Origin of the sequence: Halomonas sp. AOP5-B2-8, assembly GCF_052376475.1 — a bacterium.
Taxonomy (GTDB): Bacteria; Pseudomonadota; Gammaproteobacteria; order Pseudomonadales; family Halomonadaceae; genus Vreelandella; species Vreelandella casei.
The window spans coordinates 287234-344393 of the sequence record NZ_JBQSVS010000001.1; the positions used below are offsets into that span (position 1 = coordinate 287234).

The 57160-nt window shown below is 53.4% G+C and carries 55 protein-coding genes and 2 tRNA genes (2 of these 57 cut by a window edge); 18 read left to right on the top strand and 39 right to left on the bottom strand.

Annotated features, from left to right (window positions below):
• From ACT3RP_RS01255 to sdhC, 5 genes are all read right to left on the bottom strand, one after another.
• A protein-coding gene (locus ACT3RP_RS01255) for a 2-oxoglutarate dehydrogenase E1 component (RefSeq protein WP_096282398.1) crosses the window boundary here: on the bottom strand, positions 1–2704 show its 5' portion. Its footprint begins 131 nt before the window's first position; the window shows 2704 of its 2835 coding nt (coding positions 1–2704); the start codon lies at positions 2702–2704; its stop codon lies beyond the left edge, outside the window.
• A 395-nt stretch (positions 2705–3099) separates the two neighbouring features.
• Positions 3100–3810, bottom strand: a complete 711-nt coding sequence (locus tag ACT3RP_RS01260; protein ID WP_096281444.1) for a succinate dehydrogenase iron-sulfur subunit — start codon at positions 3808–3810, stop codon at positions 3100–3102.
• A 27-nt stretch (positions 3811–3837) separates the two neighbouring features.
• Positions 3838–5610, bottom strand: a complete 1773-nt coding sequence (sdhA, locus tag ACT3RP_RS01265) for a succinate dehydrogenase flavoprotein subunit (RefSeq protein ID WP_427046949.1) — start codon at positions 5608–5610, stop codon at positions 3838–3840.
• A 3-nt stretch (positions 5611–5613) separates the two neighbouring features.
• Positions 5614–5961 carry a succinate dehydrogenase, hydrophobic membrane anchor protein gene (gene sdhD / locus ACT3RP_RS01270; protein WP_096281448.1) on the bottom strand — a complete coding sequence of 116 codons (348 nt, stop codon included), beginning with the start codon at positions 5959–5961 and terminating at the stop codon, positions 5614–5616.
• Positions 5955–6332, bottom strand: coding sequence for a succinate dehydrogenase, cytochrome b556 subunit (gene sdhC, locus ACT3RP_RS01275; RefSeq protein ID WP_483393073.1), 378 nt, complete (start codon positions 6330–6332; stop codon positions 5955–5957). Before sdhC ends, sdhD begins: the two co-directional genes overlap by 7 nt.
• 501 nt (positions 6333–6833) lie before the next feature.
• Here sdhC and gltA point away from each other — a divergent pair.
• On the top strand, positions 6834–8120 hold the full coding sequence (gltA, locus tag ACT3RP_RS01280; protein WP_096281452.1) for a citrate synthase: 1287 nt from the start codon (positions 6834–6836) through the stop codon (positions 8118–8120).
• A 678-nt stretch (positions 8121–8798) separates the two neighbouring features.
• On the opposite strand, the gene ACT3RP_RS01285 is transcribed toward gltA, so the two are convergent.
• From ACT3RP_RS01285 to gltX, 3 genes are all read right to left on the bottom strand, one after another.
• Positions 8799–8874: transfer RNA gene (locus ACT3RP_RS01285), tRNA-Glu, on the bottom strand.
• Between the two features lie 27 nt (positions 8875–8901).
• Positions 8902–8977: transfer RNA gene (locus tag ACT3RP_RS01290), tRNA-Ala, on the bottom strand.
• A gap of 129 nt (positions 8978–9106) precedes the next feature.
• On the bottom strand, positions 9107–10588 hold the full coding sequence (gene gltX / locus ACT3RP_RS01295) for a glutamate--tRNA ligase (RefSeq protein ID WP_483393074.1): 1482 nt from the start codon (positions 10586–10588) through the stop codon (positions 9107–9109).
• 283 nt (positions 10589–10871) lie between these two features.
• On the opposite strand from gltX, the gene ACT3RP_RS01300 reads away from it, so the two are divergent.
• Positions 10872–11396, top strand: a complete 525-nt coding sequence (locus ACT3RP_RS01300) for a helix-turn-helix domain-containing protein (protein WP_096281458.1) — start codon at positions 10872–10874, stop codon at positions 11394–11396.
• 5 nt (positions 11397–11401) lie between these two features.
• Here ACT3RP_RS01300 and ACT3RP_RS01305 read toward each other — a convergent pair whose 3' ends face one another.
• The gene (locus tag ACT3RP_RS01305; RefSeq protein ID WP_483393075.1) at positions 11402–11986 is read right to left on the bottom strand and encodes a hypothetical protein; all 585 of its coding nucleotides are present in this window, start codon (positions 11984–11986) and stop codon (positions 11402–11404) included.
• A gap of 147 nt (positions 11987–12133) precedes the next feature.
• On the opposite strand from ACT3RP_RS01305, the gene ACT3RP_RS01310 reads away from it, so the two are divergent.
• A complete protein-coding gene (locus ACT3RP_RS01310; protein WP_096281463.1) occupies positions 12134–12940 on the top strand; it encodes a sulfite exporter TauE/SafE family protein in 807 nt (268 codons plus the stop codon).
• A 100-nt stretch (positions 12941–13040) separates the two neighbouring features.
• On the opposite strand, the gene ACT3RP_RS01315 is transcribed toward ACT3RP_RS01310, so the two are convergent.
• The gene (locus tag ACT3RP_RS01315) at positions 13041–13169 is read right to left on the bottom strand and encodes a hypothetical protein (RefSeq protein WP_483393076.1); all 129 of its coding nucleotides are present in this window, start codon (positions 13167–13169) and stop codon (positions 13041–13043) included.
• A 106-nt stretch (positions 13170–13275) separates the two neighbouring features.
• Between ACT3RP_RS01315 and ACT3RP_RS01320 the strand changes: the two genes are divergently transcribed.
• Together ACT3RP_RS01320 and dusA are read left to right on the top strand one after the other, a co-directional pair.
• Complete coding sequence (locus ACT3RP_RS01320; RefSeq protein ID WP_096281465.1) at positions 13276–13713, top strand: DUF2501 domain-containing protein; 438 nt, start codon at positions 13276–13278, stop codon at positions 13711–13713.
• Between the two features lie 327 nt (positions 13714–14040).
• Positions 14041–15078, top strand: a complete 1038-nt coding sequence (gene dusA, locus ACT3RP_RS01325) for a tRNA dihydrouridine(20/20a) synthase DusA (protein ID WP_441684562.1) — start codon at positions 14041–14043, stop codon at positions 15076–15078.
• 38 nt (positions 15079–15116) lie between these two features.
• Here dusA and ACT3RP_RS01330 read toward each other — a convergent pair whose 3' ends face one another.
• Together ACT3RP_RS01330 and ACT3RP_RS01335 are read right to left on the bottom strand one after the other, a co-directional pair.
• Positions 15117–16577: a catalase gene (locus ACT3RP_RS01330; protein WP_483393077.1), complete on the bottom strand. Its 1461-nt coding sequence runs from the start codon at positions 16575–16577 to the stop codon at positions 15117–15119.
• A gap of 201 nt (positions 16578–16778) precedes the next feature.
• Positions 16779–17813, bottom strand: a complete 1035-nt coding sequence (locus tag ACT3RP_RS01335; protein ID WP_096281471.1) for a succinylglutamate desuccinylase/aspartoacylase family protein — start codon at positions 17811–17813, stop codon at positions 16779–16781.
• Positions 17814–18025: 212 nt separating this feature from the next.
• Between ACT3RP_RS01335 and ACT3RP_RS01340 the strand changes: the two genes are divergently transcribed.
• Both ACT3RP_RS01340 and ACT3RP_RS01345 read left to right on the top strand, forming a co-directional pair.
• Positions 18026–18637 carry a TetR family transcriptional regulator gene (locus ACT3RP_RS01340; protein ID WP_096281473.1) on the top strand — a complete coding sequence of 204 codons (612 nt, stop codon included), beginning with the start codon at positions 18026–18028 and terminating at the stop codon, positions 18635–18637.
• 19 nt (positions 18638–18656) lie between these two features.
• Positions 18657–18851 carry a hypothetical protein gene (locus ACT3RP_RS01345; protein ID WP_483393078.1) on the top strand — a complete coding sequence of 65 codons (195 nt, stop codon included), beginning with the start codon at positions 18657–18659 and terminating at the stop codon, positions 18849–18851.
• A gap of 46 nt (positions 18852–18897) precedes the next feature.
• Here ACT3RP_RS01345 and ACT3RP_RS01350 read toward each other — a convergent pair whose 3' ends face one another.
• The 13 genes from ACT3RP_RS01350 to ACT3RP_RS01410 all read right to left on the bottom strand — a co-directional run bounded on the left by ACT3RP_RS01350 (position 18898) and on the right by ACT3RP_RS01410 (position 36219).
• A complete protein-coding gene (locus ACT3RP_RS01350; protein ID WP_444624650.1) occupies positions 18898–19584 on the bottom strand; it encodes a hypothetical protein in 687 nt (228 codons plus the stop codon).
• Between the two features lie 163 nt (positions 19585–19747).
• Complete coding sequence (locus ACT3RP_RS01355; protein WP_096281477.1) at positions 19748–22936, bottom strand: efflux RND transporter permease subunit; 3189 nt, start codon at positions 22934–22936, stop codon at positions 19748–19750.
• The gene (locus tag ACT3RP_RS01360; protein ID WP_096281480.1) at positions 22936–24204 is read right to left on the bottom strand and encodes an efflux RND transporter periplasmic adaptor subunit; all 1269 of its coding nucleotides are present in this window, start codon (positions 24202–24204) and stop codon (positions 22936–22938) included. The genes ACT3RP_RS01355 and ACT3RP_RS01360 overlap by 1 nt, the downstream gene beginning before the upstream one ends.
• Positions 24205–24281: 77 nt before the next feature.
• Positions 24282–25769 (bottom strand): TolC family outer membrane protein, encoded by a 1488-nt coding sequence (locus tag ACT3RP_RS01365; protein WP_096281482.1) that lies wholly within the window; start codon positions 25767–25769, stop codon positions 24282–24284.
• Positions 25770–26116: 347 nt separating this feature from the next.
• A complete protein-coding gene (gene tal / locus ACT3RP_RS01370) occupies positions 26117–27070 on the bottom strand; it encodes a transaldolase (protein WP_483393079.1) in 954 nt (317 codons plus the stop codon).
• 20 nt (positions 27071–27090) lie between these two features.
• The gene (gene xylB / locus ACT3RP_RS01375; protein WP_483393080.1) at positions 27091–28578 is read right to left on the bottom strand and encodes a xylulokinase; all 1488 of its coding nucleotides are present in this window, start codon (positions 28576–28578) and stop codon (positions 27091–27093) included.
• Complete coding sequence (locus ACT3RP_RS01380; RefSeq protein ID WP_441684575.1) at positions 28578–30065, bottom strand: mannitol dehydrogenase family protein; 1488 nt, start codon at positions 30063–30065, stop codon at positions 28578–28580. Before ACT3RP_RS01380 ends, xylB begins: the two co-directional genes overlap by 1 nt.
• Positions 30066–30086: 21 nt before the next feature.
• Entirely contained in the window at positions 30087–30758 is a 672-nt protein-coding gene (locus ACT3RP_RS01385) for an HAD family hydrolase (protein ID WP_096281490.1), read from the bottom strand.
• Positions 30755–31903, bottom strand: coding sequence for an ABC transporter ATP-binding protein (locus ACT3RP_RS01390; protein WP_444624645.1), 1149 nt, complete (start codon positions 31901–31903; stop codon positions 30755–30757). The genes ACT3RP_RS01385 and ACT3RP_RS01390 overlap by 4 nt, the downstream gene beginning before the upstream one ends.
• Before the next feature lie 12 nt (positions 31904–31915).
• Positions 31916–32782: a carbohydrate ABC transporter permease gene (locus ACT3RP_RS01395; protein ID WP_407647818.1), complete on the bottom strand. Its 867-nt coding sequence runs from the start codon at positions 32780–32782 to the stop codon at positions 31916–31918.
• A 29-nt stretch (positions 32783–32811) separates the two neighbouring features.
• On the bottom strand, positions 32812–33702 hold the full coding sequence (locus ACT3RP_RS01400; RefSeq protein ID WP_096281494.1) for a carbohydrate ABC transporter permease: 891 nt from the start codon (positions 33700–33702) through the stop codon (positions 32812–32814).
• Between the two features lie 92 nt (positions 33703–33794).
• Positions 33795–35117 carry an ABC transporter substrate-binding protein gene (locus tag ACT3RP_RS01405; protein WP_483393081.1) on the bottom strand — a complete coding sequence of 441 codons (1323 nt, stop codon included), beginning with the start codon at positions 35115–35117 and terminating at the stop codon, positions 33795–33797.
• A 151-nt stretch (positions 35118–35268) separates the two neighbouring features.
• Entirely contained in the window at positions 35269–36219 is a 951-nt protein-coding gene (locus ACT3RP_RS01410) for a sugar-binding transcriptional regulator (RefSeq protein ID WP_096281499.1), read from the bottom strand.
• A gap of 144 nt (positions 36220–36363) precedes the next feature.
• Between ACT3RP_RS01410 and ACT3RP_RS01415 the strand changes: the two genes are divergently transcribed.
• The gene (locus ACT3RP_RS01415; protein ID WP_096281502.1) at positions 36364–36675 is read left to right on the top strand and encodes a YqfO family protein; all 312 of its coding nucleotides are present in this window, start codon (positions 36364–36366) and stop codon (positions 36673–36675) included.
• 27 nt (positions 36676–36702) lie between these two features.
• Here the strand turns inward: ACT3RP_RS01415 and ACT3RP_RS01420 are convergent, their stop codons facing one another.
• Positions 36703–37260 carry an NUDIX hydrolase gene (locus tag ACT3RP_RS01420; protein WP_096281504.1) on the bottom strand — a complete coding sequence of 186 codons (558 nt, stop codon included), beginning with the start codon at positions 37258–37260 and terminating at the stop codon, positions 36703–36705.
• A 94-nt stretch (positions 37261–37354) separates the two neighbouring features.
• Between ACT3RP_RS01420 and ACT3RP_RS01425 the strand changes: the two genes are divergently transcribed.
• Together ACT3RP_RS01425 and ACT3RP_RS01430 are read left to right on the top strand one after the other, a co-directional pair.
• Positions 37355–38026, top strand: a complete 672-nt coding sequence (locus ACT3RP_RS01425; RefSeq protein WP_176483408.1) for a CoA pyrophosphatase — start codon at positions 37355–37357, stop codon at positions 38024–38026.
• Positions 38023–38691, top strand: a complete 669-nt coding sequence (locus ACT3RP_RS01430) for a 2OG-Fe(II) oxygenase (protein WP_483393082.1) — start codon at positions 38023–38025, stop codon at positions 38689–38691. The genes ACT3RP_RS01425 and ACT3RP_RS01430 overlap by 4 nt, the downstream gene beginning before the upstream one ends.
• A gap of 16 nt (positions 38692–38707) precedes the next feature.
• Here the strand turns inward: ACT3RP_RS01430 and ACT3RP_RS01435 are convergent, their stop codons facing one another.
• Positions 38708–39676 (bottom strand): L,D-transpeptidase family protein, encoded by a 969-nt coding sequence (locus ACT3RP_RS01435; protein ID WP_096281510.1) that lies wholly within the window; start codon positions 39674–39676, stop codon positions 38708–38710.
• 430 nt (positions 39677–40106) lie between these two features.
• Here ACT3RP_RS01435 and ACT3RP_RS01440 point away from each other — a divergent pair, with 430 nt between their 5' ends.
• The gene (locus ACT3RP_RS01440) at positions 40107–40517 is read left to right on the top strand and encodes a PRC-barrel domain-containing protein (protein WP_441684585.1); all 411 of its coding nucleotides are present in this window, start codon (positions 40107–40109) and stop codon (positions 40515–40517) included.
• A 212-nt stretch (positions 40518–40729) separates the two neighbouring features.
• On the opposite strand, the gene ACT3RP_RS01445 is transcribed toward ACT3RP_RS01440, so the two are convergent.
• A complete protein-coding gene (locus tag ACT3RP_RS01445; RefSeq protein WP_483393083.1) occupies positions 40730–41152 on the bottom strand; it encodes an OsmC family protein in 423 nt (140 codons plus the stop codon).
• 204 nt (positions 41153–41356) lie between these two features.
• Between ACT3RP_RS01445 and ACT3RP_RS01450 the strand changes: the two genes are divergently transcribed.
• Positions 41357–42262, top strand: a complete 906-nt coding sequence (locus ACT3RP_RS01450; protein WP_096281517.1) for a DMT family transporter — start codon at positions 41357–41359, stop codon at positions 42260–42262.
• On the opposite strand, the gene ACT3RP_RS01455 is transcribed toward ACT3RP_RS01450, so the two are convergent.
• The 3 genes from ACT3RP_RS01455 to ACT3RP_RS01465 form a co-directional block, all read right to left on the bottom strand.
• Positions 42216–43064 (bottom strand): MOSC domain-containing protein, encoded by an 849-nt coding sequence (locus ACT3RP_RS01455; RefSeq protein WP_096281519.1) that lies wholly within the window; start codon positions 43062–43064, stop codon positions 42216–42218. The two genes, ACT3RP_RS01450 and ACT3RP_RS01455, sit on opposite strands and share 47 nt — an antisense overlap.
• 59 nt (positions 43065–43123) lie before the next feature.
• Positions 43124–44119, bottom strand: coding sequence for a gluconate operon transcriptional repressor GntR (gene gntR / locus ACT3RP_RS01460; protein ID WP_483393084.1), 996 nt, complete (start codon positions 44117–44119; stop codon positions 43124–43126).
• A 77-nt stretch (positions 44120–44196) separates the two neighbouring features.
• Positions 44197–44727: a gluconokinase gene (locus ACT3RP_RS01465; RefSeq protein ID WP_096281523.1), complete on the bottom strand. Its 531-nt coding sequence runs from the start codon at positions 44725–44727 to the stop codon at positions 44197–44199.
• Between the two features lie 258 nt (positions 44728–44985).
• Here ACT3RP_RS01465 and ACT3RP_RS01470 point away from each other — a divergent pair, with 258 nt between their 5' ends.
• The 3 genes from ACT3RP_RS01470 (at position 44986) to yghU (ending at position 47022) form a co-directional block, all read left to right on the top strand.
• On the top strand, positions 44986–45435 hold the full coding sequence (locus ACT3RP_RS01470) for a MarR family winged helix-turn-helix transcriptional regulator (protein WP_096281525.1): 450 nt from the start codon (positions 44986–44988) through the stop codon (positions 45433–45435).
• Positions 45436–45549: 114 nt separating this feature from the next.
• The gene (locus ACT3RP_RS01475) at positions 45550–45984 is read left to right on the top strand and encodes an organic hydroperoxide resistance protein (RefSeq protein ID WP_096281527.1); all 435 of its coding nucleotides are present in this window, start codon (positions 45550–45552) and stop codon (positions 45982–45984) included.
• A 165-nt stretch (positions 45985–46149) separates the two neighbouring features.
• A complete protein-coding gene (gene yghU, locus ACT3RP_RS01480) occupies positions 46150–47022 on the top strand; it encodes a glutathione-dependent disulfide-bond oxidoreductase (protein WP_096281529.1) in 873 nt (290 codons plus the stop codon).
• Positions 47023–47124: 102 nt separating this feature from the next.
• Here yghU and ACT3RP_RS01485 read toward each other — a convergent pair whose 3' ends face one another.
• The 5 genes from ACT3RP_RS01485 to ACT3RP_RS01505 all read right to left on the bottom strand — a co-directional run bounded on the left by ACT3RP_RS01485 (position 47125) and on the right by ACT3RP_RS01505 (position 50416).
• Positions 47125–47442, bottom strand: coding sequence for a DUF6693 family protein (locus tag ACT3RP_RS01485; RefSeq protein WP_096281531.1), 318 nt, complete (start codon positions 47440–47442; stop codon positions 47125–47127).
• 80 nt (positions 47443–47522) lie between these two features.
• Positions 47523–47843 (bottom strand): hypothetical protein, encoded by a 321-nt coding sequence (locus tag ACT3RP_RS01490; RefSeq protein WP_096281533.1) that lies wholly within the window; start codon positions 47841–47843, stop codon positions 47523–47525.
• A gap of 53 nt (positions 47844–47896) precedes the next feature.
• On the bottom strand, positions 47897–48886 hold the full coding sequence (locus ACT3RP_RS01495) for a lipid A deacylase LpxR family protein (protein WP_192536051.1): 990 nt from the start codon (positions 48884–48886) through the stop codon (positions 47897–47899).
• Positions 48887–49107: 221 nt separating this feature from the next.
• Positions 49108–49647, bottom strand: coding sequence for a YaeQ family protein (locus ACT3RP_RS01500; RefSeq protein ID WP_096281537.1), 540 nt, complete (start codon positions 49645–49647; stop codon positions 49108–49110).
• Positions 49648–49714: 67 nt separating this feature from the next.
• Positions 49715–50416, bottom strand: coding sequence for a glutathione S-transferase family protein (locus ACT3RP_RS01505; RefSeq protein ID WP_483393085.1), 702 nt, complete (start codon positions 50414–50416; stop codon positions 49715–49717).
• A 282-nt stretch (positions 50417–50698) separates the two neighbouring features.
• Here ACT3RP_RS01505 and ACT3RP_RS01510 point away from each other — a divergent pair, with 282 nt between their 5' ends.
• From ACT3RP_RS01510 to ACT3RP_RS01520, 3 genes are read left to right on the top strand one after another with little or no spacing between them, the layout of a single operon-like run.
• A complete protein-coding gene (locus ACT3RP_RS01510) occupies positions 50699–52078 on the top strand; it encodes a GntP family permease (protein WP_096281541.1) in 1380 nt (459 codons plus the stop codon).
• A gap of 9 nt (positions 52079–52087) precedes the next feature.
• Positions 52088–52858, top strand: a complete 771-nt coding sequence (locus ACT3RP_RS01515; protein WP_096281543.1) for an SDR family oxidoreductase — start codon at positions 52088–52090, stop codon at positions 52856–52858.
• Positions 52859–52890: 32 nt separating this feature from the next.
• Positions 52891–53901 carry an L-idonate 5-dehydrogenase gene (locus ACT3RP_RS01520; protein WP_483393086.1) on the top strand — a complete coding sequence of 337 codons (1011 nt, stop codon included), beginning with the start codon at positions 52891–52893 and terminating at the stop codon, positions 53899–53901.
• Positions 53902–54026: 125 nt separating this feature from the next.
• Here ACT3RP_RS01520 and ACT3RP_RS01525 read toward each other — a convergent pair whose 3' ends face one another.
• From ACT3RP_RS01525 to ACT3RP_RS01535, 3 genes are all read right to left on the bottom strand, one after another.
• The gene (locus ACT3RP_RS01525) at positions 54027–54800 is read right to left on the bottom strand and encodes an enoyl-CoA hydratase/isomerase family protein (RefSeq protein ID WP_096281550.1); all 774 of its coding nucleotides are present in this window, start codon (positions 54798–54800) and stop codon (positions 54027–54029) included.
• A 145-nt stretch (positions 54801–54945) separates the two neighbouring features.
• Entirely contained in the window at positions 54946–55794 is an 849-nt protein-coding gene (locus tag ACT3RP_RS01530) for a 3-hydroxybutyryl-CoA dehydrogenase (RefSeq protein ID WP_441684603.1), read from the bottom strand.
• A 22-nt stretch (positions 55795–55816) separates the two neighbouring features.
• Positions 55817–57160 carry the 3' portion of an acyl-CoA synthetase gene (locus ACT3RP_RS01535; protein WP_483393087.1) on the bottom strand. It continues 285 nt past the right edge of the window, so the window shows 1344 of its 1629 coding nt (coding positions 286–1629); its start codon lies beyond the right edge, outside the window; its stop codon occupies positions 55817–55819.

Consider the following 57160-nt stretch of genomic DNA (forward strand, 5'->3'; position numbering starts at 1 on the left):
TATCGGCCACCGCACGTATATTGTGCTGACTAGAGTACCAGGCGCCTTGGTTCAGCGGCTCTTCCTGACACCACACAATGTGTTCTACGTTGGTATAGTCCTTAAGCGCTTCCAGAAGCTCTTCTTTCGGGAAGGGATAAAGCTGCTCAAGGCGTAGAATCGCCGTGTCCTCACGCTCATTCTCCGCGCGCGAAGCTGCCAAGTCGTAATAAACCTTGCCAGCGCACAGTACAACACGTGTGACCTTTTCCGGTGCCAGGTCCGCTTGATCAGCAAGCACCATGTGGAACTTGCCGTGGGCAAGATCTTCAAGGCTCGAGATCGCTTCTTTATGACGCAGCAGCGATTTAGGTGTCATCACCACAAGAGGCTTACGCAGCGGACGGATCACCTGACGACGCAGCAAATGATAAATCTGCGCAGGCGTCGTCGGCACACATACTTGCATATTGTGCTCGGCACACATCTGCAAGAAACGCTCTAAGCGTGCTGAGGAGTGCTCCGGGCCCTGGCCTTCATAGCCATGGGGTAGCAGCATGGTTAAACCACACACACGGCCCCACTTCGTCTCACCTGAGGAGATGAACTGGTCCACTACCACCTGGGCACCGTTAAAGAAGTCACCAAACTGAGCTTCCCAGATCACCAAGTCATTCGGCGCGGTCGTTGAGTAGCCATACTCAAATGCCAGCACCGCTTCTTCCGACAGGAAGGAGTCGTGAATGGTGAAACACGGCTGCCCATCGGTCATATTCTGCAGCGGAACATAGGTCGAGCCGTCTTTCTGGTTGTGCACCACCGCATGGCGATGAGAGAAAGTACCGCGTCCTACGTCCTGCCCGGTAATACGAATCGGGTGACCTTGTTCTAGCAACGTGGCGTAAGCGAGAGTTTCTGCAAACCCCCAGTTAAGTGCCAGCCCACCGGCCTGCATCTTGCGCCGATCTTCATAAATCTTAGCAACCTGGCGCTGGACTTCGACACCGTCTGGAACCTCACACATGCGTGCGGCTAGCTGCTGCAGACGCTTCATCTCGAAGGTAGTGTCTGCATCGCCCGACCACTCATGACCCAGGTAGGGTGCCCAGTCAACAAACAGAGACTCATTGGGCTCTTGCACTAACGCATTGGCAACATGGTTACCGGCAACCAAATCGTTGCGATACGTTTCCACCATTTCTTTGGCGGATTCTTCTGACAGCACGCCCTGATCAACTAAGCGCTGGGCATACAGCGTGCGTGCAGAGGGATGGCCTTTGATTTTTGCATACATCATTGGCTGCGTGCCGGACGGCTCGTCAGCTTCGTTGTGACCGCGACGGCGGTAACAAACCAGATCGATCACCACGTCCTTTTTGAACTGCTGGCGATAGTCGAGAGCGACCTGTGTAGCATGCAGTACTGCATCCGGATCATCGCCATTAACATGAAAAATAGGCGCTTGAACCATCTTTGCAATATCAGTGCAGTATTCGGTAGAACGTGCATCCAGCGGATGTGACGTGGTAAAGCCCACTTGGTTATTAATCACAACGTGGACGGTACCGCCGGTCTTATAAGCACGGGTCTGGGACATCTGGAATGTCTCCATCACTACGCCCTGACCAGCAAAGGAAGCGTCACCGTGGACGTTGATAGGCAGCACTTTACTACCATCTTCATCCTTGCGGCGATCTTGACGAGCGCGAACCGAGCCTTCTACCACCGGCGCCACGATTTCTAGGTGCGATGGGTTAAACGACATGGCCAAGTGAACTTCGCCACCCGGAGACATGACGTTAGAACTAAAGCCCTGATGGTACTTAACGTCGCCTGAACCACGCTCGATGACTTTTTTACCATCAAACTCATCGATCAAATCAGTTGGGTTTTTACCCAAAATATTGACCAACAGGTTGAGTCGCCCGCGGTGTGCCATACCGATGACCACTTCCTTGGTGCCATAACCCCCGGCACGCTGGATGAGCTCATCCATCATTGGCACAAACGCTTCACCGCCTTCAAGGCCAAAACGCTTGGTACCTGGATATTTGGATGCTAGGTAATTCTCCAAACCTTCAGCCGCCGTCAAGCGCTCTAAAACGTGCTTGCGCACGTCAGCACTGAATTCGGGCGCACTGCGAACCGACTCAAAACGCCGCTGTAACCAGCGTTTTTCTTCTGTATCGACAATGTGCATGATTTCGCAGCCGATGGAGCGGCAATACGTGCGCTCCAGCGCATCCACGATATCGCGCAGCGGTGCTTTGTCGATGCCCAGAAAGAAAGAACCGGTTTGGAACTCGGTATCCAAATCAGCTTTTGAAAGCTGATGAAACGACAGATCGAGGTCCGGTACGGGGGTGGGATTACGCAGCCCTAGCGGGTCAATATTGGCCTTTTGATGACCACGGAAGCGATAGGCGTTAATCAGCTGCAGGACTTTCACCTGCTTTTTGTTCTCTCCGCTATCGGCAGCGGCAACTACGCGGCCCGGGCGATTTTCACGCCCCAGCTGGTAGAACTGATCACGTACTGGGCTTAGTGGGACATCGTGGGAGGCGCCGCCCTCGGGACGAGGCAGCTGATCAAAATAGCTGCGCCATTCGTCAAGGACAGACTCAGGATCTGCGAGGTACTGCTCGTAAAGCGCTTCCACGTAGTGAACATTGCCGCCACTAACGTGAGAGGAACGCCACATCAACTCCATTATGCCTTGTTGCATCTCTCGGTCACCCTGCACTGATGGGGTGGTATCGGTATCGTCGCAAGCGTGCGGCGACATCGCTGTTGCCCTGCCGGCGGGGCGATACATTTACCGGCGGCGCCGGCCAGCGGCCGGAAACCCTATTCATCTAACGATTTCTCATCAAGCAATTCTTCATCAAGCAATTCGTCGTCTAGCAATTCATCACCTAACGGTTCATAAGGCTTTTAATCTTCAGTTCATGCTCGAAAGCCGGTACCCAAGGCACCGGCTTTCAAACTTGCCTGGTCAGTAGTGCGACGCGACGCCGCACCACGTGACGAACCCTATGATAACAAGCGAAGCGCGATGATTTAAGTGGCATTGTTGCTCAACTTAAGCGCCGCCCGCTTTTTTACTCAAATGTCATACGTTTAGGTAGCATCGGCGAGTAGCATTTCGCGGATTTTACCAATCGCACGAGTAGGATTCAGGCCTTTTGGGCATACCGCCACACAGTTCATGATGCCACGGCACCGAAAAACCGAGAACGGATCTTCCAGGTTGCTCAGGCGCTCACTGGTGGCCGTATCACGAGAATCGGCCAGGAAGCGATATGACTGCAGCAGACCAGCAGGACCCACAAACTTCTCAGGATTCCACCAAAATGACGGGCACGACGTAGAACAGCATGCACACAGAATACACTCATACAGGCCATCTAGCTTGTCGCGCTCTTCCGGAGACTGTAGACGTTCAATAGCCGGCGCCGGCGTATCATTTTGCAGGTAAGGCTGAATACGCTCGTACTGCTTATAGAACAAGCCCATATCAACGACCATGTCGCGGATAACTGGCAAGCCAGGCAGTGGGCGCAGGGTCAGCTTGTTGTTTTTCACAACGTCTGACAGCGGCGTGATACAAGCCAAGCCGTTTTTGCCGTTCATGTTCATGCCGTCTGAACCACAAACGCCTTCACGGCAGCTGCGACGAAACGCCAGACCGCTGTCTTGCTCCTTCATTAGATGAAGAACATCCAGCACCATTACATCGCGGCCTTTGGTATCGACCTGAAACTCCTGCATATAAGGTGCGGAGTCGGTTTCCGGATTATAGCGGTATACGGATACCTGAAGATTGGACATAGTGACTCCCTCTCGTCAATGCGGAGTTTAGTAGGTACGAACCTTCGGTTCGAACGTATCAACAGTTTTCGGCTTGAAGTTAACGTCGCGCTGCTTCATTTGCTTAGTCAGCGGGAAGTAAAGCGAGTGCTTCAGCCAGTTGACATCATCACGGTCTGGATAGTCATAGCGCGAGTGGGCGCCACGGCTTTCTTTACGTTCAAGGGCAGCGATCGCCGTCGCTTCTGCCACTTCCATTAAGTTATCAAGCTCCAGCGCTTCCACACGTGCAGTGTTGAAGGCATTGGACTTATCCGGCAGGTAGGCATTACCGATCCGTCCACGCAGCTGCGCTAGCTTCTCGACGCCTTCCAGCATGTTTTTCTCTTCGCGGAATACGCCGAAGGAGGTCTGCATGATTTCCTGAAGCTCAGCTTTTAGCTCAGGAATGCTTTCGCCGCCTTCCGACTCATTCCAGCGATTGATGCGCTTCATTGCCAACTCAACGTCAGACTCAGAGGCATCCAGGTAGTCGATCCCTTCGTTCAGTGCACCTTCGATGAACATGCCCGCGGCACGGCCAAAGACCACCAAATCAAGCAGTGAGTTGCCGCCCAGACGGTTAGCACCGTGAACAGATACACACGCTGCCTCACCACAAGCGAATAGGCCGTTAACGATATGATCGTTACCGCTTTCGTCTTGTGTAATCGCCTGGCCATGAATGTTGGTGGGAATACCGCCCATCATATAGTGGCAGGTCGGTACGACCGGAATCGGGTCGGTAGCAGGATCGACATGAGCAAAGGTCTTAGAAAGCTCAACGATACCCGGCAAGCGCTTACCAAGAACGTCTTCGCCCAAGTGGTCAAGCTTCAAGAAGACGTGATCGCCCTTCTCACCACAGCCACGACCTTCCAAAATTTCCATGACCATCGAACGAGCAACCACGTCACGGCCGGCCAAATCTTTGGCGTTCGGTGCATAACGCTCCATAAAGCGCTCGCCGTCTTTATTGATCAGGTAGCCACCTTCACCACGACAACCTTCTGTGACCAGCGTACCCGCGCCGTAAATACCGGTCGGGTGGAACTGCCACATTTCCATGTCTTGCATCGGAAAACCGGCGCGCATTGCCATGCCAATGCCATCACCCGTATTGATCAAGGCATTGGTCGTGGAGGCGTAAATACGACCCGCACCACCGGTCGCCAGTACGGTGGCTTTCGATTTAACGTGAACCACTTCACCGGTTTCGATGCACATAGCGATGCAGCCAACCACATCACCGTCAGCATTTTTAACCAAATCTACCGCGTACCACTCATTGAGGAACACTGTGTTGTTCTTCAAGTTGTTCTGATACAGGGTGTGCAACAACGCGTGGCCGGTACGGTCAGCCGCGGCACAGGTGCGTGCAGCCTGGCCACCTTCACCAAAGTTTTTAGACTGGCCGCCAAACGGACGCTGATAAATGCGGCCGTTATCTAAGCGCGAGAACGGCAGCCCCATGTGCTCAAGCTCAAACACCGCCTTCGGGCCTTCGGAACACATATATTCAGCCGCGTCTTGGTCAGCAATATAGTCGCCGCCTTTAACGGTATCGTACATGTGCCAGCGCCAATCATCGTTCGGATCATCAGATGCAATCGCGCAAGTAATGCCGCCCTGGGCAGAAACGGTGTGAGAGCGCGTCGGGAAAACTTTTGATAACACGGCCGTCTTTTTGCCGGACTTCGCAAGCTCTAGAGCGGCTCGCAGGCCAGCGCCACCGCCACCAATAATAATGGCGTCAAACGTCAGGCTACGCAGATTAGACATGTATCAAGCTCCCCACAGAATTTGAATGCCCCACACCAAATACACGAAAATACCCAAAATAATGACAGCTTGGGCACCCATGCGCAGGCAAGTAGACTTAAGATAGTCAGTGGTTACGGTCCACAGGCCGATCCAGGCGTGTGCCGCGATGGCGATAAAGGCCAATAGCGAGAAAATTCGCATCCACGTTTGGTTGAACAGGCCGCTCCATGCGTAATAATCAAGGTTCGGATTAAACAGCAAGAAGCCGACGATAAAGACCGTATAAAGAGCCAGAATCACCGCGGATACGCGCTGCATCAGCCAGTCAGAAAGCCCACTACGGCCAAAGCTAGTGATGTTAGTTACCATACCCAAACTCCTGCCAAAATAATCAGAACGGCACTGACCACGACGGTGACCTGGGCCTTTTTCACGCCACCCTCAAGGGTCACACCAATGTCGGCATCCATCAGCAGGTGTTTAATACCGGCGACAAAATGGAATGCCAAGGCGGACAACAGCCCCCAAGCAATGAACTTAGCCAAGAAATTATTGGCTAACGCATTGCTAACGGCGTCAAAACCCGCCGGAGATGACAATGACTTACCTAGCGCCCAAAAAGCGAAAATCAGGCCAACGAACAGGATGACACCCGTGATGCGGTGTGTGATCGACGTCAATGCCGGTAGTGGGAAATGTATTGTAGATAGATCTAGGTTTACGGGTCGTTTGCTATTCACGGCTTTATACACACTCTCTTGGCCCGCTCTGCGACAGGTCGGGCATGGCCCGAGCGGGCAGTGGTTGCTGGAAGGGGCTCGGCCGTTGCCAAGTCGGGCACGACCACCTACCTGCCGGTCGCGCGCCGTGGATTATAAGAACCTTCGCCCTCGCTTACAAACCGAACTCAGGCATAAGTCGACTCTGTAGGAAAAAAATCCGTTTAGACCGAGTCGATTTTGCGCTGCAGCATGGTTATAGTGTCCATAGATTAGCAGATTGATAAGCTTGTTAACGTACTATGATAATCTATTCGTGATTTTTGACGCCTTCACATATTGTAGGCTTTTTTCAATCTTATACAAAAACCATTCACAACAATTATATCTGCACAGCTTACGCCTAGCGCATCGGATAATTGACAAAATGTCGCACACTTCTATAGTGGGCAGGCCTTTTCGCCGGCGCGGCATGCGCAGCAATGACTTTACGTCCCAACCCGAATTCGAAAGGAGGCCTGCATGGCTGACAGGAAAGCGACACTGACGGTAGACGGCATCGACAAACCGATCGAGCTACCTATGTACTCCGGCACACTTGGCCCCGACGTCATCGACGTACGTGAGCTCGGTGCTGAAGGCCTGTTCACCTACGACCCCGGCTTTATGGCCACCTCTTCCTGCCAGTCTGCCATTACCTATATTGATGGTGGTCAGGGCGTACTGCTGCATCGCGGCTACCCCATTGATCAACTGGCCAAAGAATCCAATTTTGTTGAGCTTAGCTACACCCTGCTATTTGGCGAGCTGCCCAGTGAAGAGCAGTACGCAGATTTTGAATCACGTATTCGCAATCACACCATGGTTCATGACCAGATTAATAACTTCTTCAAAGGGTTTCGCCGTGACGCGCACCCGATGTCTATTATGTGCGGCGTTGTAGGCGGCTTAGCGGCCTTCTACCATGACCATATGGACATCACTCAGCAAGAAGACCGCGAGATTAGTGCCATCCGTCTCATTGCGAAAATGCCGACGCTGGCGGCCATGTCACACAAGTATAACGTTGGCCAACCGTTCAACTATCCGCGCAATGACCTGAGCTATGCAGAGAACTTCCTCTACATGATGTTCAGCAACCCTTGCGAAGAGTACAAGATCAATCCGGTATACGCGAAAGCCATGGACCGCATCTTCATGCTGCATGCGGACCACGAGCAAAATGCCTCTACCTCGACAGTACGCCTTGCAGGCTCCACAGGCGCCAACCCGTTCGCCTGCATTAGCGCCGGCATCGCTGCACTGTGGGGCCCTGCTCACGGCGGTGCCAACGAAGCCGTACTAGCAATGCTTGACGAAATTGGTGACGATTCCGAAGAGAATATCCAGCGCTTTGTTGATAAGGCCAAGGATAAAGAAGACCCCTTCAAGCTAATGGGCTTCGGTCACCGCGTTTATCGCAACTTCGATCCGCGCGCCAAGGTGATGAAAGAAACCTGTGACGAGGTACTCGCCGAGCTAGGCATGGCTGACGACCCACAGCTCAAAATCGCCAAGCGCCTGGAACAGATCGCCCTGGAAGATGAATACTTCATTGAGCGCAAGCTGTATCCGAACGTTGATTTCTATTCCGGCATCATTTTGAAAGCGATGGGCATTCCAACCAATATGTTTACCGTGATTTTTGCGGTATCCCGCACCGTTGGCTGGATCTCACACTGGCACGAGATGCTCAGTGAAAGCTACAAAATCGGTCGTCCGCGCCAGCTGTATATCGGCCACGATAAGCGTGACTACCCAACGAAATAAGCCAGCAAAAATAAATCGACCTCTGCTAGGTTGATAGCAATGCGAAAAAGGCCACCTACGGGTGGCCTTTTTCGCATGAGCTGATCCCACCACCCGACATTTAAGCCCTTCTTTTCACCAGAGGCTATGCAGGATAAATCGCTACCCGGCTGCACGCCTTTAACACGATCGCCTCTTAGAGCCCGCCTTTCGCCCGTTAACGCAACAGCCATTGCGACTCCTAAGCAGCATAGCCCATCATCTTTTTCAGCCAGCGGCATTAGACTATTGGGCCACGCGATTAAGGCACTTTTAAGCATCAATAGCGCTTGACTTTTGAGGGCTAGCATCCAGAAAAATGTTTTCCACACTATCTGTGGATAACCCTGTTCACAACCACTACAAAACGTCCCGAAATCGCCATGAACAGTGGGCCAACCTTAAATTGGTCATTTTTTGACCTATGGTAAGTTGTTGTTTTTTAACATTTTAAAGTTATGTTCAAGTTTTTTGCGTCAACAACAACGAGTTGTGCACAACTTTTAGAAGGGATCAGAAAAAGTGGACAAGTCAAGCATAAAATCGTCTAAAAAAGATCGATTTGTAGCTTTTTTGTGAACGGCAGAGATGCCAAAAACCAGCAGATGAGGGGACTCATTGCTAGAAAAAACAAACAGAAATCAGGGGATATCGATTTGATGGCGTCCCATAGGGGGTTCGAACCCCTGTTACCGCCGTGAAAGGGCGGTGTCCTAGACCACTAGACGAATGGGACATTACTACGTGAATTCACGAATCAAGATGGTGGAGCCTAGCGGGATCGAACCGCTGACCTCAACACTGCCAGTGTTGCGCTCTCCCAGCTGAGCTAAGGCCCCACATGTCGCGAAGACGGAGCGTATAATACTGATTATGATCATCTTGGTCAACAGCGAAAACGTCTATTTAGTTCTGACAAGATCAGTGACAAAAACAGACGCTTTCGCCATGGCTATCTTAATGAGTTGTTACGCAATATCACGAAACTCTTTTTCAAAACGCTTGGCCTGCTTTTTCGAAACGCCGCCTAGCACGTCAATGGCACCACGCAAGCGGGCTCGAGTAATGTCAGAGCCGAGAATCGCCATCGCATCCATCACCGAGGTACTGGAAGTACTGCCAGTGATAGCAATAAATACCGGCGCGAGGAACATCTTCATTTTCAACTCAAAATGCTCGGCCAGCGTTTTTACCTCGTCAAGCAACGCCTCTTTATCCCATGCTGAAACGCCCTCAAAGCGCCAAACAAGGAACTGAAGCAGCTTAACCAGCTCTTCTTCATCAAGCTTCACGCTATCAAATGAATGCTTTGTTAACGCTGGCTGGCCTGCAAAGAAATGACCGGCGAGCGGCATTACTTCGGAAAGCGTTTCGACCCGGGGCCGCAACTGAGGCAGGATTTGCTTCACGTACGCTTCGTTGAAGGCCCATTCGCGCAGCGCTTTCAACAATGCATCGTCATCCAAGTCTTCACGGATATAAACACCGTTCAGCCACGTCAATTTTTCTAAATCAAAGACCGGACCACCCAGCGACACACGCGTCACATCGAAATCAGCGATCATTTCTGACAAGCTGAATTTTTCACGCTCGTCAGGCATTGACCATCCCATACGACCTAAATAATTGGTAACGGCCTGGGGCAAAAAGCCCATACGGCGATAATAATTAATCGACGTCGGATTTTTACGTTTAGAAAGCTTAGATTTGTCAGGGTTGCGTAGCAGCGGCATATGACACAGCACCGGCATTTCCCAATCAAAATACTCATACAGCAACTGATGCTTAGGTGCGGAATTAATCCACTCCTCACCGCGCAGTACGTGAGTAATGCCCATCAAATGGTCGTCGACAACGTTAGCCAAATGATAGGTCGGCATGCCATCTGACTTAAGCAGTATCTGTGCATCGACCTGGGCCCAATCCACTTCAATAGTGCCACGCAGCATGTCATTGACGACGCAAACACCTTCAGCAGGCACGTTCATACGCACCACAAAAGGCCAGTTCTCTTGCCGGCGGCGCGCTAGCTCACTCTCATCGAGCGCTAAGTCAGCGGATTTCAATGCCAAGTGCATACCCGCCGCTTTGCGTGCCTCACGCAGGTCATCTAACTCTTCACTGGTGCGGTAGCACTTAAACGCATGCCCCGCGTCTAAGAGCTGCTGAACATGCTGCGCGTAAATTTCGCCACGCTCGCTCTGCCGATACGGGCCATGAGGGCCACCGACATCAGGGCCTTCGTCCCATTCAAGGCCCAGCCAGTGCAAGGAGTCGAGAATCATCTGCTCCGACTCAGGCGTGGAGCGCACTTGATCCGTGTCTTCAATACGTAAAATAAATTGGCCGCCATGCTGACGCGCAAAACATAGATTAAAAAGCGCTATGTATGCCGTACCAACGTGTGGATCCCCGGTGGGAGAAGGTGCGATACGAGTACGTACGGTCATGAAAACGTCCTATGGCAAATATGCATGGCCATATTATACCCACCTTAGCCACAACCTACAGCGTCGCGCAGGGAACAATTGGCGTCCAAAAGCGTCATAAGGTGGGCTCAATGTTGCATGCCCCTTAATACGTGCTAAGTAAAGATCGATTAATACGGCACTGCAGCAACATCTTGAGTGAGCATCTCAAGAGTGAGTTAAGATATAACGCTTGGTTATAGTGCCACTATTCTTAGTGGATGGAACTCAACGAGCTTGTTAGCTCATTCAACAGGAAGATGAAATGGAATCGCTAGGCTCACGAATAAAGCAATTGCGGCTTCGAGCCAAGCTCAACAAAGCAGCGCTGGCACGCAAAGTTGGCGTGTCAGATGTCACCATTTCTTATTGGGAATCCGGGGCGATCAAACAGATCGGTCACGAACGCTTAGTTGCGCTTGCTGATGCCCTTGACTGTTCCCTGGCAACGCTCTTAGAAGGTGATAGTGCTCCTGAGCTTTTAACGTTGACGCATACCGGCCCACTCCCCTGGGAACAGGTACAAGCAACGAAAATAAGAGTCCCCAATCACCTGCCCATGACGATTGATTGGAAAGCACCGTGCGTTATGACCACGCCGGGTCCTGATACAGATTTTTCACCGGCCACCCCGGGTGATTTACTGTTGCTTGGCCCAACGCATGTATTCCACAAAGCGGGTCATTACGTTGTACAGCGCGACGATCGTTTCGTGATCGAGCACTTCGCCAAGGCTCCAAGCGATACTGCCATCCACGCAGTACTGTTAGCCCACTGGCATCCTGCCTAAAGCGTCTACCTCCCCGGACTCTCTAGCACCTCCACCTGGTCACGCGTGCGTCTTGGTTCACTCCCTACCAAAAAGCGCCGTGAGTAGGTGGCCACTTGGCCCAGCCCATGGCGGGATTGACTGACAAGCTCTCCCGCCAGGTGCTGGCCATTGTGACCAATGATTGCTTGTACCGCGACGGGTTGAACACTGCCCTCTGAAACATCAACACGCACGTCGTAACCACCATCGGGTAATCCGCTACCTGAACCAAATGGCCCCGCTGAAAATAGCCCGCCTTCTACCTGGGTGCGTGCTTGCCAGCGCACTCGGCTGATCTCACGTTCGACAATAATTCGTACCTGAGTACCGTCAGGCAAATTGCTTTCACCCTCGACCATTAAGCGCCGATCGGTGCGCAGCGATACATGTGTAGATAGCTCGACAATAAGCGGCGCAACGTCTTCTTCTACCGCGGATGACTCAGGGCGTGCTTGCTCAGGCTGCGCAGTCGCTACCGTGTCACTGGCCGGCGGCTCAGTTTCTCCACAGCCAGCCAGTAGCGCAGCAGACACGATCAATACGCCAGCGCGATTTATTATATTGCCCATACGAACTCCCAAAACGTTACCTAGCCTGCAGCTTACCACTGCATAGCGGCCGCCACAGCGGAATACGCCTTTTTGAATCCGCGGCACGCTCTACTTCCGGTACAATGTGCTTATCGTGCTAACAAGACACTTTCAGGAGCAGCAGCTTTGGATATCATTTGGTGGGTGGCATATGTGGCTTTGGGCGGTTTTGTTGGCCTCATGGCTGGCTTATTAGGCATCGGTGGCGGCGGCATTATGGTGCCGATTCTCACCTCGTTATTCGTGCTTCAAGGCGTGCCTCATGAGCACCTTGCCCACTTAGCCCTAGGCACCGCTATGGCGGCTATTATCCCAGCCTCCACCGCAAGCTTACTTTCCCACCATCGGCACGGGGCGGTTCGCTGGGATATCGTGCGTTTTATTACCCCAGGCATATTAGCGGGTACTTTTTTTGCAACCTTTGTTGCCGCACTTATTCCTACTCGCAGCCTGGCGATTTTTTTCGCCTGCTTTATGGTATTGATGTCGATTCAAATGCTGATAAACGTTAAGCCTAAACCCAGCCGCAGCCTGCCTAGCCCCGTTGGCGTAAGCGGAGTGGGGTTAGGTATCGGCGGCATTTCGGCGCTGGTCGCCATCGGCGGCGGCTCGCTGACGGTCCCCTTCCTCACCTGGTGCAACGTCACGCTTCCCCGCGCCATAGGTACCTCGGCAGCCGTAGGCTTACCCATCGCGCTGGCGGGTGCTCTTGGCTACATCATCAATGGCTGGGGCGTTTCGGGCCTACCCGACGCAACGCTAGGCTTTGTTTATCTGCCCGCCTTTCTATTAATGGCGCCCTTCAGCATCCTCATGGCACCTATCGGCGCAAAGCTCGCCCACAAGCTGCCCGTGGCGCTACTCAAACGAGTATTCGCCTTCCTGCTGATGGGGCTGGCCCTGCAGATGGTATATGCGGTGTTTACGGCTTAATGCACATAATGCGACGTTTAGTACAGATGCCTACACTAACCACTAGCTCACTCAAGCAGACAAAGAACTTACCGGCATCGTTTTTTTGTTATTAGCGTGTCTAAAAAGCGATGTCATGCTTCTCCAGGGTTGGATATTGGCCCGCCTCAATTCGCAGTACCAGATAACCATAGCCGCCCACATCAACATTCTCCATGGTCAGCACTTCACGACAAAGCAGTCGAATCACACCATCATGGGTCACCAGTAGGTTAGCGTGGTGGAACTGTTCCTCGATTCGAAATGTCCATTAAACATAACCAACCTTAGAATTTTCAATATGATCGGAGAACTATATGGCTATGCGCATTAAATCTATCGCAACCACAGGATTAGTAAGCATACTTCTAGCGGGCCAAGCATACGCTTTCGATATCAATAGCGTAACTGATCGCGCAAGCAATATGGCTTCCAGCGGAGGCAGCAGCAACCTATTAAGTTCACTTTCAAGTGGCTCGTTCAATTTCGCTAATCTTGAGAACCTCACCGGCGTTTTAAGCTATTGTCAGGAAAACGGGTATTTAGGTAGTAATGCAGATATCGCCAAAAGTCAGGTTATGTCACGTCTAGGTCTTGAATCTGAGCCGGAAGAAAACCAAAGCTACCAAGAGGGCCTGTCTGGTATGCTTCAAGGCGACGGTGAATCCTTCAACTTAAGCGCCTTAGGCGACCAAGTCGGCGAACGCGCCTGCGGCATGGCAGCAGACCAAGCAATGTCGTTTGCTGGTGGATAACCCACCTCAACGACAAATACTTTGTTCTACAAGATAATGCGTAAAGCGGGCTTGCCGCAAAACAGCAAGCCCAATACCCTTTGAAGATCAATTAGCCCTCCTCAACGCCCTAGATTAACGGTATCCCTTGCTCTGTGCTGGGCACCCTTTCTTACGTACAATGGCGCGTATACAAAGCGCCATTGCTGAAAAGATCTCAAAATGTACCCAGTTTTTTTGGGACCTCGCCCAGTATCCTTACTTGGTACACTGTAGACACACCCAATGCGTTAATTACGGCTTAAAGAGGCAATAATGCTGCATTCCGTGCGGCCAAAGCATTACTAAATGACTAATTTAATTAAAGAAAACAGTGCAGATCGGGGCCGGCTTTTTTCTGTGGCCCCCATGATGGATTGGACGACCCGCGACTACAGAGCATTTGCCCGCACACTAACCAAGCGTGCGCTGCTGTATACCGAGATGGTCACGACTGGTGCGATTTTGCACGGGACGCCCCGTGAGCGCTTCTTAGGCTATAACGAGGTGGAGCACCCGCTTGCGCTGCAGCTAGGCGGCAGCGATGCCGGTGAGCTGGCGGAGTGCACGGCGATTGCTGAGGCGTGGGGTTATGATGAGGTGAACCTGAACGTGGGTTGCCCAAGCGATCGCGTGCAGAACAACATGATTGGCGCGTGCTTGATGGGCTACCCCGAAAAGGTAGCGGACGCCGTGCGGGCAATGCAGGCGGCGGTGTCTATTCCTGTCACGGTGAAGTGCCGTATTGGCATTGATGATCAGGATGAAGACGCAGATCTTGAGCGGTTTATTGCGATTGTCGCTGACGCTGGCTGCGAGGTATTTACCGTTCACGCCCGTAAGGCGTGGCTACAAGGTTTATCACCTAAGCAGAACCGTGATGTACCGCCGCTTAACTACCCCCGAGTTCATCGTTTAAAGCAGAGCCGCCCTGAACTGCATATCGGTATTAACGGCGGGATTAAAACACTCGCCGAATGCCAAGAGCAGCTCACCCTTGTGGACAGCGTTATGGTGGGCCGCGAGGCGTATCAAAACCCATGGCTACTGGCCGGTGTTGATGAGCAGCTGTTTGGTGAGAAAGGCCCGGCGGAGAGCCGCTTGGATGCCGCGAACGCTTTCCGGCCTTATATTCAGCAGCGCTTAGACGAAGGCGCCAAGCTGAATCATATTACCCGCCACCTGCTGGGCCTGTTTCAAGGTTGCCCAGGCGGAAGGCGGTTTCGGCGTCATTTGTCAGAACACGCGCATAAAGAAGGCGCAGGATTGCGCCTATTTGATGAAGCATTAAGCTTAGTGCGTGAGCCAGAGACCGAAGACACCCAGCCTGCCCCCATGCCTGTTTAGCGACCAACGTTCAGGCGGCGGGCCGAGTATTTACAGCATTACGGCTGGCCGCCTTTCACGCCTTTAGCGATGCGATCACCTACGTCTTGGTCGATATTGCGCCAATACTCAAACGCACGCTCAAGCACTGGCTCGCTGACGCCGCCTGAAAGATGCCCAACGACGTTGGACACTAAACGATCACGCGCGGCATCATCCATTACATCGCGAACTAACGTACCGGGCTGACCCCAGTCATCATCGTCTTTGCGCAGCGTATAAGCTGCACGTACCAACTCACCGCTGGTGGCCCATACGGCATCTTCTGGAAAACGCTCAACATCGGCTTTAGGGCCACCTTTGCTGTTCGGCGCATAGACAGGGTCTGTCGCGTGATGCATACGCATGGCACCACCCTGGGTATAGCTATTGACTGGGCTTATGGGCATATTGACGGGGATATGCTTGTAGTTAACGCCCAAACGCGCCCGATGTGCATCGGCATACGAGATAGAACGCGCCAGCAACATCTTGTCGGGTGAAAGGCCGGTGCCCGGCACCATGTTGTTAGGCTCGAACGCGGCCTGATTGATTTGGGTATGGAAGTCGGTGGGGTTTTGGTTAAGGGTTAACTTACCCACTTCCATCAATGGATAGTCGTCGTGGGGCCACACCTTGGTGAGATCAAAGGGGTTATAGCGATAGGTTTTGGCATCCTCAAAGGGCATGATCTGCATTTGCAGTGTCCAGGTGGGGTGCTCGCCACGCTGAATGGCTTCAAATAGATCACGGCGATGATAGTCGGCGTCGGTGCCGGCCATTTTATCCGCTTGTTCCTGGGTCATGCACTTGATGCCCTGGTCGGTTTTGAAGTGATACTTCACCCAGAACCGCTCACTTTCATTATTAACCCACATATAGGTATGGCTAGAATAGCCATTCATATGCCGCCATGTCGCCGGCACGCCACGGTCTCCCATTAACCAAGCTACCTGGTGAGCCGATTCAGGTGACAACGTCCAAAAATCCCACTGCATATCATGGTCACGCAGGCCGTTATCGGCGCGACGTTTTTGTGAGTGAATGAAGTGCTGAAACTTCATGGGATCACGCACAAAAAACACTGGGGTGTTATTACCCACCATGTCGAAATTGCCTTCCTCGGTATAAAACTTCACCGAAAAACCGCGTGGATCACGCCATGTATCAGGGCTACCGCTTTCACCTGCTACCGTCGAAAAGCGGATCAGCACATCGGTTTTAGTGCCTTTCTGCAGAAACTTGGCTTTGCTGTATTTGCTAACATCGTGGGTGACTTCAAAATGCCCAAAAGCACCACTGCCCTTGGCATGCGGCTGACGGTCAGGGATCATTTCACGGTTAAACGCCGCCATTTGCTCCATCAGGGCGTGGTCGTGCATCACAATAGGGCCATCTTGCCCGACTGAGAGCGAATGTTCGTCACTGCTAACCGGTATGCCCGCATCCGTTGTGGTGTGCTTAGGTTTATCGCTCGTCATCGCTTTTCCTCCATGTCACGGTAGACGTGGCGTTTGACCGCCACTCGTTCGAGTACGATGAAAGCTTGGCTATTAATTTTCATTGTTATCAATGTAGCCGCTAACAAAGCCCACCCTTAGGTATAGCCAATCAGCCGCCAACTTTCCATGTATGGCGGCTATCACTTCTCTATCAAACCAATAGCTTTTATGTATAGGCAGCTAAAAAGAAAAAGAATCCGTGGGCGGTACCAAGCTTGAGTTAAAGCTTTCGATGGCCGTTTCAGCCTCCTCAATTTCATCGAAACGGGCAATATGAAATAGCGCTTCACCTTCGTTAGCCAGCGGCAAGCGGCTCATCCCAATCACAATTCCATCTGCCACCGCGCGTACTTCGCCCTCTTCATTGCCAAAAGGGTCGGCCACTTTGCCCAGCACCTCACCTTTGGCAACGCGCGCGCCTAGGCGCACCTTGGGGCGCAAAATACCGTCGATAGGCGCCCTTGCCCAGCTTGAGCCGTTGGCCAGTTCAGCAGGCGCTGGCGTGCGGCGGCGCTGCTCACCGGCCAACATGCCTAAACGCCGCATAACGCGCAGTACACCGCGGGCACCGGGTGCAATCGCCCACTCATCAAAGCGCAGCGCTTCACCGGCTTCATAGGTTAATACTGGAATACCACGGCTCTGCGCGTAGTGGCGTAGGCTACCTTCGCGCAGCTCAGCGTTAAGCACCACGGGAGCGCCAAAAGCATCTGCCATGCGCTCGGTTTCACTGCCTGGGCGCAGCTGTGCACGAATTTGCGGCAGGTTCGTACGGTGAATCGCCCCGGTATGCAGATCAATAATATGCGTGGCGTGATCAACAATTTGTTCGCGAAATAAAGCGGCAATCCGACCACCTAACGAGCCTGACTCACTGCCCGGAAAGCAGCGGTTAAGATCACGCCGATCAGGCAAATAGCGCGTTTGCTGTAAGAAACCAAATACATTGACCACCGGCACTGCGATCAGTGTGCCACGAATGCCATTAATCGCTTTGGCGCGCAGTACCCGGCGAACAATTTCCACGCCGTTGATTTCGTCGCCATGAATACCACCGCAAACCAGCAAAACAGGGCCATCCTTGCGCCCGTGCACGACCTCCACAGGGATATGAAGCGGCGTATGGGTATATAAACGCGCGACTGGCACATCTATTTGTAAACGCTGGCCGGGCATAATGGTGTGCTCGCCCAGTTGAAAAGGTGCTCGCGGCATGCTTAAAGTCCTGTTTTAACGATGATGCTTCACGCTGTCTCAGTGAATACGGATCCATTCCATTGCCTTTTTATACGCCTGACGCTGCAAAATAACGAGCCTAACCCTTCTCTCTATGCGATAGCTGAATTATCCATACAGTTTTGAATGTAAATATCAGCCAGCTTAGGTTAAAATGTGACCACTACGTTTCGATCATAAGGTTGCGCGCCATGGCAAGAAAAACTAAAGCTGAAGCTGCTGCCACTCGGGAAGCACTGTTAGAGGCTGCCGAAGAGGTGTTTTTTGCCAAAGGCGTGGCACGCACATCACTAGAACAAATTGCTCGCCATGCAGGCCTTACTCGAGGCGCTGTTTATTGGCATTTTAAAAATAAGGGCGATTTGTTCATGGCGCTTGTCGAACAAGTCCGCATGCCCTTTCAGTCGCTCATGGAAGAAGTGGAGAAAACCGAGGCGGGAAAATCGCCCCTTGAGTCCATCCGCTTAGCCTGCCATGCCGGCTTGGCTCGTATTGAACAGCCCTCATATCAACGCATACTGTCAATCTTGCTGCATCGCTGCGAGTTCTTCAGTGATATCAACCCGCTCGAAATGCAGGATAAAATTGGTAATGAGTGTTTCGATGAAATGCTGTCAGTGTTTGAAATCGCGCAACAGCAGCAGCTGTTGCGTGAAGACCTCTCGCCGGCCGTTGCCACGCGGATGATGCAGTCAATGCTAGGTGGTCTCTTCCACGACTGGCTACGCAACCCCGGTGCTTATTCGATTCGGGAACGCGGTGGAGAAATGATCGATACTTCCATCCGCATGATGCAGCGCTAATTATTTAACGCCACTCTTAATGCAGCTGGTGACACTCAGCGTACCTAACTGCGGGCACGCCCCCATTCTAGACCGACCTGAACAGGTCATGCCCATTGAGCGCTTTTTAATACGGGCTGCAAAGGCTGATGTAGTACCCAACGAGCAAACTCAAGCGACCAAGGTCAGCCCTACTATCACTCAGTGGCTAACCCAGCAGTGGCGGAAGTGGTGACAATAGCTGAGCGACGCTTGTAGGCAATGCGCCCAGCTGTTTGCTATCAATGCGAAGTAGAGTACGGCACCGAGTGGCGTTTTTTTCGGTTGAGCCGCAGCTTGTTCAAATGAACGCGTGTTTCTAGGTAGTCTTGCTCTGACACGCTCCGATAAGCGCCCTCTGAGGGCAGGTACTTCACCAGCACACGACGCTCGCCTTGAAGTGGCAACGTCCCCTCTTTGCTATGCAGCGTTACTGCGCTGTTCGGCTCATTATCAATCACTGCAAATGCCAACTCACCGCGGCCTTGGCGCTCAGTCACCACCACGGTTTCTCCCAACAAGCACCGGCGAGTAAACGGACGATAGCGGTGCAACCCACGGTGTAGCGCGTGGCAAATCGATGCGGCGATAGGGGAAGCAGCGACCATTGACAACCACAACACCAGTACGCCCACCGGAATACGTATTAAGCCAAGTGGCAGCCAGCGCAACACCAATAGCTCTATCGTCAACGTGAGCGCCGCTGAAATAGCCAAAATAACGCTCAATGCCAGTATGGCAGGCACACCGGCAAAGCCTAGCGAGACCAGCGTGCTGGCGAGGTGGTCTTCTTTTAAGCTATCACGTTCAAATAAATCTAGCGGGGCTACTCGAATCAGCACTAATAGCCAGTAGAACGCCAGTAACCCGAGTAAGACAACGAGCACAATGCTCGGAAATTGCATGGCAGCGTGCAGTACATGTTCCATAGTGGCGCTCCTCCGATACTTAGCCGGCGATGTATTATTATTTAAAGCTTAGTCTACATTAGCTTTTTAGTACCACTTTTCAGGCTATTTTCGTCAGATAAAAAAACGGGCATCACCCGAAAGTGACGCCCGTTTATTGCTTACCCATCGTTCAGGGGGCTAATTAATCTTGATTGTGCTCAAGCGCTGGCTTGGAGGGTTCGTGCTTATGCCCTCGCGTCTTACGGCCTAGCCAATCCGACGCTGTCGCAATCATGGCGTAAAAGCTCGGAATAAACAGGCTGCCCAGCGTAGCGACAGAAAGCATACCCATCGCAACTGTGGTACCAATGTGATGACTGCTCACATCGCTGGCGCCGGTGGCTAGCGCCAGCGGCAGAGTACCAAAGATGAACGCTAGCGAGGTCATAACGATCGGGCGGAAACGCAGTTCTGCCGCAATAATCGCCGCTTCACGGATTGATTTACCATGCTCTTTACGCTGAAGTTCAGCGAACTCGACGATCAAGATAGCGTTCTTCGCCGCCAGCCCTATGACCACCAGCATACCTATTTGCACATACACGCTGGTGTCTAGGCCACGCAGTACAATGCCCCCGATACTGCCAAGGAAAGCAAAAGGCGTCGCCGTTAGTACCGCCAGCGGCAGTGACCAGCTTTCATACTGGGCCGCGAGTATCAAGAACACCATCAGCATACCAAACACGATCGCCATAGTAGCCGCATTACCTAGATTGGCCTCCTGATAAGCAGTACCGGTCCAGCCCATCCCCCAGTTAGTGCCTAGCGTCTCTTGTACGATTGAATCCATCGCTTCAATCGCTTGAGCAGAACTGTAGCCGGGCGCAGGATTACCCTGGAACTGGGCGCCTGCATAAACACCGAAGCGAGATACCACGGCAGCCCCCGTTTGGCGCTCAAGTTCGACGAATTCGGAAAGCGGTATACGCTCGCCGTTACCGCCGCGCACATACACGCTGCTAACGTCATCTGGCGTCTTACGGAAGTCATCTTCGTTTTGCAGGTACACCTGGAAATTACGGTTTTGATAGCTAAAGTAGTTCACAAAACCGTTACCAAACGTATTGCCTAGTGCTGAGTTAATATCCCCCAGTGACACGCCGTAACTCAAGGCCTTCTGCTGATCAATGTTCGCGCGGTACGAAGGCACGTTAACGTTGAACGTTGAAAACACTTGGTTTAAAGCAGGATGTTCATTGGCCTTCTGCATAATTTGCAGCGATGCATCATACAACTCCCGCGTTGATGCACCATCAAACGACTGCAGGTAACCGGTAAAACCGCCGGTCGTCGAGAGACCCATAATCGGCGGCACGTTAAACGCCATGGCAGAGCCACCGTCAATACTCGCCCCCAGCTGCATGATTTGCCCGACAAGGCCACTGGCCGTCAGATCACGCTCAGACCAAGTGCTCATGTTGACGAAAATGATCCCTCGAGCCGTATTCACTGCGCTCGACAGAATGTCGTAACCCGCAATAGCTGAGGAATACTCAACGCCCGGAATCGCTTCAATTTCAGCACTGAGCTTTTCCATGTAACGCTGGGTACGATCAAGCGAAGCGGCATCCGGCAGCGACACGCTCACCAACACGATACCCTGATCGGTTTCTGGCACCAGCGTTGAAGGCGTATTGGCGTAAAGCCAGTAAGAGCCAACGCCGACCAGCACCGTGAGCGCTAATGCCAACACCCATAGACGCACCAAACCTTTCACCACCCACATGTAGGCGGCAGTGATACCGGCGAACATGCGATCAAACAGGCGCAAAGGCGTATTCAAGGCACGTTTAAATTTAGACTCACCCGCCCCTGCGATTTTGTGCTTGATAAAGATCGCGGAGAGCGCCGGCGTAAAGGTCAGCGCCATGACTGCCGATAGCGCGACGGAAATGGCCACGGTAATCGCAAACTGCTGATAAATCTGCCCGGTAAATCCGCCCAGGAAAGCAACGGGGATAAACACGGCAGCCATAATCAGCGATGTCGCAATGACCGGCCCTCCGACCTCTCTCATTGCTCGGATGGTAGCATCGCGAACGCTTATATCTTCTTCTTCACTGAGTACACGTTCGACGTTTTCAACCACCAAGATGGCGTCATCAACCACGATACCTATCGATAGCACCAGCGCGAACAGCGTCAGTAGATTGATTGAGAAACCAAGTAGATAGAAACCGGCAAAAGTACCTACCACGGCGACCGGCACCACCGACATCGCAATCACGGTAAAGCGCCAGTTCTGTAAGAATATAAACAGAATGACGATAACGATCAGAAAGGCTTCAATAAACGTGTGTAGAACCGTCTCGACCGAGGCATCAATAAACAGCGTAGTGTCATAAGGCGCGACATACTCAAGCCCTGGTGGGAAACGGCTCTCGAGCTCATCCATAGTGGTGCGCACACCATTAGCTGTCGCTAATGCATTGGCTCCAGGCTGCTGGTTGATGATAATCGGCGTCATCGTAGAGCCGTTCAGGCGCGCGTCAATACCGTAGAAAGACGCCCCGAGTTCGATACGTGCCACGTCTTCCAAGCGCAGTGACGAACCATCGCTATTGGTGCGCAAGTAAATATTGCGGAAGTCGTCCACATTATTCAGTCGGCCGCCTGCGGTAATCGTATACGTATAAGCACGCGGCTCGCCTTGGGGCGTGGATGCCAAGCTACCCGCTGGGATTTCTGTATTTTGCGACCTAATAGCGCTGGCCACTTCACTAGGCGTCATGTCGTACTGAGCCAGCTTGTCTGGGTCCATCCAAATACGCATGGCAAACTCACCGCCACCCAGCACTTCCGCATTACCCACACCCGGCACTTGGCGCAGTTCATCCAGAATATTGAGCGTGGCGTAGTTCTGCATATAGACGTTGTTATAGTCCCCATTGGGTGAGGTCAACGCAATAAACATCAAAATAGAGTCTGAACGCAGCTCGACGGTAACGCCTTGCTGCTGCACGGCCTCGGGTAATTGCGACAGCGCACCCTGCACACGGTTATTGACGTTAATGGTATTAATGTCGCCATCGGTGCCGATATTGAACGCAATACTCAGGCTCATAATGCCGTTATCAGCGCTGTTTGAGGTCATGTACAGCATGTCCTCAACGCCGTTTATAGCCTCTGCTAGCGGTGCCGCGACCGTTTGGGCAACGGTTTCTGCGTCGGCACCAGGAAACTGCGCCTGCACCGACACGGTAGGCGGCACCACGCTAGGGTACTGCTCAATAGGCAGCACTCGCATGGACATAACGCCTACCAGCGTCACGATAATTGCCAGTACCGTGGCAAATATCGGGCGGCTGATGAAGAAGTTAGAGAAGTTCATTATTGCGCACCCTCTTCTCCTTCAGCGGGCTGTCCATCGGCAGCACCCGCTTCCATTGCTTGTGCTGCTTCAGCCTGCTCTTGTGCTTCTTGCTGCTCAACATCTTCAACAACGGCTGCCGCATCACCATCGAACGGCTGCGGGTCAATCGCCATACCCGGTGATAAACCGGCAGGATCACCGACAATCACTCGATCACCTGGCTCAACCCCTTCGCGAATCAGCTGCCACGGGCCTGCCACTTCACCTAAGGAGATCGTTTGTGCGCGAGCCTTGTTCTCGTCATCCAACACCAGTACCTGCGGGCCCATTAAGCCCTGAGTAACGGCAATTTCAGGCACGGCCATAACATCAAAGCGCTTTAAGCCCTCAATGCTAACGCGTACAAACTGACCTGGTAGTACGGTAGCCTCAGGATTCTCGAACGTGGCGGATGCTTGTACCGTGCTCGTACCGCTATCCACTCGCGAACCAAGAAAGTCTAAGTGCCCTTCAAGCTCAGAGTCAGTGCCACCGCTCACACCGGGAATGCTTAACCGGGCGCGGATATCAGAAGGATCACCGCCCTGGCTCAACTGCCGACGCAGCTCAAAAGCATCGCGCTGGGGCAGTTGAAAGCGCACCTCTAGCGGGTCCAGGGGTGTGATGGTGGCAAGCTCCGTGCCAGACGTCACCACATTGCCCACGTTGATCTGACTCAAGCCGATCATGCCCGAGACGGGCGCGGTCACCTGGGAATAGCCTAGGTCTAGATTGGCGCTGGTCAATACCGCTTCTGCTTGTGCCACGCTTGCCTGGGCAACGCGCTGGTCGGCTAACGCTTGGTCATACTGCTGACGACTCACCGAGTTTTGGCTCAGCAGTTGCTCAAAACGCTGGGCATCACGCTGAGCGCGAGACAGTTGAGCCTGCGCACTTTGTAAATCGGCTTCGCGCTGATTGACGGTGGCCTGATAAAGATCCGGCTCAATGGTATAAAGACGGTCGCCTTTTTCTACCATTTGCCCGGGTTCGAAATGACGCTCTTCCAGAGAACCATTCACTCGCGCGACGAGAGTGACTTCGTTATCGCTGCGTAACAGCGAAGGATACGATTTATTCAGCGCTATATCTTGACGAGCCATCTCTGCCACTGCCACTTTATGCGCAGGCGCCTCTTGCTGACTCTGCTCCGGGGCCTCAGCCTGTTCTTGACCACAGGCAGCAAGTGCCAGCGCGGCTACCAGCGTCACCAGACTCGCTCTGTTTGAGTGAATCATTTTCTTCATACGTTTCAATTCCCATGTATCTTTTTAAGATCGACTGATAGCAGGTTCGCGCCTAATTCACGTTCGACCTGGCGTTATTACCGGCCAGGCTGGGGCGGTGCACCAATGTCGAGTGCGCGCTGGTAGCGGTCATCACCGCCGCTTTCGGGCAAGGTAAAGTTCACTTCATCGCCCGTTAGCCAATTATTGAGGTCTTCAATGGCATCCACATCCAATAGCCCCGACTGCTGACGCAGCGAGAGCAAATTCACCACATAGCTGTAGCGAGATTCAGCATAATTAGCGATAGCGTTGTACAAGTTCTGCTCAGCATTCAGCACATCCACAATATTACGAGTGCCCACCTCATAGCCCGCGCGGGTTGCTTCTAGCGCGCTTTGGTTCGACACAATGGCCTGCTGACGCGCTTCAACCGTTTCTACATCATTACTGACTTGGGTATAGAGCGAGCGCACTTGCTGGATAGACATCCGACGCTGGGACTCGAAATCATACTGGCTGCTCTCCAGTTGGTAGGTCCCTTGGCGAATCCTGGCGCTCGTGCTGCCGCCGGTATAAAGAGGTAGGTTGGCACTCACCCCCACCTGGCTAGACGAATCGTAGCCGGTAGTGCCGTCAATATCGTTATCAGCGAATTGATAGTTACCAAACGCCTGAACAGTTGGCAAACGTCCAGCCCGGGCAATGTCCACACCACTGCGTGAAATTTCAATGCCTGCCTGCTGCGCTAATACTTGCGGGTTGCGCTCAATGGCTTGCTCTACCCAATAGTCGCGACTGCTGGGCTCAGGAAGCGCAATCGGCATACTGTCTCCCAGCGCGTCGATACTGGCATAGCGCTGGCCGGTAAGCTGCTCTAACGCTTCAAAAGCCACCTGCAGACTGCTTTCTGCGGCAATGCGATCCGCACGTGACTGATCGAATGTAGCGCGCGCCTCTTCTACTTCGGTAATCGCAATCAAGCCCACTTCGAACTGCTCACCGGCTTGCTCCAACTGACGCCCAATCGCCCGCTCTTGAGCAAAACGCGCCTCTAATACTTCGTAAGCGCGCAGAATTTCGAAATAGGCACTAGCCACATCAATCAACAGCTGTTGTTCAGTGGCTGCCAGCAGATAAACCTGCTGATCAATTTGTCGTTCGGCCTGAGTAAACTGTTGGCGAGTCACTTCATCAAATAGCGCCTGAGTGGCTTCAAGCTGAAGCGACACCGTGTTGTAACGGTCATCACTCGCACCGACGTTACCAAGCTGTGCCCCCCCCGATCCAACATCACCAGCGCCCGAACCTATTCCAGACCTTCCGTGACTTTCGTACTGTTGGTTATGCGCCACATTACCCGTCGCATTAACTTGAGGTAACAGTGCACCCCGTGCAACGTCTCGGCCTGCTTCAACGCCCAGATACTCAGAGCGCGCAGAGGAAAGTGCTGCGTTATTATCTAACGCATCACGGGTAATCGTGATGAGATCAGCCGCCTGAACAGGCAGCACAAAAGAAGCGGTGAATACCGCTAACAGCAAGGGTCGTAAAGGGGCATTGACTGCCCAGTGTGCCAGTCGCATGGGTATTGCCTCTAAGTATTAGCGTCGGGATGGCGAGCGTACTAAGTCATCAACGTACTAGGTCATCAACAAACTAAGTCACTCAACGTACTGGGCCATTCAGAAAGATGAGTATTATAGTTACATTCATGTATGTATGCTAGCCTTGAACTATCGAAATTTGTGTGTACACACTATTGTCAAGCTTACCTTAGTCCAAAGCATTATAGGTTAACGATAAATAGGTTTTTTTGCTGGCGAAACTCACGCGAATCGATACCCCGCTTACAAAACAACGCCGCCCCAGCCAATTGGCTGGGGCGGCGTTGTGCTAATACTGCTTTCCTAAACGCGACTAAGCTATCCGGTTAACCAAGCCGTTTATCGATTAACGCTTCTAACTCAAGCTGATCTTCGTGGAAGCGACGAATCCCCTCAGCCAGTTTGTCGTTCGCCATGGCATCCTGATTATGCCCCCAGCGGAAAGCTGATTCGCTTAACGCTGTCGCGGACTTGCCACTGCTTTCGCTAGCATTGATCTGCGCACTGACGCTGCCCTCAGTGGCTTCCAGCTCTTCAAGCAAGGCGGGCGAAATGGTTAACCGCGGACAGCCTGCCAGCGCTAACACCTGGCCCGTAGTACGAAAGCTCGCGCCCATTACCACGGTGTTGTAGCCACCCTGATTGGCTCGCTCACACACGCCCTGCACAAACTGAACGCCTGGGTCGTTTGCAGGGGCGTAATCATTGCCCGTCTCTTTTTTGTACCAGTCGGTGACACGGCCCACAAAAGGAGAGATCAGGAATACGCCCGCATCGAAGCACGCCTGGGCCTGAGCATCGCTAAACAGTAGCGTTAGGTTGCACTGGATACCTTCGCGCTCAAGCACCTCGGCGGCACGAATGCCTTCCCAGGTAGATGCCAGTTTAATCAGCACACGATCGCGGGCGACACCGCGGGCGCTATAAAGCTCGATCAGCTCATGGGCTTTGGCAATGCTGGCCTGGGTATCGAAAGAAAGACGCGCGGCAACTTCGGTAGAAACACGCCCCGGCACCACGGCTGAAATTTCACTGCCCATGGCGACTGCAAGCCGATCAACGGCATGGCTAACCTGCTCTTCACGACTGCTACCTGAGGCTTTTACGCTGCCCAGCTCTTCATCAATCAATCCTTGATAACCTGCCAGGCTAAAGGCTTTAAGCAGTAATGACGGGTTGGTGGTGGCATCCTGGGGTTGATAGCGGCGGATAGCGTCAAGATCACCGGTATCGGCGACTACCAGCGAATGTTGCTTCAACTGTTGCAACTGACTCGTCATACAATCTCCTTAATAGGCTGTTAGGCGCCGCCATGGCGTTGTTCAAGTGCCGCGCAATAGCGGGCATAAATGGGTTGGTAAGCGGCCACCCTCTCTGGATGTGGGTCAGCCAGCGACTGCGCATCCAAATGCACTAAGCGTTCACACAGCGTCTCTAGCGTTACGCCGTTTGCACGCTGATCGCACCAAGCCACCTGGAGCGCAGCGCCTAGCGCTGCCGCATCGGTTATCTCGGGGCAAATCACCTGGGTCCCGGTGATATCGGCCACCATCTGCCGCCATACAGGGCTATTGGCACCGCCACCGATTAGCCTGATCTGGCTCGCGCCAGCGGTGATATCACCCAGTAACTCTAGCCCATAGCGTAGCCCGAACGTGGCCCCTTCTACCACGCCCCGGCATAAATTAGCCTGGGTGGTATTTAAACTAGTTAGACCGAGAAAGTCCGCCGACGCATCAGGCAGCATCGGCACCCGCTCGCCATTAAAAAACGGCAATACGGTAACGCCTTCAGCGCCCATTGGCGCGCTGGTTACTTTCTCACTAAATGCCGCCAGATCTAAACCGAACAGTTCGCGCACTCGCGTGGTGGCTGAAGTAACGTTCATGGTGCAAATAAGCGGCAGCCAGCCGCCGGTACTCGAACAGAAGTTAGCAACCATGGCGCTGTCACATTCGACAGGCGTCGCCGAATAGGCGCAGACGGTGCCGGACGTACCTAGGCTGAGCGTAATCAGCCCTGGGGTTATATTGCCGGTACCAATGGCGCCCAGCATGTTGTCGCCACCGCCAGAAGAGACGACGACCTGATCGCTCAGCCCAAGCTCTCGGGCAACCGCTGGGCGCACAAACCCGGCTGGCTCATGGGCTTCTAGCACGCGGGGCAATACCTTCGCCGGGTCGAGTTCGGGGGCGATTTCAGCAAACACATCCAACTGCCAGCAACGGTTGCGAGTATCGAAATAGCCAGTGCCTGACGCATCGCCTGCCTCCGTAACGCGCTCACCGGTTAACCAGTAATTCAGGTAATCGTGAGGCAGTAGCAGGCTGTCAATTCGCCGATAGGCATTGGGGTGCTGCTCACGCAGCCAAGCGAGTTTAGACGCTGTGTAGCCAGTTTGCAGCACCAGTCCCAGCTTATCCAAACAGCCTACTTCGCCCCCCAAGCGCGCCACTAGGTCAATGTTCTGCGCATTGGTTTCGGTATCGCACCACAGCTTGGCCGGGTAAACCGGCGCACCGTCGGCATCCAGTGCCACCATCCCATGCTGCTGGCCGGATACACCAATCCCCCGCACGTCACTCGCGGGAACTCCTGCACGCTCCAGCGCGGCAAAGAAAGCGCCTTTAAGGGCTGCTAACCACTCAGCGGGTGCCTGCTCGCGTCGGCCATTTTCGCCTTCATCAAGGCAATGGGGGCAGCTCGCCTCAGCCAGAATCCCTCCCCGCTCAACGTCTACCACGACCACCTTGGTGCTTTGGGTACCGCAATCTACCCCGATATACATCACAACGTTCCTTTGGACACGGCCAGCCCCTCTAGAGTAGCGCGTGCGCCGCGTTCGTGCAGCGCTGTTAGCGCCGCTAGATAAGCGTCAACAAATCGAGGGCTGTCGCTTAGATCGCCAAACAGCTCACGGTTCTCAATAAAGGCCGTGGGTCGCGTGCGGTTCTGCGCGGCAATGGCCATCAAGGGCGCCTTTAAGCGATCAACAATTTCAATAGCTTGGCCCTGCTCATCCACACCCTCAGCATAGCGCGCCCAGCTGGCAACAACAGCGGCACTGCGTGCTATATCACCGCCCTGAGCCAACTGTTGGCGAATTACCGGCACGAGCCATTTGGGAATACGATCAGAGCTTTCGGCGCACAGCCTTGCCAGCGTATCTTTAATTTGCGGGTTGGCGAAACGCTCAATCAGCGTTAATCGATAGGCTTCAAGGTCAACGCCCGGCACTGGCGATAACGTCGGGGTGCCTTCTTCGCACATATAACCCATTAAAAAATTGACGAACAGCGGGTCCTGACACACTTCATGGGCATAGCGATAGCCCGCCAAATAGCCAAAGTAGGTCAGTGCCTGATGGCTTGCGTTAAGCAAGCGCAGCTTCATCAGCTCATAGGGTTCAACATCGTCCACTAGCTGAACACCCACCTTCTCAAATGCGGGGCGCCCCAGGGGGAAATCGTCCTCCAATACCCACTGGGTAAAGGGTTCGCAAACCACCGGCCAAGCATCCTCAACCGCGAAGCGTTGAGCCAGCTCGTCAATATCGACAGGCGACGTGACCGGAGTGATGCGATCTACCATGGCATTGGGAAACGCCACCTCAGTCGTTAGCCAAGCGCCTAATTCAGGATCACGCGCCTGAGCATAGGCAGCAAACATGCGTTTGGCCACATCACCATTGCCCTGAATATTATCGCAGGACATCACGGTAAAGGGAGCCACACCCCGCGCACGCCGGCGAGCAAGCGCCTCGACGACCAGGCCAAAGCTGCTGGACGGCTGAGTAGGATTGGCAAGATCAGCGCGTATTTGCGGATTCTCAACATCGAATTCGCCGCTCACCGGATGAAAGTTATAGCCCCCTTCGGTAACCGTTAGCGACACGATACGAATAGCCGGGTCCGCCATCTGCTCAACCACTGCGTCACCGTCTTCCAATGCAAACAGGTAATTCACCATGCTGCCGATCACACGCGGCTCATATTGGCCATCAGGATGCTTGATCACCAGCGTATACAGATAATCCTGCGCCGCCAGCGCCTGCTGCATGCGTTTGTCGCCAGCCATCACGCCAACGCCAACAATCCCCCAGTCCAGCGCCTCTCCCTGGTTCATCAGTGCATCTAGGTACATCGCCTGATGAGCGCGATGAAAGCCACCTACCCCAATATGCACAATACCGGGCGTCAGTGAACGGCGGTCATAGCCAGGTGTGGCAACATCGGCACTGAGCTTGGCTAGATTGAGGTTGTTAAGTTGGGTCATCGGTATTTCTCCAGTCAAGGCTCACTTGGCGTTGGTCTGCCACTCGTTAACCAAGGCTTCCAAGCCACGCATATGGTCTAAAATGCGCCACGCACCGGCGTTAGTCAGTCGTGCTGACTGTTCAGCATCCACATGGCTGGCGCCAACGAAGCCAATCACACACATGCCGGCAGCGTGGGCAGCGGTCACGCCGGAAACGCTGTCTTCTACCACTAAACAGTCTTTAGGCAATTGACCCAGCTGATGCGCTGCGAGCCGATAAAGCGCTGGGTCAGGCTTGGGTTTAGCGACCTGTTCAGCGGTAAAAATCGGTACTGCGCCAAAGGCATCCGCCAACTGCGTGCCGGCAAGCGAGGCCAGCACGCGGCTACGACGGCTGTTGGAGACAATGGCCTTGGCAAGCGGTATACGCCGGACGGCTTCATCTACACCCTCAATCGCTCGAAGCTCGCTTGCCAAACGCGCCTCAATGGCCGTATCCATTTGTTCGGTGGCATCGAGCGGCAAGGTATGGGTACTTAGCTGTTCAAGGTGACGTAAAATATTGGCGGTGGTCATGCCGAGTGCCTGACTGAGCACCTGGGTGACGTTAAGATCAGGCAACCAGCGCGACAGGTACTCAACGAGGGTATCTTCAGCAAGCGCCTCACTGTCGACCAGCACTCCGTCGCAGTCAAAGATGAGCGTCTTCATGCAGGGTCCTCTGCAGGCGATGGGGCGCGGTTATCATGGCGGGTCAGCGCGGCCAGAGGGTGCTGCTGCAAGCTGGATAACGCTAGACCATCCGCATCGAACAAGTGAGCACGCTCAGGGGCAAAACCAAAATGCACCGTGTCGTGCACTCTATAGGCGACGTCACCATCGGCCATAATCGTGACCAGCTCATCATCCATTTGAACGTAGAGCGAGGTTTGGCCGCCCAGGCGCTCCAGCACTTTAATCTCGCCACTCAGCGGCCCTTGCTCATCAAGTACCAGATGTTCCGGGCGAACGCCTAGCTCAAGCGTAGCGTTGGCGACCAAGTGCTGGCCGTCAGCCGGTACGCTGCGCTCACCGCCACCGGGTAATCGAATACCCACTCCTTCAGGCGTTACGCCGGTCAGCGTTACCGGTAGAAAATTCATTTTGGGGGAGCCGATAAACCCCGCCACAAAGCGGTTGCGTGGATGGTGATAGAGCGCCATAGGCGAACCCACCTGCTCCACCACGCCGTCGTGAAGTACAACGATTTTATCTGCCATGGTCATGGCTTCGATCTGGTCATGGGTGACGTAGATCATGGTCGCATCTAGCTCATCGTGCAGCCGTGCTAGCTCAATTCGCATCTGCACACGCAGCGCGGCGTCTAAGTTAGAAAGCGGCTCATCGAACAGGAAGATACTGGGGTTGCGCACAATGGCGCGGCCAATCGCCACCCGCTGGCGCTGACCGCCCGAAAGTGCCTTCGGCTTGCGATCCAACAGTGGTTCGAGCTGCAGGATTTTGGCCGCTTCCAGCACCTTGGCACGCCGCTCCTCTTTAGACACGCCCGCAAGCTTCATGCTGAAGCCCATATTGCCTTCCACCGTCATATGCGGATAAAGCGCATAGCTTTGGAAAACCATCGCAAGGCCGCGATCCGCTGGCCCAACGTCATTGATACGCTGGCCATCGATTAAAATATCGCCATCGCTGGCACTTTCCAGCCCGGCGATCATGCGCATCAGGGTCGACTTACCGCAGCCGGAGGGGCCCACGAAGACCACGAATTCGCGATCATTCACCTCAAGGTCGATACCTTTGATTACCTGGGTGTCGCCGAAGTGCTTGGTAATATTGCGCAGTTGTAGTGTTGCCATGAGGAAGCTCCTTTACTTGACGGCACCAAAGGTCAGGCCACGTACCATTTGTTTTTGAGTCATCCAGCCCAGTATTAAAATGGGAGCGATCGCCATAGTGGATGCCGCTGACAGTTTGGCCCAGAACAGACCCTCAGGACTTGAGAACGAGGCAATATACGCCGTTAAGGGGGCCGCTTTTGAAGTGGTAAGATTGAGGCTCCAAAATGCCTCATTCCAGCTTAAAATCACCGATAGCAGCCCGGTTGAGGCAATGCCTGGAAGGGTCAGCGGCAATAGCAAAAAGAACACTTCCTGCAGCGTAGAAGCGCCGTCCATCCGCCCTGCTTCTAGAATGTCTTTGGGCATATCTTTAAAGAAGGTGTAGAGCATCCACACCACAATCGGCAGGTTCATCAGCGTATAAATGATGATCAGCCCAGTGCGCGTATCGAGCAGGCCGACATCGCGAAAGATCAGATAAATGGGCACTAGCACGCCCACTGATGGCAGCATTTTAGTGGAGAGCATCCACAGCAAGGTGCCTTTGGTGCGCTTCGTCGGCAAAAAAGCCATGGCGTAGGCACACGGTATCGCAATCAGCAGTGCCAAGAAGGTAGAGCCAAAGGCTACCGCTACGCTGTTAAGCGCAAAGCGTGCATACCCAGAGCGCTCGTGTACGGCCTGATAGCTTTCAAGCGTCGGGGAAAAAATCAGCGTCGGGTCGGCAATCGCCGCTGTTTCTGTTTTGAATCCAGTCAGTATCATCCAGAAGATCGGAAAAAAGATCACCAGGGCAATTGACCAGCCCAGCACGGTTATAAAAGCCCGCTTTGCCTGTGCTGACCGCCACCCCGTCATCGAGTGTGGCGCAGCCGTTTTGGAACGTAATGTTGTCATTGCAATGCTCCCAAGACACAAGTGCCGGTCTAGTCTTCCAAGTTTTTGGCCACCATACGGACCAGGAAGATCGCCACGATATTGGCAAGGATGATGGCAATCACCCCACCGGCGGACGCAGTGCCCACGTCAAAATCCAGTAGCGCACGGATATAAATCAGGTAGGCCAAGTTGGTGGTCGCTAAGCCAGGCCCGCCCGAGGTCGTCACAAAAATTTCCGCAAAAATAGTCAGCAGGAAGATCATTTCAATCATGATCACCACGCTGATCGCGCGCCTTAAGTGCGGTAGCGTAATAAAGAAGAAGATAGCCAGCGGCCCCGCGCCATCCATGCGCGCAGCTTCAACTTGATCCTCATCCAGTGACTGCATGGCGGTGAGCAAAATCAACAGCGCAAAGGGCAGCCACTGCCACGCGACAATAATCACGATGGACGTTAGCGGTAATGCCGAAAACCAGTCGACCGCCGGCAGTCCAACGGATTCAAAGAGCCATGCCAGCACCCCGTTAGACGGGTGCATCATCATGTTTTTCCACACCAGCGCACTGACAGTGGGCATGATGAAGAAAGGTGAAATAGCCAATACGCGAGCAATACCACGACCCGCGAACTCCTGCTGAAACAGCACAGCCAGAAGCGTGCCGCCCACTACGGTAATCGTCAGCACCCACCCCACTAGCAGTAGGGTATTGATCATCGAGCGCCACAGCGCAGGGTCAGTTAACAAATACTCATAGTTTTCTACCCCGGCAAAGCCCGTCATGCTGGGCATTAGCAGGTTGTAATGCTGAAAGGAGAACCAGAGCGTCATGCCTAATGGCACAATCATCCACAGCAGCAGCAGCGTTACAGCGGGCGCCTGAAGGGAAAGCGTTCTTAACCCGCCGACCGTACGGCCAGAAGCACGTTTTTTATTCATGGAAATACCTGCGAGACAACAGACTTGCGAAAACACCGACAAAACGTCTGCCCTTATATGCTAACGGCCAAGTAAGGGCAGGCGTTGGCTATTTATCGTTCGATGTAGCCAGCTCGCTGCATGGTGCGCTCGGTAGCGCGCTGGGCACCGTCTAATGCCTGCTCAACCGTGGTATCACCGATTAAAGCCGCTGCAATGCTTTGCCCAACCTGAGTGCCAATCGACTGAAATTCAGGAATATTGACGGTCTGTACGCCAACATAAGGGTTTGGCTCAAGGGTTGAGTCGTTAGGGTTCGTTTCTTTGATAGCGTTAAGTACGAAATCAGCAAACGGAGCCGCGTCGGTGTACTGCTCATTGGCATAGGTAGACTCTCGGGTTCCCGGCGGTACGCTGGTCCAGCCATTGGTTTCGCCGACTAGCTCAATGTATTCCTGCGACGTTGCCCAGGTAATAAACTCAAGCGCAGCCTCTTTATGCTCAGAGGAGGCAGGGATAGCCAGCGCCCAAGACCACAACCAGTGCGAGCCCTTAGGCGTTTCAGCGATGGGGGCTGGCGCAAAGCCAAGACTATCCGCGACGTCAGACTCGTTAGCATCGTAAAGCTTGCCTGCCGCTGACGTGGCATCCACCCACATGGCGCAATTGCCTCGTGAGAACAGCGCTAGGTTTTCATTGAAGCCGTTAGAGCTAGCGCCTGGCGGGCCGTAGTTACCCAGTAGGTCAACATAGAACTGAATGGCATTGACCCACGCCTCGGAGTTGAGTTCTGGGTTCCACTGCTCATCAAACCAGCGCCCGCCATAGGTGTTCACCAGCGTTGTGATGAGCGCCATGTTCTCACCCCAGCCTGGCTTGCCGCGCAGGCAGATCCCAGCCAAACCCTCTTCGCTGCCGTGAAGCTCTTCGGCCCAGTCACGCACCTGCGCCCACGTCGGCTGCTCCGGCATTTCTATACCGGCTTGCTCAAACAGGTCTTTGCGGTAATACATCATCGAGCTTTCAGCGTAGAAAGGCAGCGCGTGAAGCGTGCCATCCAAGCTCAAGCCATCGCGCACCGAGGCTAGCAAGTCGTCCTCAGCGTACTCGTCTGGCAAGTTATTCAGCGGCTCCAGCCATTCTCGCTCAGCCCAGATCGGCACTTCGTAAGTACCGATCGTCATCACGTCAAACTGACCGCCACCGGTGGCAATATCGGTGGTCATACGCTGGCGCAACACGTTTTCCTCAAGCACTACCCAGTCTAGGGTAATGTCGGGATGCGCTTCCTCGAAAGCCTCCGTGAGGCTTTGCATGATCACCATATCGTTGTTGTTTACCGTCGCCACGGTAAGTTCTGTTTGCGCCTGGGCGTTTCCCGCGATAGCAACGGCGGCGGCTAGCGTGGTGACGGGCAAGTGACGTGCGAGTCGCATAAAGCACTCCTATGGGCATGTATTGGCATTGTTGTCGCCTTGATCTTATTGATCATCAACCAAACAAATGATCGTACGTAAGCCGAAAAAAAGCAAAGCCCATGGGCTTAGACTTTACGCTAACCTAGTGTCTGCTACGCGCACTGACGCGTTATAACGCTTCTACAATCTGCCTTGCGGCGACCTCATCGGTCACCAATCCTTTGAGCCAACCACCGCGCAGCGCTGCGCGAATGGCCGGCGCTTTTTCACGCCCACCTGCAATGGCGACCATGAGATGTTTACCAAAGCGCTCTAAGGGAAGGCTAGTAACGCGGCGTGTAATCGAACAGTCAATGACGTCGCCATCACTGTTAAGCGGCCACCCTAATAGCTCGCCCACCGCTTTTAAGCCCAACAGCTCATCCAGCTCGCTTTCGCTAATGAAGTGGTCTCGAAACAGCGTGGCCTGCCGGTCGATACGCCCTATGCCAATGAAGGCGGCTTCTGATTCTGTAGCCACGTCAGCAATCGCCTTGAACAGTCGCTGCGTGAGCATCGCCTCTTTCTCGCCCAGCGACCCAGCCACTATCGGCGTGGGCAGCAAAAAGCGTTCTCCGCCGGTTTTATCAGCCATCAACATGACGGCGTCGTAACGGTTCGTCGAGCCGTCCCTAGCGACATTACCCACCAGCGACACAAAGCGATGCTGTGGACGTTCAACGCGCCTGAGCGACTCCACTGCGGCGCGCACCGAACGCCCAGAGCCTAACGAAAGCGTTAACGGCTCACTGCGTTCAACGAGTTTGGCAATACGTTCTGCGGCGGCTACCGCTAGATAGGAAAGTGCGCTGTCAGGTGCGTGATTATCAGCAGGTACCACTTCGCAGTAGTCTAAGCTAAAACGATCACGCAGCGTGCGGCCTAGCGCCATACAGGTGGAAATAGGATGATCAATATGGACTTTGACCAATCCTTCCTGTCGCGCCAGGGCCAATAACCGCTGTACTCCCGGCCTGGAGACGCCTAGCTGGTAGGCAATTTCATCCTGCGTCATTCCGCCCACGAAGGACATCCAGGCGGCCCTGGCGGCCTGATCCAGCTTAACCTCGAATTTATCCATACGCTGCTCTCTCAATGTTAATTTACGTGTCATCATACAAAGGTAATGCCGAGATCAGAAGTCACCTATTCGTTAATAGAAAAGCGGCGCTAATGGGCAAATGGTATATCGCTTCACCACGCTCACACTACTTGGAGATCATGCATGTATAAACTGGCTTTTTACGTACCCATCGACGATGCCGAAAGCGTTAAACAGGCCGTATTTGAGTCCGGCGCTGGGCATATTGGCTTGTATGAGAATGTCTGCTTTCAAACCCGCGGCACGGGCCAGTTTCGGCCAACGAAAGGCACCAATCCGCATATCGGCACGGTCGGCAGTTTGGCAAGCGTTGAAGAGTTCAAAATCGAGATGATATGCGACGAGGCCCATATTCACGGCGCTATTGCGGCCTTGAAACTTGCCCACCCCTATGAAGAAGTCGCTTATGATGTGTGGCTACTCGCCGATTTGTAACACGTGCGCCCGTTTATTTTTAGCCGTCTAGGCGCTGCCTAAATAACGCTCGCGGTCTTCCGGTGTCACCATGCTGATGTGCAGCGGGAATTCATCATGAGGGCGATCCGCGTAAAAGTGACGTAACGTACGTTCAATCGTAATGAAAGCAAGCTCATCCCAAGGGATTTCGTGCTCTTCAAACAAGGCAACGTCGAGGCTTTCTGGCCCGGCACTAAAGCCGCCGACTAATTCGGCACGGAAAATCATAAATACCTGATTGATATGGGGCAGATCAATGAGCGTATACAGATTAGCCAGATCGACCTCGGCACAGGCCTCTTCCCGCGTTTCCCTGGTAGCCGCTTGCGGGGTTGATTCAGCGTTTTCCATAAAGCCAGCAGGCAATGTCCAATAGCCCTTGCGCGGGGCAATCGCGCGTTTACAGAGCAATACTTTGCTACCACTAACCGGCAGCGTGCCGGCCACGATCCGTGGGTTTTGATAATGGATCGTACCGCAGGCATCACACAGGTAGCGTGGGCGATCATCGCCTTCAGGGACGGCAAAACGTACTTTATCACCACACTGGCTACAAAAATTCATCGCGTATTCTCAACGGCTAGTGAATAGAAGCCTCGACGCGCTTGACGTCAATGGCCGCTGCTGGGTAAAAGAGAACAAAGTCACTGGATACCCTATGTTAGAGAAACTGCGTCAACAGCTGCAACAACTGACTCCTCGGCGTTTGGATCATATCGTGATGCCCGAAGCCGCCGTGCTTTTACCCATTGTCGAACGTCCAGAGCCAACCTTACTATTTACCCGCCGCGCAAGCCACTTAAGCACTCACAGCGGCCAGGTGGCCTTTCCAGGGGGTAAGCGTGAACCTTTTGACAGCGACCTCTACGCAACGGCCCTGCGCGAAGCTGAAGAGGAAATTGCCCTTGACCCTAGCCTAGTCGAGCCGCTGGGAAGGCTGTCGGATGTCATTTCACTACATGGAATTCGCGTTACCCCTTGGGTTGGCATTATTCCGCCTGATTTACCGCTGGTTGCTGACCCAGGTGAGCTTGACGCTATTTTTGAGGTTCCACTTAGCCACTTTTTGGATGACTACCGCACCCATACCGATGTCATTACCGTCGATGGCGTTGCTCACTATGTACCCAGCTATCACGTCGATGGCCATGTCATCTGGGGGCTGTCGGCAATGATGCTGGTGGAATTACTGGCAGAGGGCTTTGGCATGCCCATTGATTTATATCAACGCCCGCAGGGCCCGCTACAGCATTATCCTGAACGCAAAAGCCGGCTTCCTAAGTCATCTGCCACGCCTTCTCGCCCGGCGCCACCGAGACCCAACAAATGACCCCGACCGTCACAACGTCGTCACCCGTGCTGCAAACAGCGACGCAAAATGCCCTGGTGGATGCACTGGTCGAGCAGGGCTGGTATGTGGGCCGCGAGGTTATTGACCTTGAGCTATGTGATGCGCTGAATCACGAGCTTTTGCACCGCGCGGCCTATAATAAATTAGATGAAGCGGGGATTGGCCGAGGCAAGCAGCATCTGCTGCGTAAAGATATTCGCGGGGACGCTATTCACTGGCTGGATCGTGAAAGCGCCGCTCAGCGGCGTTACTTAGATGCCATGAGCGAGCTACAGCAGGCGCTTAATCATGCACTGTTTTTAGGTCTGTTCGAGTACGAAGCGCATTTTTCCCACTACCCCCCCGGCGCTTTTTATCAACGCCACGTAGATAGTTTTCGTGGCCGCGCCAATCGCGTGATTTCCACTGTCAGTTACTTAACGCCCGACTGGCCAAGCGATGCCGGTGGTGAAATGGTGATCTACCACCCGGACGACTCCAGTCTTGAGATCGCCCGGGTAGTGCCCGAAGCAGGCACCTTCGCCTGCTTCTTGTCTGAAACTATCGCCCACGAAGTGCTTCCCACCCGCCAGTCGCGCACCAGCATTGCAGGCTGGTTTCGACGCAATGCCTCGCTAGGCGGCGTACTTGACCCCGCACGCTAGCGGGGAAAACGCTGAACTAGCTGAGAGGAACGATCTGGCCGTTGGATTGATCTAGCACCTCCCGCACCTGCTCATAGTCGACGCTACGCGGATTGCCGCCTTCGTATTGCTCAATTAAACCAACGACATTTAACAGCGTTTCCATGCCATAGGCCTTTTCGTCTGTCGAGGTAAAGGCCTGCACAAAGCTTTCATCGTTGGCGCCCCAGCCTAGCTTGATTGGTGCATCGATAATATTGACCTGGGTACCCACCGGCACGCGCCAGAACACAGATTCAATATCTTCAGGATACATGCGGATGCAGCCTCTGCTGGCGCGCATACCAACACCATCTGGCTGGTTAGTGCTGTGGATCATATAGCCTGGGATATCCAGCAGCATGGTGAAGCGGCCTAAAGGATTCTCAGCACCAGGAGGCACCACGGCAGGTGCTGGGTCGCCACGTTCGGTCGCCTCACGACGAATTGATTCAGGCGGATACCAGGCCGGATTCTCAAGGCGCATGGTCGTTTTCGTAATTCCCAGCGGCGTATTAAAGGCGTCACGCCCGATGCCGATCGGATACGTTTCGACACGCGGCGTTTCGCCAGCCTTAACATCGGGATAGTAATAAAGGCGCAGCTCGGCCACGTTAATCACAATGCCCGTACGCTCCTCATCGGGAAGAATGAACTGACCGGGGATCGTCACCTCGGTTCCCTCCCCCGGCACCCAAAGGCTGACATCAGGGTTAGCCATACGAATTTCTTCGTAGCCCACGTTGTGAGCACGGGCAATATCCATCAACGTATCTTCTTCTGTGGCTGCGACGGTGGAGACCTCGCCGACCATATTGCCGTTTTCAGGCAGCGGATAATGCCCTCGAGGAGAGTCACTGCCGCTGGCAGCAGCAGACGATGCCAACAGCCATGCACCCAGCGTTATACTGCCGAGCCACAGTTGCTTAACACGCGTTAAGGGGTAGCGCCTAGCAGTCGATATCATGGGTTTTCCTTTTTATGCGGCCTTGGCCTGACATTCACGGCAGGTAGGCTGAAAGCGGTCATTTGACCCGGCAATATGAGCATTGTCAAAGAGTAGGTCAACTCGGTAGATTGTCGCATGGCAGCGGCACGGCGGCCCTAAACACTCACATAGCCTGCTAAAAGTTTTAATGAAACGATTGTATTTCTGAACACAGCGACTAAACTGCTAATTGCCTTAGTGCAACTAAGCACAAGGCGGCGTTAATCATCTTACGCAGTTAGCACAGCTTAATATCTAGCTTGATTTGATGATTAATAAAACTAGAAATAGTAGCGGCGAGAAGATTTCCAGCGTAAGGCAACTCGGAAGGTTATCAGCCGTTATTAGTTCCCTAGGACTGCAACGCGGAGCCGTTCAGTCCCGATAATAATGCAAGGAGCAAGCAAACATGAAAATGATTAAACCCGCTATTCTAGGTACTCTCGTCGTTCCGGCCTTCATTCTTGCCGCAGGTATGGCAAGCGCTGAAGAAACGACCGAAACAATGGAAGCGACCTACCTCACTACTACGCCAGAAAACACCTTCCATGCGGATGCTTTGACCGGCAATCAGGTTCAAAGCACGGTCGAGGATGATCAAGATATTGGTACCATTACCGATCTCGTGATCAATGAAGATGGCCAAGTCACCGCGGTGGTTGTCGGTGTCGGTGGCTTTCTAGGTATGGGTGAAAAAAGCGTTGCTATCGAGTGGGATTCGCTTGAACTCACCAAAGAAGAAGATGGCGAAGGCTACGTCATTAGCGTTAATGCATCTGAAGATGCTCTCAAAGACGCTGAAGAGTATACGCGTGACTAATGAATTGGCGCTAATAGCCAATATAAAAGCCTTGGCAACCGCCAAGGCTTTTTGTTTTACCGCGCTTTACTTAAAAGGCATTAGTGCTATTTAAAAAAGACTCAACTCATATACCTTTTATGAGAGACTTAAGCGGCATGACGTCTTGATTAAGAAATGGGCCTAACACTTAAAAGCCCATAGAAAAAAAGACGCCATAACATAGATTAACATTAGCCTTTTAATTTAGCAGTCATGCTAATGTCGGCATTAAGGACTTTCGAAACCGGGCAATTGGCTTTAGCGGTTTCCGCTGCTTCCTGAAAAGCTGCATCGTCTGCGCCACTGATGGTGGCGACAACGTCTAAGTGAATATTAGAAATATCGAATCCGGCATCGCTTTGGGAAAGAGTCACTTTCGCACTGGTTTCGATAGAATCGGCGGTATAACCCTTCTCACCCAGAATCATTGAAAGCGCCATCGAAAAGCAGCTGGCATGCGCTGCGCCGATCAGCTCTTCAGGATTCGTGCCTTTTTCATCTTCAAAGCGCTGCTTAAAGGAGTACTTGGCATCTAATACGCCACTTTCGGTTGAAACGGTGCCTTTACCATCTTTCAATCCACCTTCCCAACGTGCGCTAGCTTTGCGATCCATGAACAACTCCTTGTACGTGCTAATAGGCAGAAAAATATGTCGCTCTGAGCCCAAGCGGCAGATGCCACCTAGGTTACCTAAACAGCGTAGCTGATTTTTACATGCTCTGCCCAGCAAGCGCCTCCAATAACTTCCATCAGCCTCTGTTCAGTCGTAAGCTAGCTAGCCATCTAACTACATCATTTTGAATACTAAGGGCATCCCATGTCATCCGCTGATGCGCTGCGTCTGCTACTGCTTTCCTCGCTCTGGGGTCTGTCCTTCATCTTCATGCGCGTAGCCGCCCCCGAGTTCGGGCCGGTCCCACTGGTGCTGATACGTATGGGAATAGGCGCGCTGCTATTAATGCCGCTGCTTATCAGCCTGCACTATCTACGCCTAATTTGGCAGCATAAAGGCCCGCTATTACTGCTGGGAATCGTCAATCACGTACTGCCTTTTTCACTGCTGGCACTCGCTACCACTCGCCTTGAAGCAGGTTTCACGTCACTGATTAACGCTACTACGCCTATTTTCACTGCATTGATAGGCGTGTGCTTCTTCGCCACCGCTATACAGCGCCAACAGTACTGGGGCCTCGCCCTGGCGCTGCTGGGGGTTTATGTGCTCTCAGCAAATCGACTCGACTTTGCGCTAGGTGGCGACGGCTGGTTTATTGTGGCGGCACTCGGGGCTACGTTTTGCTATGGCATTGCGAGCAACTACTCTAAAACGCGCCTAGGCCACCTTCCTACCCGCGTTCTGGCCGCGGGCAGCTGCGCGATGTCGGCGCTGGTGCTATTGATCCCCGGCATTTGGTTATGGCCAAGCTCCCCCATCAGCCTTCTGGCTTGGGGCAACGCTATTTCGCTCGCCACACTTAGCACCACGCTGGCATTCCTGCTGTATTTTGGCTTACTCGCCAATGCCGGGGCTACAGCAACCTCGACGGTCACTTTCTTAGTGCCGGTGAGCGCACTGGTATGGGGCTATCTATTGCTGGACGAAACACTAAGCCTTCAGATTATCGCCGGTATGGTAATTACGCTGATAGGTACGGCCATTGCTACCAACCTGCTGCGCCTTAAATCTCGCGGACCACTGCCGCCAACGCATCCCCCACGCGAATAACGCTGCCCGCACCGACAAGCAGGGTGGCATTTTGGCCGAAGTGCGCGCCTTTCAAGGTAGGCTGAGTATTAAGCACAACCAGCGTTTTCAGCGGTTCTGCAGGCGCAGGCACCGCCGCCGACTGCTGATCAATCGTGATAATTTTGCACCGTTTGCAGGCCTTACGCAGCGTTAGTTGAAAGTTACCGCTCTGCGCTGAAAGCGTCACCCAGTGATCTTCAGCCCATGCCTGGTCGCACTTAATAACGATATTAGGTCGAAAACGATTCATCGGCACCGGCGATTGCCCGCCATCGACCAGGGCTTGATTCAGGGCATTTAAGGAGCCGGTAGTGGTAATCAAAAAGGGATAGCCATCGGCGAAATAAGTATGGGCCGACCCGCCGTCGAGAAAATCTTCTTCAACCGCACGGCTAAACTCCGTGGCAAAGCGTACCAAGCTCAGCCCTTGAGCCTGTTCGCCCAGGGCAGCTTCTAACCATCGCGTTACTTCCTCGCTTTCAGGCCGCGCTTTGCAGTGATCATTCCACACATTAACAAGGCGCAGGTTTCCCTCCGGCTCAGCTAATGGCAGGCGCAGCGGGTCAACGGCGGGGTGTGAAAGCACAAGGTGCTCGTCGGTCAATTCAACGCCGATTGTGGCCAGCGCAGGCAACTGACGCTGCGTCACAAAACGTTGCTGGGCATCAACCAGCATCCAGCGGCGGTCCCAGGCTAGCCCGTGCTCCTGCAACACACTTTGGCTCAAGCTGATGCCTTGTAATGACTTAACGGGGTAGATATTGAGCTGAGCAATTTCCACGGGTGGCCTCATAGCAAGGGAAAAACGCTACTTTAGCCAGTCCCACAGCCGCCGTCACGCTATAGCGTCATGCCTGCTTCGATTCGATAACCTAAGTCGATCACGCTCTGCGTTAACGGCTCACCCCGTATACGGGCTAAAAGCTCGCGCGCCGCTGCTTCGCCGATGGCCTGACGCGGCGTAACCACGCTAGCAAGCCTAGGTGCCATCACTTGCCCTACGTCATGGCCGTGAAACCCCGCCAAGGCCATGCGCCCAGGCACGTCAATCTCACATCGCTGGCACTCAAAATAAGCGCCCACAGCAACGTCATCATTGGTGCAGAACACGCCATCGGCGTCTGGATAGTCAGCTAGCACCTGCTTTAGCAGTGCCGCCCCCACGCTATAAGAGGAACGCTGTGTGCTTTCCAGCGCAATCGGCGTTAGCTCGTGCTCTTCCATAGCAAGGCGATAGCCCTGCTCGCGCTGTCGAGTACGCTCATCTAGCCGTACGCCCAGGTAAATCACCTGACGTCGACCCCGCTGAATCATGGCACTGACCATGTCATAAGCGGCTTGAACGTTGTTATAGCCCACCGCCTGCTGCAGCGCGGGCCGGTAAGTATCCATAATTTCAACTACCGGTATACCAGCGGTTTCCAGCATACGCAGGCTGCGCGGGGTGTGATCGCGGTCAGAAAGAATCACCCCGTCGACGTTATAAGAGAGCAGCGAGGCCAAGCTACGTTCTTCAAGCTCAGGGCTATAGCCATAATGAGCAAGCATCAGATGATAGCCCGCGGGTTCCGTCAGCGATTCGATGCCGACAATCACATCGGCGAAGACCTGGTTGGTCAATGACGGCACCAGCACACCGATAGAGTGGCTGGTCGCTCGGGAGAGTAAATCCGGGGCTCGATTAGGTATGTAGCCGACCTGTTCAGCCACTGAGAAGATGCGCGCGCGTAGTGCTTCAGAAACCGTTTCAGGATCGCGCAGGCAGCGGCTTACCGTCATTTTGGTAGCCCCTACATGGTTGGCAATATCCTGCAGAGTGGGGCGTTTTTTCTTCAAAGTGTTGCGGCCTTATGAAGCGAGGGAGCGTTGGGGTCTACCCTAACCAACAATGAGCCCCCATGCCTATCCCCTCTTTAGCCGAAGGTTTGGCTAAGCGGCGGCGCTAGCGTTGCGGTAAATTGGCCAACAATCGTTGAGGGAGGAAGCGCTATGGAGGCCGTCCTTGCCTCATCGCTGCCCGGTGGCTCTAGGTCCGCTAGCTGGCTTGCCAGCATGCTATCGCCCTTAAAGAAATGCCCCGCCCGGGTTTCCAACCGCTCTCGCAGCAGCTCGCGCGTGCCTTCCAGGTATAAAATGCGCAGTTCAGAATCGCCGTTTCTTAAGCGATCTCTGTAGCGGCGCTTAAGCCCCGAACAAGCAATCACTACTGTCTCGTTTTGCGCTTTATAATTGGCAAATAGCGCTGCCAGCGTGTCCAACCAGCCATGGCGATCATTATCATTAAGCGGCGTTCCGCTCGCCATTTTGGCCACGTTCTCTGGCGAGTGGTAATCATCACCATCAATAAAGGTGGCGCCTAGCGCCTGTGCCAGATTTTCGCCAATCAACGATTTTCCACACCCGGATGCGCCCATAACTAAGATACGATAAGACGAGGGAATCATTGGGCTAGCTCTCCAAATGTGAAGCCTACGGTGCAAAAGGTTGAAACGACAGTGTACATGACGCTCAAAATGCAGTGGGGTAAGAAATCGATATAAACAAGGGCTTTGCAATTGTTACCGGTAACAATCAAAAGAAAAGGCTAACGGTGCGCTCATTGCTTGTCAAAACAAAACTGTTAACCTGCGACCAACGTCTAGATCTAGCCACTGGCGCTCCATCAAGCTACATTAGCCTACGTCTTTCGTTTCGGAGCACCCATGTCTGTGCAACCATCTTGCAGCGCGTTAGAACTGGATCACCAGCTTTGCTTTGCGCTCTACTCAACCTCGTTGATGATGACGAAGGTTTATAAACCGCTGCTTAAAGAGCTGGGGCTTACCTACCCGCAATACCTTGCCATGCTGGTACTGTGGCAAAACGATGGCATGACCGTTGGCACCATGAGTAAGCGCCTACTAACCGACCCCGGTTCGTTGACGCCGTTACTTAAGCGACTTGAAGCCGATCAACTGCTTAATCGTAAGCGCAGCCATCAAGACGAGCGCGTGGTAGAGCTATACCTTACCGAAAAAGGCAAAGCGCTGCGTGAGCAGGCCTGCCACATTCCTAGCTGCGTCGTGCACGCGAGCGAGCAGTCAATAGAAACGCTGACTGAGCTGAAAGAGGACCTGGTGCGGCTACGCGACAGCCTGCAAAAAAACCAGTGACCCGATGGCCACGGCAAAGGGTAGTTTTTATTTATCATTTATCTTGTGCGCAAAATAAAGCTGCGCTAGATTAAGGCGGTTAACATAACTAATAACGCTGACAGGAGATTCAATATGACGACCACTACTATCGAAAAAGTTGCTTACCGCGCCCAGGCTACCGCTACTGGTGGCCGTGAAGGCCAAGCTAAATCATCGGATGGCGCGCTAGAGGTTAAACTCAGTACGCCTAAAGAGCTGGGCGGCGCTGGCGGTGAAGGCACCAATCCCGAGCAGCTGTTCGCGGCTGGCTACTCAGCCTGTTTTCTAGGTGCGCTTAAGCATGTAGCGAGTCAAGAAAAAGTAACGCTTCCCGAAGACACTCAAATTGAAGGCAACGTAGGCATCGGCGCAATTCCTACCGGTTTTGGCATCGAAGTTGAGCTAAAAATCAGCCTGCCCGGCCTTGAGCAAGACGTCGCGCAGCAGCTAGTTGATAAAGCCCATATCGTGTGCCCCTACTCCAATGCCACCCGTGGCAATATTAACGTCACCTTGACGCTGGTATAACCGAGCTATTAGCTTAATCTGCTAGCGCCCACACCACCGCTTTCTGCGCATGCAAAGCGGTGGTGTCGTAAGAGCCACCCCCTAAAAGCGTTAGCATCGCCGCGCAAAGGATAGGTTTACCTCTGTGCCCAGCAGTTACCGATATCGGTTAATAGCGAGGAAACGATGAGCGATAACACCTATACGCCTCCCAACGTTTGGAAATGGGAACCTGGCAACGGCGGTAAATTTGCCAATATCAACCGCCCCATAGCAGGCCCTACCCACGATAAAGCGCTGCCCGTGGGCAAGCATTCCCTTCAGCTTTACTCCCTAGCTACACCTAACGGTGTAAAAGTTACCGTGATGCTCGAAGAGCTGCTGGAGCAGGGAATTAAAGACGCAGAGTACGACGCCCATCTGATTCAAATTGGCGAAGGCGATCAGTTCAGCAGCGGTTTTGTTGAGGTAAATCCCAACTCCAAAATCCCGGCACTGATGGATCACAGCACGCAGCCGCCACAGCGGGTGTTTGAATCCGGCGCCATCCTGCTCTATCTGGCAGAGAAATTTAATGCCTTCTTGCCGACTAACCCAATGAAGCGCACAGAATGCCTCTCTTGGCTGTTCTGGCAAATGGGCAGTGCACCAATGTTAGGCGGCGGCTTCGGGCATTTTTACGCCTACGCGCCAGAAAAATATCAGTACCCGATTGATCGCTACACGATGGAAGTGAAGCGCCAGCTTGATGTACTTGATCGCCATTTAGCAGAAAACCGCTTTATGGCCGGGGATGAGTACACCATTGCCGATATGACGATTCACCCTTGGTACGGCGCACTGGTCAAAAACCGTGTTTACGAAGCGGCTGAGTTCTTGGAAGCACACACTTACAAGAATCTATTGCGCTGGACCGAGGAAATTGATGAACGCCCCGCCGTCAAGCGTGGGCGCATGGTGAACCGCACCTGGGGTGAGCCTAGCGAGCAGCTGCATGAGCGCCATGACACCAGCGATTTCACGCTTAAAACGCAAGACAAGTTGACTGGCGATAAGTAAGCTGACGGCATACAGCACGGGCGCCTTTAACATCACTAAAGGTGCCCGTGCCTGACACATATCGCTTGGCTGTTTTACGCTAAGCGCTCTTGAATGCGTGAGTTATTGAGTGCGCGAATTATTAAGTGCATAGTTCCATACTCGATAAAAGTAAAAAATATACCCAAGCCCGAACGTTAATAGTGAAATGATCACCCACAGGATAATGTGGCCAATATTGCTGAAGAGGCTGATATCACACACCATTTTCCGCTCCACGCCTGTCGCTGTGTCGATAACGGAAGTGCGGTTAATAACAAATCTTGCAAACGAGTATGGAAAGAAAAATAACGCTATACCGAAGGTAATCACACTCAGTATTAGCCAAAGAACCAGATGGCCAATGATGTCGATAATGGAGAGATCCGCTTTAATGTTCACGCTGCATCCTTAAAGAATAAGAGCGGCGCAGAATATCATCACAAAATGCAAACATGCAGTTAAATCAGCAAAGCTGCAGCCTACGCCAGATTCTCCCACCACTTGGCATAAGAACTATTATGCGGGGCGAATCCCGTTTCATCGGGCGCATCATCCTCCCACCATACTGAGCCCCGCTCACCCAATGCTTCTTTAGCGGCTTGCACCGCCTCGCGGGCACGGCCTAATCCCGCTTCATCGTCCTGTTGCTGGGTGGTTCTCACCGCACGTCGAGCTTTCATCAAGGCTTTAATGTGTTCGCGCTTTTCGTCTTCACTTAAACGCGGATCAGTACAGCGCCATAGTCGATTCTTAGCGATAAAGTAGCGCCCATCAGGCGTGTGAGGATATTTATTGGCCATGCATATCCTCCCCTATTGAAAGACGCTTAACATTATTAGTCGCGTTAAGCCGCTTAGAAACGCTTCGATAGCGCAATAGAACCAAACTTATCCTGCTCTTCCTGGCCGTCGAATTCACGCGAGCGCTGCACAACCGCGTAGGTGACCTGCCAATCTTCCCAGGCAAGCGCCAGCCCTGCCGAGACATCGCCCACCCACTCTTTACGATCAACCGAGTGGCTGTCTTTGAAAGTATTGCCATCAAGCGTTAGGTTTTGCGCCATGTAGTAGCCGTCTACGCTCGCAAACAGATACCACTGCAAGCCTTGCCTTCCCGTCATATAGTAGCGGCTACCGGGGCTAGGCGTCAGTGTAGGAATGCCAGCAGCCTCATCGCCCCAACGCACGCTGTAGCCCGCGCCAGCGTAGGTATACAGGTTACCTAGTGCGGCACTGACACTCGGCCCATGGGCAAACTCTTTACCGATAAACGGCGTGCTGTTCCACCACTGGCGACGCATAGCAGCATTGACGATTGGCTCATCGCCAATTTGATTATCCCAGCCGTTAGGACGGTCGCTGCCGGTGATACGGTGTACTTCACGCTGAATACTATCGGCAAGTGATGACGGCCCTGCCAACCCAATATCTAGATGCAGGTCAGTCGACTGAACCCAGCTACCCATGGGCACATCTTCGTAAAGCGACACGCCACCATAAACAAGCCCGGCATACGGCCGATCATCTTCGATCAGTCCCGACTGCATAATATCGTTGGGCGTATAAATCTGATGCACCAAACGATAAGCAGCCATGTCTGCACTGCCGATAATGCTATCGGGTAACGCGGTGGCTAGACGCTGGGTCCAGCTTTGTGCCTCAGGCTCAAACATCCAATTAAGCTCAAAACCGCTAGTGAAGTGACCATCGTCACCGCTAGCGATGGCGTCATTTTCATGCTTAATCGTGAACACACTGTTGTCGGCGTGTGCTAGTGCTGGCAGCAGGCTAATGGCTGCTACTAGCGGGAGCAGCTGCCATCGTAAAGAGGGGTATCCGCGCATTGCTCGTTCCTTGAGAGAGGCCTTGAGACAGTTTTTTTGAGACAGCTTTTTGCGATCGCCAACAAACATTGTTGATTGTATGTAGTTGTGCAAAAAGATAGCAAGCTATAGTTTTTCTTTTCCTTATGTGGAAAAGACTAAGCAGTTGAAACAATAGGGATGACCAATGGGTCATCCCTTTTCATATTTATAGCTTAGGCGAATAAACCCAACAATAAAGATTAACGCTCGCGCAGCAGCCATTGTGGGGTGATTTCATGCTGGCCGTTCTCATCGGTAATAAACAGCGATTCTTCGCTGATCATAATGGCCCAGTTGATAGCCCTTGGCAGATCTTTAGCAATCACCGCTAGCGCCTCTTGCGGAAGCCTCGCCACATGCACATTTTTCAACGAGGATACGCTAGGCAGTACTTTGCTTTCCCATAAGTCGACCCGGCCGTATGCAAGCAGCGAAACCCGCTCTGCCCGGCGCGAGCACCAGGTAAGACGCTCGGCATCAGGCAGCCCGACTTCAATCCAGTGCAGCAAACGACCATCCAGGCTTTTCTCCCATAGCGCGGGTTCGTCCACATCGGAAAGCCCGCGGCCAAAAGCTAGCGTCTCGCTGTACCACAGGACATAGGCAAGCAGGCGCGCGGTCATGCGCTCTTCAGTTTCCGAGGGGTGACGCGCCACGGTAAAGCGCAGCGTCTCGTACACGCTGCGATCCAGATCGGTCAGATTAATATCAACTTTATAGGGCGTTGCACTAAGGGCCATGGATGTTTCCAAACGAAAATTTGCGCCAGTGTACCTGATGCATGACGCATCGAGTGAACTGGGCGAGTTAAGGCTGTCGGTAATCCGCTATTAGCGCGCCATTCTTCAGCGTTTCAGTCTCGTGCATAGGCTCACGCCACTGCTCTTCAAGCGCAGACTGATACCACGCCCGCATGGCAGGCAGCGCAAGTAAATGCTCGACATAAGCCTTAGCGTCTTCACTAACCGGCAGATTAAACGTCTGCACGCGAAACGCCACCGGGGCATAAAAAGCATCCACCGCGGTGAAGTTTGCGCCCGCCAAATAAGGCCCGCCAAAGCGCTCAAGCCCCTGCTGCCAAAGCGTATCCAAGCGAGCAACATCGGCTTTAAGGTTGTCCGACAATCCCTTTAGCTCAACGCGCACGCCGCAATTCATTGAACAATCGTCACGCAGGGCACCAAAACCGCTGTGCATTTCAGCGGCAGCAGAGCGCGCCCAGGCACGTGCGAGCTTATCCGATGGCCACACCGTTGCATGCTGCTCGGCTAAGTACTCAATAATAGCGAGCGAATCCCATATCGCCAGCTCGCCACTGGCCGTCATATCGACTAAGCAAGGCACTAAGCCTGAGGGTGAAAAACGCAGGAAGGTGTCACGACTTTCACCCAAGCCACCTTCAAACGGCATGAGATGTTCATTAAACGGAATGTCTAGAACCTTCATCAATACCCATGGGCGCAGCGACCAGGACGAGTAATTCTTATTGGCGATATAAAGATCAAACATACACACCTCAGCTTATATAGGGACTGAACGACAATTGATGCCATAAACACGCACAAACCTAGTAAAAATAAACCTAGCAAACACAAATCTAGTAAAAACAGCCGTATCGGCGCACATCCTATGTCTATCTGTTTAGCAGAATTGCTGTCGCCGGACTAGTGATTATCTCAACGCCGTTGCCCGTCCATTTAAACCAAGGTCGTGTATCCAGCCAGCATTCAAGCTGTAAAATGTTACCGATAACATCGACAGTCATTAGCCTTATTTTTTCGGAGCGCTCGCATGAACGGATGGACTCAGACGATGTCCGCAGGACCACTGCTAAGCATTGCCGCAGTGGCTGTCTTATCCCTTTTGGTGTTAATCATCAGGTTTAAAATGCACGCCTTCTTGGCGTTGATGCTGGTGAGCCTGCTCACCGCACTAGCTACCCAAATACCTATTGACGCCATTGTGCCCACGCTGGTGAATAGTTTCGGTGGCACGCTAGGGGCCGTTGCGCTGCTTGTCGGCCTGGGTGCGATGCTTGGCAAGCTTGTCGAGCATTCGGGGGGCGCGAAGGCGCTTTCTGACAAAATGATTGAGGTCTTTGGCGAAAAGCGCGCGCCGTTTGCACTGGGTATCGCCTCGCTGCTAATGGGTTTTCCCATTTTCTTTGACGCTGGCTTAATCGTCATGCTGCCGATTATCTTTGCGGTATCGCGCCGTTTAGGCGGCCCGATACTGCTCTACGCCATGCCTGCGGCCGCGGCATTCTCGGTTATGCATGTTTTCTTGCCCCCTCATCCAGGCCCGGTGAGCGCGTCGGAACTGTACAATGCCAACCTAGGCCTCCTTCTGCTAACCGGCGTGATAATTGCCTTCCCACTCTGGTGGATCTCAGGCTACATGTGGGGAAAAGTTGTCGCGAAACGCCATCCGTTCCCGCTGAGTAAGGGACTGTTTGGCGACATTAGCGACGACGAAGTGACCAATCCGCCTTCCGTTGGTGTGGTGATCAGCATGCTGATGCTGCCACTTGTACTGATCTTTATGAACACCGGCCTTAACTCGCTGCGCTCCATCGGCGCGGTTGACAGCGACCAACTGTGGTTTCAGCTGCTTTCAGCGCTCGGCAATACGCCTATCGCACTGCTCATTTCAACGTTAGTAGCCATGTTAGTGCTGGGCCGTCGCCAAGGAATGGAAGGCAATGCGTTAGAAAAAGTGCTCGATTCCTCGCTCGGGCCGATTTGCTCGGTGGTGCTGATTACCGGCGCTGGCGGCATGTTCGGTGGCGTGCTGCGCGCATCGGGCATTGGCGATGCGCTATCCAGCTCGTTAAGTGATATTGGCCTGCCTATCATCCTGGCGGCCTATGTAATTGCAGTGATTATGCGTCTCGCCCAAGGGTCGGCAACGGTCGCACTGGTAACGGCGGCGGGGCTAATGGCGCCCGCCGTGATTGGCGGTGATTTCACCTCAATGCAAGTAGTGGCGATTACGTTAGCCACGGCCGCAGGCTCCGTGTTTGCAGGCCACGTGAATGATTCAGGCTTCTGGCTAGTGGGTCGGCTGCTCGGTATGGATGTCAAAACAACGCTGAAAACGTGGACCGTCCAGCAGGCCCTTGAGTCAGTGGTCGGCTTTATCTTCGCGTATATCATTTTCATGATGTTTTAGGTGACTACTATGAAGCAGGCACTTTTCGATATTAGCGACCGCTTAGCGCTGGTCACCGGCTCTTCTAGAGGGCTTGGCAATGCTCTCGCAAGAGGATTGGCACACCAGGGCGCGCGGGTCATCCTACACGGGCGTGATCTAGACAAAGTGAAGGCAGAAGCAGATAAAGTGGCGCAAGACACAGGGGCCACCGTTGAAGCGATCAGTTTCGATGTCACCGATGCTAACGCTACCAAGCAGGCGCTTGAAACACTGATTGATAACTACGGAACGCCGGATATTCTGATCAATAATGCCGGGCTTCAGCGCCGCGCACCGTTCAATGAGTTTGACACTGCTGATTGGGATGCTCTTATCGCGACCAATCTGTCGAGTTTATTTTATGTTTCCCGCGCCTTAACGCCTGCTATGAGCGAACGCGGCTCCGGCAAAATCATTAACATCGGCTCCGTGCAGTCTAAACTTGCCAGAGAAACCATCGCGCCTTACTCCGCCACAAAAGGCGGCGTTGCGCTACTGACACAGGGCATGGCCGCGGATTTGGCCCGCTTCAATATCCAGGTCAACTGTATTTCTCCCGGCTATTTCAAGACCGAAATGAATACCGCTTTGTGGCAAGACCCAGCCTTTAACCAATGGGTCGAAAAGCGTACGCCAGCCCAGCGCTGGGGGCATTTCGACGAGCTGGTGGGCACGCTTATCTATCTCTGCTCGGGCGCCTCAAGTTTCGTTTCGGGGCAAAATATTTTCGTCGATGGCGGGATGACCTCGGTCGTATAACTGCCCAGACCTTCCCTTTAGGAAGCAGCGCCATGCAAGCATTAGTCATTCACGGTAAGCAAGATCTACGGGAAGAAAGCATTACACTGCCCGCATTAGCCTCTGGAAAAGTACGTTTGCGTATGTCTTTCGGCGGCATCTGCGGCTCAGATCTTCACTACTATCATGAGGGAGCCAATGGCGCTTTTGTGATTCGTGAACCAATGATTCCCGGCCACGAGATGTCGGGAATCGTCGAGGAAGACCCTAGCGGGCAATGGCCGCAGGGAACACCGGTCACGCTGCACCCTGCAACGTTTGGCAACAGCCAGCCCGGCATCGAAGACAAGCCGCACCTGTGGCCCAATGGTGCTTATCTAGGCTCTGCCTCTACCTGGCCGCATACGCAGGGTGGCATGAGCCAGTTTTTAGATGCCGATATCAGTATGCTAAGGGCACTGCCTGGTACCTTGCCTCTGGCGCGCGCCGCCCTAGCAGAACCCTTATCCGTGGGCTTGCATGGCATCCAGGTAGCCGGCGGGGTCGATCAAAAGCGCGTATTGGTATGCGGTGCGGGGCCCATTGGCTTGCTCGCCGCAGCGGCAGCGCTTGCCAAAGGGGCCCGCGAAGTTTGCATTACCGACGTTCTGGATGGCCCGCTATCCCGCGCCCGCAAACTGGGGGTGCATAGCACTATTCAGGTAGGCACGGATGAGCTGCCTCAAGAAGCTTTTGATGTGGTGCTTGAGTGCACCGGCGTTCCCGCATCGATCAACAGCGCTATTCTCGCCGTACGTCGTGCAGGCGTTATCGTTCAAATAGGCATGATGCCTGCAACGCCACAGCCGATTGCGCTAGCGTCATTGATTTCAAAAGAGGCTCAGCTGAGAGGCTGCTTCCGTTTCAACGATGAAATTGATGAAGCCATCAGGCTGCTCGCTGCCGATGCCCGCTTCGATAGCGTCATCACTCACGTGCTGCCTGCCAAAGATGCCCAGCACGCATTTTCAATTGCTAAAGATGCGCAAGTATCCGGCAAGGTGTTGATCGAGCTTTGGAAGTAACAAACACAGGCATAAATCGTATAAATAAAACGGGGGTGACGCCGGCGTCACCCCCACTACCAATCAAAATTTATTAACCAAATGCTTATAAGCGGATTTTACATAACAGACCTTAAAGCGAGATGTTAAAAGTTAGCTTTGCGCTTTTCTACAAAGGCGCTCATACCTTCTTTCTGTTCTTCACCGGCGAAACAGAGGGCAAACAGGCTCGTTTCCAGCGCCAGCGCGCTATCAAGGTCTTGGTCTAATCCATCGTGAACCGCTTGTTTAGCGCCGCGCACGGACTGCGGGCCATTGCCTTTAAGCTGCTTGGTGAGTTCTTCGACGTAGCTCTCCAGCTCAGCCTGCGGCATTACTCGGTTAACGAGCCCGATACGCAGTGCTTCTTGGGCATCAATCTTACGACCCGTGGTGACAAGGTCAATCGCCATGGCGGGGCCAACGCGACGCGGCAAGCGCTGGGTGCCACCAAAGCCGGGGATCACACCCAGCAGCACTTCTGGCTGCCCAAACACGGCGTTATCGCTGGCTACGGCCCAGTCGCAGGCCAGTGCCAATTCGCAGCCGCCGCCAAGGCAAAACCCGTTTACCAGCGCGACCACCGGCACTGGCAATGTCTCTAAGCGTTTAATCGTGCGCAGCGCTTGGCTGGCAAATGCTCGCGCCTCTTCAGGCGTTTTTTCACGCATCTCGGTAATATCGGCTCCCGCCACGAAGGATTTCTCGCCCGCCCCCGTAATCAGCACCGCGCGTAAACCCGGGTGAGCTTCCAGCGCCACTAAATGGGCTTCTAATGCGGCGAGCACTTCGCTGTTTAGCGCATTGAGCGCCTTAGGACGATTAATGGTTAATCGCACCATTCCATCGTTATCAACTTTCTCAATCACTGACTCACTCATGGCGGGCTCCTTAATTGTTATGGGCATACGCTGTTATATCGTAGCCAGAAAAATACCACTCAACCCTAGCGAACGCTTGGTTGAGTGGCAATGACTTATTTATGCAGCCTTTCCCGGCTTAGCATTGAGACCATCCAGCTCTCAATTAATCGTAGTGGTAAAAGCCGCGGCCGGTTTTTCGACCGAGATAGCCTGCGGCTACCATGCGTTTAAGCAGCGGGCACGGGCGATATTTGGGGTCGCCAAAGCCTTCTTGAAGCACGTTCATAATCGCTAAACAGACATCTAGGCCAATCAGGTCTGCCAGCGCTAGCGGCCCCATGGGATGTGCGGCACCTAGCTTCATGGCGTCATCAACTGCTTCTGGGGTGGCGGTACCCTCTTGAACAATAAACGCCGCCTCGTTGATCATCGGCACTAGTAAGCGGTTCACTGCAAAGCCCGGCGCATCGCCCACCGGCACGGCGGTTTTGCCTAATGCCTTGGCAAGCTGCTCGATACGCTCAACGGTAGCGTCAGAGGTCTGCTCGGCGCGAATCACTTCTACCAATTTGAGCACCGGCACGGGGTTAAAGAAGTGCATGCCTACCACGCGTTCGGGATGTTCGCACACCGCCGCCAAGCGGGTGAGCGACAGCGATGAGGTATTGGAGGCCAAAATAGCCGTGCTGTTCAATTGGCTTAGATCGCGAAAAAGCGTCTCTTTGAGTGCTGGCTGCTCAGGCGCTGCCTCAATAATCACCGCACAGTCGCTAAGCGCCTGTAACGAGGTCGTGGTCGAGAGGCGCGCCAAAGCGGCCTTTTTATCTGCCTCCGTGATCTTTTCTTTAGCAACCAGCTTGGCTAAGCCTTTGTCGACGTTCGCTTCGGCGCGACCCAGCTGCTCTTCGGCCACATCAAAAAGACGTACCGTAAACCCGCTGGCGGCCACTACCTGGGCAATCCCCTGCCCCATCGTACCCGCGCCGACGACGCCAATTAGTTGGTCACTCATTCACTTTCTCCTTAATCCACTATCAATGATTTTTAGCTTCTTCACGCAATACGAATTTTTGTATCTTACCCGTTGAGGTTTTCGGCAGTTCGCTGAAAATCACCGTCTTAGGCACTTTGTAGCCCGCCAAACGTTCGCGACAGTGGGCGATAATATCGGCCTCAGTGACTTCCCCGTAGCCGACTTTCAGCTTCACAAATGCACAGGGCGTTTCGCCCCACTTCTCGTCGGGCTTAGCCACCACCGCCGCCTCTTCAACGGCAGGATGGCCGTAAATAGCGTCTTCTACTTCGATGGTCGAGATGTTTTCACCACCGGAAATAATGATGTCTTTAGAGCGGTCTTTGATCTCGATATAGCCATCCGGGTGCCACACAGCCAAATCGCCGGTGTGATACCAACCACCCGCTAGCACCTGCTCGGTTGCCTCAGGGTTTTTTAAGTAGCCCTTCATCACGTTATTACCGCGCATCAGTATCTCACCCATGGTTTGACCGTCTTTGGGGATAGGTTCCATCGTGAGCGGGTCGGCCACGCATAATGCTTCGAGCATGTGATAGCGCACGCCCTGGCGAGCTTTTATTTTCGCCCGCGCTTCAAGAGGCAACTCATCCCACGCCTCACGCCAGGCACAAACGGTCACCGGCCCGTACACTTCGGTTAAGCCGTAAACGTGGGTAACCTCGATGCCTAGAGTTTCAACGCCAGCAATCACCGCGGCAGGCGGCGCAGCACCGGCGGTGGTAACTTTCACCGAATGATCGAACTGGCGCTTATCTTCAGCGGGCAAATTAACTAAGCCATTGAGAATAATCGGTGCGCCGCTGAAGTGGCTAACCTTTTCATCAGCAATCAGTTGCATAACCTTTTTAGGCTCGACACGGCGCAGGCACACGTTGACGCCTGCATTGGCGGCAATCGTCCATGGAAAACACCAGCCATTGCAGTGGAACATAGGCAGCGTCCACAGATAGATCGGGTGGTGGGGCATCGCCCACTCCATAATATTGCTCACCGCGTTCAGGTAAGCGCCACGGTGGTGATAAACCACGCCCTTGGGTTTTCCCGTTGTGCCAGAGGTATAGTTGAGTGAGATCGCATTCCATTCATCGTCAGGTAGCTGATAAGCGAAATCGGCGTCACCTTCATTGAGCAGCGCTTCGTACTCAATCTCCCCAATACCGTCTATTTCACCCAGAAACGCCACGTCGGCCACATCGATGATCAGCGGCTTATGTTCGAGCTTGGCAACGGCCTGCTGGATAACGTCAGCAAACTCGGGGTCCACCAGAATCGCCTTGGCTTCGCCATGCGCAAGCATGTAGCTGATCGCCTCAGCATCCAGGCGGATATTTAAGGTATTGAG

Coding starts and splice junctions, on each gene's coding strand:
- ACT3RP_RS01465 (WP_096281523.1), bottom strand. CDS start 44,727: ATGATTCCCTCGTCTTATCGTATCTTAGTTATGGGCGCATCCGGGTGT.
- ACT3RP_RS01475 (WP_096281527.1), top strand. CDS start 45,550: ATGACGACCACTACTATCGAAAAAGTTGCTTACCGCGCCCAGGCTACC.
- ACT3RP_RS01330 (WP_483393077.1), bottom strand. CDS start 16,577: ATGACGAGCGATAAACCTAAGCACACCACAACGGATGCGGGCATACCG.
- ACT3RP_RS01530 (WP_441684603.1), bottom strand. CDS start 55,794: ATGAGTGACCAACTAATTGGCGTCGTCGGCGCGGGTACGATGGGGCAG.
- ACT3RP_RS01410 (WP_096281499.1), bottom strand. CDS start 36,219: ATGGATAAATTCGAGGTTAAGCTGGATCAGGCCGCCAGGGCCGCCTGG.
- ACT3RP_RS01525 (WP_096281550.1), bottom strand. CDS start 54,800: ATGAGTGAGTCAGTGATTGAGAAAGTTGATAACGATGGAATGGTGCGA.
- ACT3RP_RS01365 (WP_096281482.1), bottom strand. CDS start 25,769: ATGCGACTGGCACACTGGGCAGTCAATGCCCCTTTACGACCCTTGCTG.
- xylB (WP_483393080.1), bottom strand. CDS start 28,578: ATGTATATCGGGGTAGATTGCGGTACCCAAAGCACCAAGGTGGTCGTG.
- ACT3RP_RS01495 (WP_192536051.1), bottom strand. CDS start 48,886: ATGCGCGGATACCCCTCTTTACGATGGCAGCTGCTCCCGCTAGTAGCA.
- ACT3RP_RS01425 (WP_176483408.1), top strand. CDS start 37,355: ATGTTAGAGAAACTGCGTCAACAGCTGCAACAACTGACTCCTCGGCGT.
- ACT3RP_RS01305 (WP_483393075.1), bottom strand. CDS start 11,986: ATGGGCAATATAATAAATCGCGCTGGCGTATTGATCGTGTCTGCTGCG.
- ACT3RP_RS01515 (WP_096281543.1), top strand. CDS start 52,088: ATGAAGCAGGCACTTTTCGATATTAGCGACCGCTTAGCGCTGGTCACC.
- ACT3RP_RS01345 (WP_483393078.1), top strand. CDS start 18,657: ATGCAGCTGGTGACACTCAGCGTACCTAACTGCGGGCACGCCCCCATT.
- ACT3RP_RS01500 (WP_096281537.1), bottom strand. CDS start 49,647: ATGGCCCTTAGTGCAACGCCCTATAAAGTTGATATTAATCTGACCGAT.
- ACT3RP_RS01415 (WP_096281502.1), top strand. CDS start 36,364: ATGTATAAACTGGCTTTTTACGTACCCATCGACGATGCCGAAAGCGTT.
- ACT3RP_RS01360 (WP_096281480.1), bottom strand. CDS start 24,204: ATGAAGAAAATGATTCACTCAAACAGAGCGAGTCTGGTGACGCTGGTA.
- ACT3RP_RS01490 (WP_096281533.1), bottom strand. CDS start 47,843: ATGGCCAATAAATATCCTCACACGCCTGATGGGCGCTACTTTATCGCT.
- ACT3RP_RS01335 (WP_096281471.1), bottom strand. CDS start 17,813: ATGCCGCGAGCACCTTTTCAACTGGGCGAGCACACCATTATGCCCGGC.
- ACT3RP_RS01440 (WP_441684585.1), top strand. CDS start 40,107: ATGAAAATGATTAAACCCGCTATTCTAGGTACTCTCGTCGTTCCGGCC.
- ACT3RP_RS01520 (WP_483393086.1), top strand. CDS start 52,891: ATGCAAGCATTAGTCATTCACGGTAAGCAAGATCTACGGGAAGAAAGC.
- ACT3RP_RS01260 (WP_096281444.1), bottom strand. CDS start 3,810: ATGTCCAATCTTCAGGTATCCGTATACCGCTATAATCCGGAAACCGAC.
- ACT3RP_RS01470 (WP_096281525.1), top strand. CDS start 44,986: ATGTCTGTGCAACCATCTTGCAGCGCGTTAGAACTGGATCACCAGCTT.
- gltA (WP_096281452.1), top strand. CDS start 6,834: ATGGCTGACAGGAAAGCGACACTGACGGTAGACGGCATCGACAAACCG.
- ACT3RP_RS01385 (WP_096281490.1), bottom strand. CDS start 30,758: ATGAAGACGCTCATCTTTGACTGCGACGGAGTGCTGGTCGACAGTGAG.
- ACT3RP_RS01340 (WP_096281473.1), top strand. CDS start 18,026: ATGGCAAGAAAAACTAAAGCTGAAGCTGCTGCCACTCGGGAAGCACTG.
- ACT3RP_RS01390 (WP_444624645.1), bottom strand. CDS start 31,903: ATGGCAACACTACAACTGCGCAATATTACCAAGCACTTCGGCGACACC.
- dusA (WP_441684562.1), top strand. CDS start 14,041: ATGACTAATTTAATTAAAGAAAACAGTGCAGATCGGGGCCGGCTTTTT.
- ACT3RP_RS01435 (WP_096281510.1), bottom strand. CDS start 39,676: ATGATATCGACTGCTAGGCGCTACCCCTTAACGCGTGTTAAGCAACTG.
- sdhD (WP_096281448.1), bottom strand. CDS start 5,961: ATGGTAACTAACATCACTAGCTTTGGCCGTAGTGGGCTTTCTGACTGG.
- ACT3RP_RS01380 (WP_441684575.1), bottom strand. CDS start 30,065: ATGACCCAACTTAACAACCTCAATCTAGCCAAGCTCAGTGCCGATGTT.
- gltX (WP_483393074.1), bottom strand. CDS start 10,588: ATGACCGTACGTACTCGTATCGCACCTTCTCCCACCGGGGATCCACAC.
- ACT3RP_RS01510 (WP_096281541.1), top strand. CDS start 50,699: ATGAACGGATGGACTCAGACGATGTCCGCAGGACCACTGCTAAGCATT.
- ACT3RP_RS01430 (WP_483393082.1), top strand. CDS start 38,023: ATGACCCCGACCGTCACAACGTCGTCACCCGTGCTGCAAACAGCGACG.
- ACT3RP_RS01395 (WP_407647818.1), bottom strand. CDS start 32,782: ATGACAACATTACGTTCCAAAACGGCTGCGCCACACTCGATGACGGGG.
- ACT3RP_RS01405 (WP_483393081.1), bottom strand. CDS start 35,117: ATGCGACTCGCACGTCACTTGCCCGTCACCACGCTAGCCGCCGCCGTT.
- sdhA (WP_427046949.1), bottom strand. CDS start 5,610: ATGTCTAATCTGCGTAGCCTGACGTTTGACGCCATTATTATTGGTGGC.
- ACT3RP_RS01320 (WP_096281465.1), top strand. CDS start 13,276: ATGGCTATGCGCATTAAATCTATCGCAACCACAGGATTAGTAAGCATA.
- ACT3RP_RS01505 (WP_483393085.1), bottom strand. CDS start 50,416: ATGTTTGATCTTTATATCGCCAATAAGAATTACTCGTCCTGGTCGCTG.
- ACT3RP_RS01350 (WP_444624650.1), bottom strand. CDS start 19,584: ATGGAACATGTACTGCACGCTGCCATGCAATTTCCGAGCATTGTGCTC.
- ACT3RP_RS01355 (WP_096281477.1), bottom strand. CDS start 22,936: ATGAACTTCTCTAACTTCTTCATCAGCCGCCCGATATTTGCCACGGTA.
- ACT3RP_RS01445 (WP_483393083.1), bottom strand. CDS start 41,152: ATGGATCGCAAAGCTAGCGCACGTTGGGAAGGTGGATTGAAAGATGGT.
- ACT3RP_RS01450 (WP_096281517.1), top strand. CDS start 41,357: ATGTCATCCGCTGATGCGCTGCGTCTGCTACTGCTTTCCTCGCTCTGG.
- ACT3RP_RS01420 (WP_096281504.1), bottom strand. CDS start 37,260: ATGAATTTTTGTAGCCAGTGTGGTGATAAAGTACGTTTTGCCGTCCCT.
- ACT3RP_RS01400 (WP_096281494.1), bottom strand. CDS start 33,702: ATGAATAAAAAACGTGCTTCTGGCCGTACGGTCGGCGGGTTAAGAACG.
- yghU (WP_096281529.1), top strand. CDS start 46,150: ATGAGCGATAACACCTATACGCCTCCCAACGTTTGGAAATGGGAACCT.
- ACT3RP_RS01300 (WP_096281458.1), top strand. CDS start 10,872: ATGGAATCGCTAGGCTCACGAATAAAGCAATTGCGGCTTCGAGCCAAG.
- tal (WP_483393079.1), bottom strand. CDS start 27,070: ATGACGAGTCAGTTGCAACAGTTGAAGCAACATTCGCTGGTAGTCGCC.